This is a genomic window from Robertkochia sediminum (genome assembly GCF_016786255.1).
Taxonomy (GTDB): Bacteria; Bacteroidota; Bacteroidia; order Flavobacteriales; family Flavobacteriaceae; genus Robertkochia; species Robertkochia sediminum.
The window spans coordinates 137860-194509 of record NZ_JADMKT010000074.1 but is presented as its reverse complement, the minus strand read 5'-3'; the positions used below and the strand labels follow the sequence as shown (position 1 = coordinate 194509).

The following is a 56650-nucleotide window of genomic DNA, read 5'->3' as shown; positions in this document are numbered from 1 at the left end:
AGTGTGCTGAAATTCGGGTCTGCTGCTGCAAAGGTAACCACCGTAGGCAGGTCAATAACAGCATCTACCAGGTGTACGATCCCATTACTTACCTGGAAATCTGGAAAGACTACAGCGCTTATACCGTTAAGCGTCACTCCTTCCTCACTTACATTGACGTAAAGGCTAATATTATCGGGATCATCACCAGCGGTTATAGCGAGGGTAGAAGCATATCCCGACCCTGCGCTAACGATATCTGCTGCTGTGAATTGTCCGCTAAGCAGGTGGTTGTTGAGAAGGTTTGCCAGATCTGCCTCAGGTATATCTGCCAGGTTATTGATGTTGTCAAACCCGGACAGGAAGGTTATAAAGGCGTCGTCGTTAGGAGCGAATACGGTGAGGTTGGCATCAGGGTCGCTTAGTTTCTCCACCAGTCCTGCACGTTCAATAGCCTCAGCTAGTAAGGCGTATCCCGGAGTGAGCTTTGCCAGTTGGTAGATACTTGCCTCGAGTACGGTATTGTTCACGATAGATGGAGGTAGTAGTACCCGGTCTATTTCATGAATAACGCCATTGGATCCCTGGATGTCGGAGGTTAAGATGTTTACGCCTGCACCTCCTGTCCCATCGATCAATCTTGTTCCGTCTTCAGAATCCATAAAAAGGGACTCTCCGTTCGCTGTGATCATTTCCAGGCCAGGAGTAAGGTCACCCGATTGTAAATTTTGTCCGGGAACCACGTGATAGAGCAGTATGCTGAGTAATATTTCCTCGTTAACCCCTTCTTCTCCGAGTATGTCGGTTAGGTTAGCAAAGGCTTCTTCTGTGGGCGCAAAAATAGTAAAAGGGCCTTCTTCATCAAGAATGTCCGTGACGGCATCTCCGAAAGATAAGATGACCTCTCGTAGCGAATTAAATGCAGGATTAGCAACCACATGATCCACGACATTCGGGATGTTAAGCGGTTGATCAATTAGGTGAATTACACCGTTCGAAGCACCGATATCCAGGCCGTCGGCTACGGGCGATGAAGTGCCATTTAAGAGGACTTCTCCATCGGTATTGACAAAAAGACTAATAAGCTTCTCTTCCGGGCCTGTGGCAAGGGTGTTCAGGTATCCGGTAGTCAGATCTCCTGAGCCTACTTCTGCAGCGAGTACGTGATTGAGTAAAAGGTTGGTGAGTTCGTCGTCTGTAAAGTCATCCAGGGAAACACCTGCCGAGGTAAAGGCTTCGTCGGTTGGAGCAAAAACGGTATAGGTGCCCGGTTCATCCAGTGTTTCCGACAGTCCGGTGCGATCAAGGGCTTCAACCAGTATGGTCAGGTCCGGTGAGCTGATCGCTGTTTCATAGATGGATAGGACTGATGGTGGGGTTGAGCGATTGCCGTCGTCATCATCGTTACAGGAGGCAACGATCGTAAGAAGGGTTAAGAAAATCCCCCGTGTAAAGATCTTCATCATGTTCTGTTTTTAAGGGTTAGTGTTGTTTATTGTAGTATGCGTATTACTGTTTAGGGGGAGGGGTTTAAAAATAACAAAATCACGCAAACTACTGATAATAAACAGGTTAGTTGTTTGTTTTTGTTCCTTAAAATGTAAATGGTGGAGATTTACTTCGATACGGATCGTGGTGTTTGGGGTCTTAATTTCTACATGTGTTTATAAAAAAAGCCCGGGACATTTGCCCCGGGCCTTTCTCATTTGACGAATTTAAGTTGTTTGTTTAATTGGTGGTGTCGGGGATGAGGACTGCATCAATGGCGTGGATCACACCGTTAATGGCTTGCACATCTACCGCTATGATCGAACCGGTATTTCCGGTACCATCAGTAATATCTGCGATACCTCCCATGCTTGCGGGTACAGTAACCACAATATTGTCGCCTTCCAGCGATGGAACCGTATTGTCTCCGGCGACAAGGTCCCCGGCTCTAACGTTTAACCCTCCAACCACGTGGTGCAGCAGCACCTGGGTCAAGGCGTCGCCTGAAGGTACCGATGGTAAGGCCGCAAAGGCGTCATTGATCGGAGCGAATACTGTGAACGGATCACTCGCCGGATCACCAAGGATCCCAACAAAATCGGGTTGGTCATCGGCGGTCAGTGCGCCGGCAAGACTACTAAAATCAGGGTCTGCTGTGGCAAAGGTCACGATCGTAGGCAAACCTATTACCTGGTCTACTACGTGAACCACTCCGTTTCGGGTTTCAAAATCGGCATAGATCACCTGGCTACCGCCATTGATGGTTACGCCTCCGTCGTCTCCTTTGCTCAGGTACATGCTAAGGTTATCACCATCCATATTGACGGCACTGCTGTTGGTGTATCCGGTTTCAATATCACCTGCAAATACTTTTCCTCCCAGTACATGGTTGAGTAGAATATTTTTCAGAAGATCCATAGGTACATCCTCATAATCTACCCCATACATTTCTAATGCGGCGGCAAAGGCTGCGTTGTTAGGCGCGAAGAGGGTGAGTTCGGCAGATGGGTCTGCCAGAACAGCGATAAGTCCTGTTTTTACGAGCGCATCATTAAGTGTTGAAAAGTCACCGTTAATGGCCAGTAATTCTGCCATGGTGCTGGCAGCACCGATCTCTTTGGCTACATGTTCAGGGATCATCACCTTATCGATGCTATGCAATACGCCATTATCTGCCTGGATGTCGGGCATAACTACGTTAGCAGGTTGTGGTGTGCCATCAACGATCTTAACCCCATCGCTGAGGTCAACCTTGACGGAGCCTCCCATCACCATTTCTACCATTTGTCCGTCTTCAAGCGAACCGGAATCGAGGTTTCCTTCTACACTAATGTGGTAGAGGAGTATTTGCATGAGCGTGTTTAGCGGAATCTGACCAAGCGCATCGAATCCCATAAGGTCGATAGTGGCCATAAATGCACCGTTGGTAGGCGCAAAAACAGTAAATGGCTGATCTTCGTCAATACCTAAAAGGTAAGGCAGATAATCTTCGAGAAGTAATATCGCCTCAGCAAACAGAGAGTAGTCCGGATTGATCTTTCCGTGATCGGTCACAGAAGGAACTTTAAGCGCTTTGCTGGTGTAGTGCAGCACCCCGTTTGCAGCCATTAGGTCTTTTTGGTCCGATAGCAATTCAGCATCTCCGTTCAATACGATGTCTGATTCGTTATGAATGAACATGCTGAGATTGTTGTTTTCAGGACCTTTGGCCATGGTTTTTACATAGGAGGTCGTCATGTCGTATGACGGCAGGCTTTTTTCGATAATGTGATTACTGATGAACGTGTTAAGTTCCTGAGTACTCATTTTTTCAAGGTCGATACCCTGATCTGATAACGCCTTGTCTGTAGGTGCAAAAACCGTGTAGTTTCCCGGATTTGTAAGTGTTGTGTTTAGTCCGGTTTGCACGAGGGAAGCAGAGAATTTGCTCAGTGCAGGGTCAGCGGCGACCATTTCATAGAGGGAAGGTTGTTCAGACGAGGGGTCTGTGGTAATGCTTTCGTCGTCTTTTCCACAGGAAGCGATGACGAGCAAAAGGGAAAAAAAGATTCCCAGTTTTAAAGCCTTCATAGTTTAAAGTGTTTAGTGAGTTATTAAATACGATTGATCTTGGCTTTAAAAATCAATATAACCCTAACTAATTGAAAATAAAGAAGTTAAGATGAGCGAAATAGTCGGTGAACCCAATAAGGATTGGTGTCGGATTTGTGTCAGATTTTCTGAATCGCGGGATAACCGGTGGTGTGAGAAAAATTGGTATAGGTGCAAAAAAAAGACCCGGGAGTCTCCCGGGCCATTTCATAACTATGTAAAATCTAAAAATTAGTTGTTCGTATCAGGGATCAATACCTTGTCGATAGCGTGGATCACCCCGTTAGACGCCTGAACGTCCACAGCGATGATCGATCCCATGTTTCCAGAACCATCGGTAATATCGGCGATTTCACCCATGGTAGATGGGAGGGATACTGTGATCATATCACCTTCAAGTGAAGGTACTTCGTTGGGACCTTCAACAAGGTCTCCTGATCTTACATTGGCTCCACCAACTACGTGGTGTTGCAATACTGCTGTAAGTGCATCTCCTGATGGTACAGACTCTAAAGCTTCAAAGGCTGAATTGATCGGAGCGAATACGGTGAATGGAGCTCCGTCAGTGCCGCTAAGGATTCCAACAAAATCAGGCTGGCCTTCTGCAGTTAATGCACCTACCAGGCTGCTGAAGTTAGGGTCTGCTGCTGCAAAGGTCACGATAGTTGGAAGACCGATAACGGCATCTACCGCGTGAACAATTCCATTAACAACCGGAATATCAGTTGCAACTACTGTAGCACCTCCATTGTCGGCTCCACCGTTGATCACAACACCATTACTTGTGTTGAAATACATGCTAATATTTTCATCCACATCATAAGTGGCTAAACTTGTGGTATATCTTGTGCCGGCGTCAAGTACTGCAGCAGCATCAAAGGTACCCGCCAGGGCGTGGTTTAAAATGATGTTAGCAAGCGCATCAGCATCTACATCATCGATGGTAAGTCCGCCAAGAAACGTATCAAAGGCAGTATCGTCCGGTGCGAAAACGGTTAGGTCTGCTTCCGGATCGCTTAAAGCGTCTACAAGACCGGCACGCTCAATAGCTTTGGCTAAAGTTCCATAACCCGGAGCTAGTTTCGCCAGTTGGTATACAGAAGCATTAGCAAGAAGTGCTTCCACGATCGTAGGTGGTAGCAATACCTGGTCAACAGCATGGATCACTCCGTTGGAACCTTGTACATCTGTTGCGATAATATTGATATCTCTACCTGTTCCGTCCATTAACATGGCTCCATCACTAAGGTCTACCGTTAAGATCTCCCCATCGATTCCCATAGGAATTTCCTGACCGTCAGACAGGTCTCCTGATTGTACATTAGCACCTGCAACAACGTGGTATAATACCACTGCTTCCAGTACCTCAGGAGCGATATCAGTAGTTCCTAAAAGTTCGAATAACGCGTCGAAGGCTTCGTTTGTAGGTGCGAAGATGGTGTATGGTCCTTCAGCGGTAAGGTCCGGAAGACTTTCTCCAAGAGCGGTAACTACTGAAACAAGGGTGCTAAAGTTAGGGTTGGCCACTGCGTGTTCTACAACGTTAGGGATACCCAGTGGTGCATCGATCAAATGGATGATACCATTGCTGGCTCCGATATCAAGTCCGTCGGCAACCGGAGAGGCTACTCCGTTAAAAGTTACTCCGCCATCAGTATTAACAAATAAGCTGATCGCATTTTCACCCGGCCCGGTAGCCAGTGTATTTACGTACGTGGTCGTAAGGTCGGTTGACATTACTTCCGTTCCCAGGACGTGATTCAATAAAAGATTGGTTAATTCTGCATCGGTAAAATCGTCCAGCGAAATTCCTGCAGCGGTAAAAGCATCGTCGGTTGGTGCAAAAACGGTGTATGTTCCGTCAGCATTGAGGACGTCATCCAGTCCTGTTCTTTCTAAAGCCTCTACCAAAATGGTAAGGTCTGGTGACGAAACTGCGGTTTCATAAATGGAAAGATCGGCAATTGGTGGTTCCGGAGTTACTCCTCCGTTGTTGTCGTCATCGTTATTACAACTAACGATAAAGAGCGCTAAGATGGCAAATAAGCCTAAAGGAAGCGTTTTAAGTAGTGTTTTCATTGCTTAATGATTTAATGTTATACTGTGGTGTAATCGTTTTGTTCAGCTAAAATACAATATAAGTTAAACAGAACAGAGGCTTTATTATTTTTTTAACATCTTGAAGTTAAACAAGTTAATTACTGTGTCAGAGGTTAATAATATTTTAGTTAACTGATAAAGAGTATTTTATATACCGTGTAGGATAAGGATGTTTAAGTTTATAGTTTAGGTTCTTATTGGTAAACAAATCAGAGAGTGTTGTTTAATTATTAAGGTCTCTTGATCCTTACTGTAAGTTCATCAGATATGGGGCGACTAAAGGCTTCGCCTTAATTTTGTAATTTTGCCGCGTGAAGTTCCTTTTCGGGGATGATCTTTAAATAATGAAATGCATGAAACGTGTAGTTGTTGGGTTATCAGGAGGTGTAGACTCCAGTGTTGCTGCCTATCTTTTAAAAGAACAGGGGTATGAGGTTATTGGTCTGTTCATGAAGAACTGGCATGACGATTCGGTGACCATTTCCAATGAATGCCCATGGCTGGAAGATAGCAACGATGCCATGATCGTTGCAGAAAAATTGGGTATTCCCTTTCAGACGGTTGACCTTAGTGAACAATACAAGGAACGTATCGTAGACTATATGTTTAATGAATATGAGCGGGGGAGAACTCCCAATCCTGATGTGCTTTGTAATCGGGAGATCAAGTTCGATGTATTCATGAAGATCGCTCTGGACCTGGGTGCCGATTATGTAGCTACGGGACATTACTGTAGAAAAGATACTTTCGGGAAGGACGGAAAGGAGGTACATCGCCTTCTTGCCGGTGTCGATGGAAATAAAGATCAATCTTATTTTTTGTGTCAGCTATCTCAGGAGCAACTGTCAAAGGCGCTTTTTCCCGTCGGGGAATTAACCAAACCTGAAGTTAGGGCTATAGCTGCTGCCAACGAGTTGATCACTGCAGATAAAAAGGATTCCCAGGGATTGTGTTTTATCGGAAAGGTCAGGCTGCCTGAATTCTTACAGCAGAAGCTAAGTCCGAAGGAAGGGGTTATCGTCGAGGTTAGTCCTGAAGCGATCGCTTTAAAGAAACAGGTTCGTGCCTTTGAAGGTAAGGAGGATGAGTTGTCCTGGCATGCCGAAAAGATACAATACAGTCCGAAAGACGGGAAGGTTGTAGGCAAGCATCAGGGGGCGCATTATTTCACCATTGGTCAGCGTAAAGGTCTTGGAGTAGGGGGTACGGTAGAGCCGCTCTTTGTGATCGGGACCGATGTGCAGGAGAATGTGATCTATACCGGACAAGGTAAGGCGCATCCCGGACTTTTCAGGAAGGCGCTGTTTATTGCTGAAGATGAGGTGCATTGGGTTCGTGAAGATCTGAAACTCGCGCCGGGTGAATCTGCCGGATTGAAGGTGCGTATTCGCTATCGTCAGCCATTACAGAAAGCCTGGTTGCACAAGGTTGATTCCGGGCTATATGTCGAGTTCGAAGATCCGCAAAGTGCGATCACCGAAGGGCAGTTCGCTGCTTTTTATCAGGACGACGAATTGATAGGCTCCGGAGTTATCGCATAAATTATTCAAACCACTAACCCACCAACCATGAACAACCGAATTACCACCCTCTTTAATGTCAAATATCCTCTTGTTCAGGCCGGAATGATCTGGGCCTCGGGATGGCGCCTTGCTGCTGCTGCATCCAATGCGGGGGCTTTGGGTATTATTGGTGCCGGATCCATGTATCCGGAAGTGCTTAGAGAGCATATTCGCAAATGCCAGGCGGCAACCGATAATCCGTTCGGTGTGAACGTGCCCATGCTGTATCCGGATATCGACAAGATCATGGATATCATTGTGACCGAAGGTGTGAAGATCGTCTTTACCTCTGCGGGAAATCCCAAAACCTGGACTCCTTTCCTGAAGTCTCATGGAATTACCGTGGTGCATGTAGTAAGTAGCGTGAAGTTTGCTCTAAAGGCGCAGGAAGCCGGTGTTGATGCCGTGGTTGCAGAAGGTTTTGAGGCCGGCGGACATAACGGCAGGGAAGAGACTACCACCTTTGCACTTATTCCCATGGTCAGAGAGCGGTTGGAGATCCCTTTGATCGCTGCAGGAGGTATTGCTACCGGACGAGGGATGCTTGCTGCTATGGTGCTTGGTGCCGATGGTGTGCAGGTGGGAAGTCGCTTTGTTGCGAGCGAAGAGGCTTCATCTCATGAAGCCTTTAAACAAATGGTGGTCGATGCCGGTGAAGGGGAGACCCAATTAACGCTAAAGGAACTGGCTCCGGTACGTTTGCTTAAAAACAAATTCTTTGATGATGTTCAGGCCCTTTATCAAAAAGGAGCAACTAAAGATGATCTTAAAGCTTTACTGGGAAGGGCGCGAGCCAAAAAAGGGATGTTCGAAGGGGATCTTGAGGAGGGAGAACTGGAGATCGGCCAGGTCTCAGGACTTATTCATGAGATCAAACCGGCAGCTGCTATCGTCGAGGAGTTCATTGCCGATTTTGTACATGCGCAAAAAGAAGTAGCGGCCTTTCAGATCCATCCCTGAAGCATGTCGTATTGCAAAAGTAACAGGGTCTTGACGTCTTTGACGCTTGTCTTACCATCATGATCTTTCCAAACTCTCTGTTGTGCATGAATACGGCCACCTCGTTTCCGCGGTTATAAACTTCTCTTTGTTCATCCTGTCATGGGCATCTGAAGGTCTTTCGCTTGCAGGTGTCTCGCCTCAGAGTGTATCAGGCTTTGGAGGGGATCTCTATGTTAAGGTCTTTAATGGTTGCAGTCATTGTCCGTTGATCTCTATCCAATAGCCATCGGGGTCTTGCAGGTAGATCTGTCTTACGCCGTCAGGACGGGGATTTGTTGTGTCAGGAGTTCCCTGCCAGTTTTCAAAATAGATCTTTTGTGAACGAAGGTGTTCGATGGTGGTGTCAAGGTCTTTTGAGGTAAAAGCCATATGGGTACCCTTGGGCGGAATGTTAACGGGCACTTTTTCTTCTATGATGTGAAGTTGTTTATCCCCTCCCATGGAAAACCATCGGATGTGTGGTTGTTCTGTTTTGTCTTCTATCTCTTTAAGTCCCAGGATCTCCTGGTAAAAAAGCACAGATCGCTTCATATCGCTAACTAAAATAGCTTGATGGTTGTAGGTTATTGTAGCGTTTTGTGCAAAGCTTAAAGCGGTCCAAAGGGTGAAAAGAATGGTCGTTAGAAAGGGTCGCATACATTAATTTTCCTTTAAAATTAAATGATATCCTTCATAAATAATAGTTTTTATGGCCTCTATCTTGCCGTATCTTTACAATGTGCAGCACTCATGAGCTCCCGATCTTGCCTGTAGTGAACATTGTGAAATCTTTTTTTGCTACGAATAATAAAACAATGTACAATCATGAAGTATGTATTGATCCTGGTACTTAGTCTTTTTTCTACAGGAGCCTTTGCCCAACACGAAAATGAACATCACGCAACAGATCACGGGGAAGCCCATAGCGAGCATAAGGAATTTAAGCATTCGATAGCGGTCATGCTGGGGCATAGCCATATTGATGAGGGGCGGAATACAGAAGGGGATCCGGAATGGATTACTGTGGCTTCTTTTGCCGTAGACTATAATTATCATTTTAACCACAAATGGTCGGTGGGACTTCACAACGATATTCTCCTTGAAACCTTTGTGATCGAACGCTATTTTAATGTGGGATTAGAAGAGGAGTTTCTTGAGCGAGAGTATCCTATTGCTTCGGTAGCCGTTGTTGGTTATAGGGTGTTCCCGTTCCTTATTGCCAGTGCCGGTTTTGGCGGGGAATTTGCCCCGGGAGAAAATTTTGCCATGATCCGGATCGGTGTTGAAGCCGGCTTCCATCTAAAAGACCCCAGTTGGGAATTGGTGACCGGTATCAATTACGATGCCCGGATCGATGCCTATGATATCTGGAACCTCACGGCCGGGGTGGCCAAAAGATTTTAAAATGAAAAGGACGTCACGGGGACGTCCTTTTTTGTTTTACACTTTGACCTGAAGTTACAGTTTCCTTCCCATATTGGAAGAAGAAGAACGTATGCATTTGCGGTAGTTTTCCATGATCTCCTTAGCCTGATCTTCGCCTCCGGCTAACTCATTCATGGCTGCTCTCCATTTCACCTGACTCGGACTGGTCTTCCAGTTCATGCCTTCCACACCGTCTTCCATTTTCCATACAATAAGCATATCGTATTCTCCGGCAGCAAGGGAAATTTCCATCACCGGGATCGGTGTACCAGCCTGGGCAGACGCCTTTTTGAAGTAATTGTCAATAATGTTTCGGGCTTCTCCCATCATTCCCGGGTGATAGTCTACATAAACAAAACTGTACCATTCGGGATTCTCATACTTCTCAGCCTCCTGGGCTGTTGCATTTGTAAAGAACAGTACGGTGAACAGGGCAGCGAGTAAACAACTTAGTGATCTCATTGGTTGTAATTTTAGATTGGTTATAAAATTGCAATAGGAGATCAGTCGAGGGATATTAAAAGTACAAATAAAATGTTAAAAATCAGCAAGTTGCATGATTGTTGCGTTTTTAGTTTAATCAGGCTAAAAAAAAGGGAAGGCTAATGGCCTCCCCTTTTTGGTATATGATATAAGGTGAATAGATCATTCTTTAATAACCCTGAATCCGCTGGTTTTGCTCTTCCACTTTTGCTGTGCCATTTGATCTGCGTTTTCGTAAGCGCTAAATCCTATGGACTTTCCATCTGCAGCATATTCTGAAACATTACCTCCAAGGTCATAGATCAGTGCATTGCCTACGCTCGTTGCCTTGTATTGTCCTACGGGTTTGGTGAGTTCGAGTTCTGCCTTGTTCACCTTACTTATGAGCTTCGCTGCATCTTCAGGGGTTAGGGCGTATCCGGCCCACTGACTCAGTGTATTTTCACTTCCAGCGGATTTCATGGCCTTTTTTCTGAGGGCCTTGGCTTCTTCCGTATTAGGAAGGCGGTAGGTTTCTCCGGTTAGTTCAGACAGCCAGGAGAGGTAATTCTTTGCTTCTTCGAGAGAGCAGGTAACCGGATAATTTCCTTTATCCTCATCGTATCGGTGGTCCTTTTTCCAGGCGGCGAACTGGGCGTTGGTCACTTCGAATACCCCGATAGCGATGCTGTCGTTCTTAACGTTGGTCACCTCAGGGATCAGGGTATCGTTCTTCAGGTCGCCCCAGAGTCCGTTGTGTTTTTTGAGCGATCCTTTGGCCATGAGTAATGCCAACGGACTGTCTTCTTTTACCGGGTCCATGGTTTCCGGGGCCTTTTCGAACAGGTAGGTGTCTATCCAGGCCAGCTCTTCTTTCATTTTGCGCAATTGGTGGGTGATCTTAGCCAGGCCGTGGCGTTGTCCGGGGAACCATAAAAAGCGAACCGGAGCTTCCCCTATCTGCTGAAGGGCTCTGTAGTACTCCCATCCCTGGTCTCTGGGGACGGCCCGGTCTTCGCTCCCGTGAAAAATAATGGTAGGCGTTCTTACTTTTTCCAGTTCGAAGAGGGGTGATTTAAGGATGTAATTCTCATTATAGGTCTTGCCTTCACTATTGTCCCATGGGGCGCCTCCAAAATAGCTTTGATCAAAGCTTACCCCAAAGCGACAGGTGCCGTAATCTGAGGTCCAGTTCACATCACCGGCCCCGGCAGCGGCAAATTTGAACATCTCCGGATACCGTACCGTAAGCATGGTGGTGAGAATGGCTCCGTTAGACCAGCCCATGGTTCCCAGCTTGTCCATATTGATCATGCCTTTTTCATTGAGGAAGCCGATCCCTTTGATGATGTCTTCCATTTCCGGTTCGTAGTAATTTCCCTTAATGGCTTCTACGTATTCCAGTCCGTGATTTGAAGATCCCTGGTAGTTCGGTTTGAGGACAAAGGCTCCTCGCTGTGCCAGGATATTGGGGTAGGTGCTCCAGCGTTCACTCCATCTGTCGGTGTCCTGGGATGAAGGTCCTCCGTGGATCGATAGCACTAGCGGATATTTTTTTCCGGATTCGTAATTCGCCGGGTAGTAAAGGATTCCGGTAACTTCAACATCGTTATATCCTTTCCATGTGATCACCTCGCTTTTGGTGAGTGGTTTGGAGCTTAAATTCTTGTTCAGGGCGATGACCTCTTTGTCATTTTTGAACTTTCCGGACTTGACGTCTGCTGCAAAAAAACGAGGAAGTTGGGAGGCTGTAGAGTGGCTGTAGATCACCCGGTTTCCTGCCTTGTTCACAGCAAGGAGATCTGCATGGTCATTCTTTTCTTCCAGATCGATCTTTTTTTGTTTCCAGTTGTCCCCTTGTTTTTCGTAATAGGTGAGTCTAAACGTCGCTCTGTTGGCCAGGGCAGCGATGACACCGCCGTCTACGACCTCAAATCCTCTCCCTAATCCGTTTTCCCAGTTGAGGTCAACTTTGGTGTAAGAAGTAGTGGCAAGGTCGAAATAATAGAGTTCTTCGATCCCGGCTCCGTTCCATTCAGGATCACTGGCCATAGAAGAGGTGAAATAGAATCCCTTGTCGTCGGGGGTGAAGGAGAATGATCCCGAGGGGAATTCTAAAGGTTCCAGTATCTGTTGTTGTTTGCCATTGCTAAGGTCAAGGAGGAAGTAGGACGGATCCTGACGCGCATCAGAGGCAAAGCTTATACCTTCCGCCATGGTGTAAACTACCCATTGGCCATTATGCGAAACCGTATAAGAGGTCAACGGCTTAGTATTGTTGGTCAGGCGGTTAGTGTTCTTTTCTTCCAGGTCAAAGCTGTATAGGCGTTGAGGTTTCCAGCGAAGGGTGTCTTCAACAACGATCACATTGTCTTTTTTCTTTTCTTCTTCCAGTTCGGTTAGCGTTTTACCGTCGTTGGAAACAAAAAGCAGGGTTTTTGAGTCTTTCCATTGGATATCAGAGATCCCATTGTCAAAGGTGTGCACCTTCTTTGGTTCTCCACCAAGGAGGTCGAGCTTCCAAAGTACCTTTCCCTCGTCTCTTGATGAGAGAAAGTACAGCGACCTGTCATCATCAGAAAACACCGCACCATAGTCGTTCTCATCGGTGTTGGTGAGTTGGACGGTTACCGGTTTGCCATCCTGCTCCTTATCCAGGTAGGTCAGGTAAAGGTCACTTACAAATTTATCCTTTTCGGGATCCTTGAGTGGTCTTCTTTTGCTCCATACGATCTTGGTGCCGTCATTAGAGAATTTTACATTGGTCATGTATTCGGTAAAGATCACGTCTTCCGGGGTCCATTTTTTCGGGTCTTCGATCTTCTCCTGTGCCCGTGCGGGCAAAACAAGTAATAAGAGTATGGCAATAAGGAAAGCTCTCATATCTGATGTTTAAGGGTTGATAATTGCGGTACCTAAGATAATTAAATTCTTTGTGAGAAAAGACCGTTTAATTTCAGGGGAGTGAGTAGGGTAAAGGGTAAGGAGGAGGTGTTGGCCTATTGGAAATGCTAAAAAAAAACAGGGCCGGAGCCCTGTTTTTCTATTATTGATGTTGTAATTCGTGATCGTAGATGCTGCGCCCTAATGCGGCGAGAAAGGGAATGCCTGTTTCGTCGTATTCGTAGACGTTGTCATTGTAAATGCCGTCTTCATTGACGTGTATGGTTGCAGTAAGCAGGAACTCCACATTGTTCTTCGTGTCTTTGATGTAGGCACAATCGGTAAGGTAGCCATAGGCGTATCCCACCTTGTTGTAGATCCTGATATGTTCCGGCATAGGCTCTTTGCGGTCACCGTACATGAAGAATTTTACGTAACTGTCGTAGTATTCGCTTCGGTCGTATCCGCTGGTGTAAGGGAGTGCTGCCATGCGCTCCAGGGCGAATTTTCGGTCGTCTGCATCCAGGTTGAAAGTTTCTCTTTCCGGGAAGTTCCCGGGAAAGATCACCCGCTTCATGAGGTTGTGAAGACTTTCAACCGGCAGGTAGTTCTTTTTGGAGAAATCCATGGGTTGCTCCATCAGGCTGTCCCCGTCATAATATCCTTTTCCCTTCAGTAATTTCTCTAATGCTATTGAGGAAACAGGTCGGTTGATGCTGCCCGGCAATTCCGTCAGGGTGGTATCGTTGAGGTAGAAAATAAGCGGGCGTGTTTTTGGATCGTCGGCATCTTCTACCGAAAGGCGGTGTGCAATGCGTAACGGGCCTGCGTTCATTTCTCCTAATCGTGCATTGATATGGTCTGTCCCCAAAAACTCGAACAAGCGGTTATAGGCGTCGTTGTCACTAACGGCGAAGATCTTATTCACCTCATCGCGAATCGTGGTCTCCAAAGAATCGCCTTCAACAAAAAATCGGGAGGTGCTTGTGAGGTTGTCCATATTACCGATCTTTTCCAGTGCGAGAAATGCGATCGGGAATTTCACAGTACTCGCCGGATAAAAATAAGTGTCCGGGTCCAGTTGGAAAGATTCGTCGGAAAACACTACCGAATCGCCCTTTCGTTCTATAGCAGAATACATGATCTGCACCTCGTATTGCTCCGGGGATCCCATGACCTTGGTTATGGCCGGGTCTTTTGATGCAAGGGCAGTTTTCAGGGCTGGTTCGTCCTGTGGTTGCGCACAGGAGGTTAGCCCAAAAGCAATGAGCAAGGCAATTGCTCTTACCGGTGGTTTGATCATTTTTTGGTGGGTTGGTTAATGTGGTATTGGTTATTTGTTACTGTTCTTAGTCTGGTAATCGGCCCATTTGGTGTGGGTGAAGATATCGTCTCCAAAAAACCTTGCGATCTCGAGAAATTCTTTCGGTTCTCTGTATCCGGGTACGGGAGCGATGAGTTCTTGTTTTTCATTGAGAAAAACGACCGACGGATAGCTTAGCTTACCTTGTAAAAGTGCGTAGGCCAGTTCGTGAACCCCGTTGCGTCCCTGCTTGCGGAACTGAAAGGTCTTTCCTTTGTATTCAACCGGAGCAGTACCCTCGGCATCGAACTTCACCATGTAGAAGTTCTCGTTCATATAGGCGGCTACCTTCGGGTTTGCAAAGGTATTGGCATCCATTTTCTTGCACCATCCACACCAGTCGGTGTAAACGTCAACAAATATCTTTTTCGGATTGGCGTCGGCTTGTGAACTGGCGATGGCTTCTTCCCAGCTCATCCAGTTGATCTCCTGGGCCTGGGTCTGAAGGGTTAAGAAAAGGGTTAAGGCGGTAATGATGTAGGTTAATCTCATGATCTGAATTTTGTTCAAATATACTAAAAAGAAAATGGCCCGTATCGGGCCATCATACTTCGGTTTGGACGGTTGCGCTGCAGGGTGTCAGGTGGCAGGAGTTTCCTGTTCGGGCACCTCCAGCGATACTTCCACCTGGTTGTGAAGCAGGTCGTCAAAGGTTTCTCTCTTTCTGATCAGGTGTGCCTGTCCGTTAAGCCATAATACTTCGGCCGGCCTGTAGCGTGAGTTGTAATTACTGGCCATGGAGAAGCAATAGGCTCCGGCATTTTTAAAGCATAAAAGATCGCCTTCGCTGATGGCGGCTATACGGCGGTTATTGGCAAAGGTGTCGGTTTCACAAATATACCCCACTACAGAATAGAATCGTTCTTTACCGCCGGGGTTGGTCAGGTTGTAAATGTGATGATAGGAATTGTAGAACATGGGACGGATCAAATGATTGAACCCGGAGTCTACCTGAGCAAAAACCGTTGAGGTGGTCTGCTTGACGACATTGACCTTGGTGATAAAATATCCGGCCTCACTTACGAGGAATTTTCCGGGCTCGAAGGCCAGGGTAAGGTCTTTTCCTGTTTCTGCACAAAATTCATTGAAACGGGCGGTGAGTTTGGCGCCCAGTTCGGCTACGTCGGTGGCGATATCATCAGGCTTGTACGGTACTTTGAATCCGCTACCGAAATCAATGAATTCGAGATCCTTGAAATTTCTGGCATTCTCGAAGAGGATCTCCGAGGCGTAAAGAAATACTTCGATGTCGAGAATGTCACTTCCGGTATGCATGTGGATACCGTTAATGTGCATTCCGGTATTCTCTACAATACGCAGCAAATGCGGGATCTGATGAATACTGATGCCAAATTTAGAGTCGATGTGGCCAACCGATATGTTCGTATTTCCCCCAGCCATAACGTGCGGATTTATTCGAATACAAACGGGGATGTCCGGGTGTTTGCTTCCAAACTGCTCCAGGATAGAAAGGTTGTCAATATTGATCTGAACGCCCATGGCTGCTACCTGTTCCAGCTCCTCAAGGGATACTCCGTTAGGGGTGAAAATAATATCTTCAGGCTTGAAGCCTGCTCTTAGTCCCAACTGAACCTCCTGAACCGAAACGGTGTCCAGGCCGCTGCCCAGGCTGTTCATTAGCTTGAGAATGGAAATGTTCGAGAGGGCTTTAGCAGCGTAATTCAAACGTAATTTTGGTACTCCGCTAAAAGCGTCGGTGAGTCGTTTGTATTGCGAAGTTATCTTTTCAGCATCATAAACGTAAACGGGACTTCCGTACTCTTGAGCTATCCGGATCAGATCACTATTGTTCATGGTAAACTATTTTGTTTAAGGCTAAAGTAATATGCTTCTTCGAGGATTTGAAAAAAAAATAATGAAATTATAAAAATAAAACACAATGTTATAAATATAACAAGGTGAGGAAAAGGTGGGATGGCATTTAATTTTAGTAGATTTGTATACAGTTGGTTACACGGTTCATGGTTATGCTGTTATGTAGTCCTGCCTGCCGGAAGATAGGTATACAGTGAAGGTGCGAAGGAAGTAATACTGATGATTTTCATATTTGGTACCTGTGGCTATTCGTTTAGCGCCTCCTCTGCCGTCCGGATCATGCGTATGTCTGTATGGTTCGATCCAGATGAATTTTAATTTTTGTTTATGAGTGCTCTGATTCCTCTATTTCCTTTACAGATCGTTGTTTTTCCCGGTGAAAAGCTCCCACTGCATGTTTTTGAAGAGCGCTATCGGGAGTTGGTAAAAGATTGCAGGGATGGTAAGCAGTCTTTTGGTATTCCCACGGTAATAGACGGGAGTTTGGGATACGGCAGTGAGTTGTATATTGAGGAAGTAAGCCGGGAATATCCTTCCGGCCGCTACGATATCGTTTGTCGTGCCGGCAGGGCTTTCAAGCTTCTCGAATTCGTTAATCCTGTTCCCGGTAAGCGATACGCCGGAGGGGTGCTGGAGTATCTGGAGAATGTTCCGGATGGTCTCGATACGCAAAGAGAGCGGGTTATCGTATTGTTGCAAACCCTGTATGAAGAGATCGGGGTAGATAATACGATCCCGGGAATAGCCGATTTCGATACGTTCACCTACGCTCATAAGGTGGGCTTCAACCTTAAGGAGGAGTATCTTTTGCTGCAGATGACTTCCGAAGCAGACCGCCTCGATCATATGGAGCGTCATCTTCAGCGTATTATTCCTGTTATCAGGCAGGTGAACGCCACAAAGAAGATGATCCAGATGAACGGACATTTCCGGAATTATGATCCTTTAGATTTTAAGGATTTCAAGTTGTCCTGATGTCTTTTTCGTGCGATTTGTCGCGCTTGTCTCCATTTCAAACTTCAAAAGTAGGGGTAATCTTATCCTTCCTTTCTCAAAGACTTTTGTTAATTTTTTGTTCAAACGTTTTCACCCTGCTATTCACGGGAGTTTTCGCAATTTCAAAAAGGGAAATTAATTTGGGTTTATAACGTTGCGTTTTTTACATTTGTTTCGCTTAAAAACCACAAGAAATCGTTATGAATCTACACGAATATCAAGGAAAAGAAATATTAGCGAGTTTCGGTGTCCGCGTTCAGCGAGGTATTGTTGCTCACAATGCAGGAGAAGCCGTAGACGCTGCCAAACAACTCACCGCAGAAACCGGAACCGGTTGGCACGTGATCAAGGCTCAGGTGCATGCCGGAGGTAGAGGAAAAGGCGGAGGTGTAAAGCTCGCCAAGAATCTACAGGAGGTTGAGACCATTGCAGATAGCATCATTGGGATGAACCTCGTTACTCCGCAGACTTCTGCAGAGGGAAAAAAGGTACATCAGGTACTTGTTGCTGAAGATGTTTACTATCCCGGAGACAGCGAGCCTGCTGAATTCTATATGTCCGTACTTCTCGACAGAAGCAAAGGGCGCAACATGATCATGTACTCCACAGAAGGAGGGATGGACATTGAAGAGGTGGCCGAAAAGACCCCTCACCTTATCTACCACGAAGAGGTTGACCCAGCTATCGGACTAATGCCGTTCCAGGCGCGAAGAGTCGCTTTTAATCTTGGATTGAGCGGAATGGCTTTTAAAGAAATGGTGAAATTTGTTACCGCTCTTTATAAGGCTTACGAAGTATCAGATTCGTCTCTTTTTGAGATCAACCCTGTGTTAAAGACTTCAGACGATAAGATCATGGCTGTTGATGCTAAGGTAACCCTTGACGATAACGCCCTGTTCCGTCACAAGGATTACGCCGAGATGAGAGACCTCAGAGAAGAGGATCCTATCGAGGTAGAGGCTAAAGAGGCCGGATTGAACTTTGTGAACCTCGACGGTAATGTTGGGTGTATGGTGAACGGAGCCGGATTGGCGATGGCTACCATGGACCTTATTAAAATGGCCGGGGGTGAGCCTGCTAACTTCCTCGATGTGGGAGGTACTGCCGATGCCAAGCGTGTCGAAAAGGCGTTCAGAATTATCCTTAAAGACGACAATGTACAGGCTATCCTTGTAAATATCTTTGGAGGTATTGTTCGATGTGACCGTGTTGCTCAGGGTATCGTTGATGCCTACAAGAACATGGGAGATGCTATTAAGGTGCCGATCATCGTAAGACTTCAGGGTACGAATGCAGAGATCGCTAAAGAACTTATCGATAATTCCGGACTTGCAGTACACTCTGCTATCGAGTTCCAGGAGGCTGCCGATAAGGTACAGGAAGTGCTTAAATAGATCACTAAGATCACAGAAATATAAAACCCGGCGATAGCCGGGTTTTTTGTTTTTGTCCCCGATTGTAATTGCTATGATCAGTAGTATGTTAATTTAAGGTGACCAGCCCCTGGGGATGATGGCTCCCATTCTAAGATGCTTAGAACAATACCTTCAGGCTTGTGCAGACCTCAAAAATTAAAAGCAGTTATTGTCTTTTTAATAGGTTTTACAGGTTTTTGGTAGGAATGTCCTATTTGTTGTTCGGTCTGAGGGTTTTGGAGGTAAACACAGCAAATACAGGTTTGTGCGCTTTTTTGAAGTATCGCGTTTTTGATGGCTCAGAGGTCTTCTTTATTATCGCGAAGTTAAGGGTGTTATTTGATGGTTAAGGCTTTGTTTTACAGTTGCTTGTGTGCTTGTGTAGGCTTTAGATTTGTGTCGTAATCAAAAAACGAATCATTATGAAAATCATCAAATTCATCAGTGTTTTCACCCTGTTCCTTTCATTTCAGGGGGTGCATGCATCAACTACAGAACTTGATCCCGGTAAGGACAAAGTGGTCTCTCAGTTAACTGAGCTGTTAAGAAGACCGGGAATTAAGGCCGCCCATCATGATCTGGTTGCAACGGTACATTTTATGGTCAATCGCTCTAACGAGATCGTAGTGATCGAGGTGGAAGCAGAGAACGACATGCTGGAGGCTTACATCAAGAGCCGGTTAAATTACAAGGAAATAAATTGCGACGGACTTGCAAGCGGAGAGGAGTATATCGTACCTGTAAGGATCAAAGCAGCAATTTAAGTTAGATAGTTTGTTAGGTGAGCCCAGTAATTATTACCGGGTTTTTTTATTTGTTAGTTTTAAGTTTATTGTGGACGCCTTGGGCGTGAGGGGCGTGGTTTGCTTTCCGTTTTTGGTTTTTTCTCCATAGGCCCGCGCAGGTGAATGATCAGGCCGTTCAGGAAGTTTCTCAATACCTGGTCGCCACATTTCACATATTTTGGATGGTCTTCCTTTCGGAAAAAATTATTGATCTCGCCCTTTGAGATGTTGAAGTCTACCAGTTTGAGGATCTCGATAATATCAGTGTCCCTTAGTTTGTGAGCTACTCTGAGCTTTTTTAAAATATCATTGTTGCTGATCATGGAATTCCTGCTTTTTTACCAATGCCTGATCGTTTTGATCATTTCTTATTTCTCCAAAGCGGCGCATTGCTAATTTGTTGTGCAAGTTAACGAATTCTTCAGGGAACCTTAAGGGTCATGTTCATATATCTCTTTTCGGCGGTGTTTGAGTCTGTGTCTTGAGCGTGCTGGGGTTCTATTCGTGGTCATTGAGCCATTCCATGGCTTTCGGGAATTCTGATCTCCAGAATGCTTCGTTGTGTTCCGCTCCCTCGCGGATCACGGCCTTCAGGTTTTCTGTGGAGTATCCCAGCTCTCGAAGTAAGGAAACCATCCTTTGATGGTTGGGTACCGTAGAGCCCGGTTCCAGCGACCCTGTAGCCAGGTAGATCTTCGGTTGGTCCGTGGTGTTTGCGTTTTTGGTGAGGTCGAAGATCTTTTCAGAAAACCAGTAGCTTGGGGAAAACAGGATCGCCCCGCCAAAGGTCTTCGGGTAGGTGAGGAGCATGTAGTGGGAGATCAAACCGCCAAGAGAACTCCCGGCTATCAAGGTGTTTTTACGGTTGCCGTAGGTGTTGAATCGCTCGTCGATCACCGGTTTAAGGGTGTTCACAATGAAATTGGCATATGCACCTCCCCGGCCTCCCCCGTATGCTTCGTTGGTGTAGGGGGTTAATTCGTCAATGCGCTTCTCGTTCCCGTGGTCGATGCCTACGACGATATGGTCTGAAGAAAGTCGCTTAAGGGTTTCGTCTACTTCCCATTCTCCCGCATAGGCTGTGGAGGCATCAAAAAGATTTTGAGCATCGTGCATATAGATCACCGCATGCGGTTTGCCTGACTCACGATAGTTTTCGGGTAGGAGAACGCGTATATTCTTTTCGGTGGCAAGTTGGGGAGCGTAAATGCTTAGCTGTAATACCTCAGGAGGAGGGTTTTGTGCGTGTAATCCACTGAATATGAATGCAAAAAGAATGATTCTGTAAGAAAAATTATCCATTGGTCGATATTTTTTTATTGCCATGTAGTAAATATCTAATTTTTTCAAACAATCAGGGGATATGAAAAGAAGTAAAGAAGAGAAATTGAGTCTGCTTAGCGATCTGATCGATCTTGTGCGATCAGATCATGCGGTCAATGAAAAAGAGTATCGGTTCATAAGAACGGTAGCCCGTCATTTGCAGGTACGCGAACAGGATCTCAATGAGTTATTCACCCGTAAAAGGCCTCGCTTTGTAGCGCCACGAACAGAGTCTGAAAGGATCCTCCAATTTCAGCGGTTACTTCTTTTAATGAATATTGGGCATTCTCATAGCCTGAAGGAAGAAATTGCCCTTAAAGATGCAACCCTTCGCATGGGACTCAATCCTATAGCGGTGGAGCGGGTGTTGTCTGTGATGGACGATTATCCGGACAGGATCGTGCCTCCCAAGGTCATGATCAATATCTTCAAGACCTTCTACAATTAATTTACTGCCCCCATACCGGAGGCCATCATTACGGCCAGCAAGGGGATGATAAGCAACAGGAATAATTCTAATCGCACCACCAGGATCACCATACGTGGTACCTGTGCTTTTTCATTTTCTTTCAGCGACTTTCTTGTATTTCGAAAATAGAGCGTGGGATATACCGACAACAGGCCAACCATGATGAATAGTCCGGTCTTTAAAAGGAAGAGGTGGTTGTAAGTGTAATAATCAGCAGGCTTCCCCACCCCGAACCACAAGGTAAGTCCCATACCCACCACGATGATCGCCGTGACCCCATACCAGAGGTCGGCTTTAGCGATCCTGTTCAGCTCCCTTCGCGACATTTCCTTTGCGATCATGAATTGTTGGGCAACAACACTTCCTACCATCAGGAATAAAAAAAGAATATGTAGATAACGAAATACCAGATAAAGGTTCATGGGTGTTGGTTTATCCTGTTTACTCCTTAAAATTAACGAAAAATTCTACGTGTTTTGCCTGTAGGTATCGGTTCGATCGTTCTTGTTCAGACAAAATGTCGGTAACGAAAGGTTGTTTTGTGTCGAAATGACAGCTTTTTCGGGTTGGAATCAAATTTGCCATTAGGTAGGTGTAATTGGAAATGAAACAGAAGTTCAACCTAAAAAAGTACATATTATGAACCTTATAAGAAGAAACCCGAATGCATTGCCTTCTTTGTTAGATGAATTTTTCAAGCCTGATTGGTTTGGCGGATTGGAAGGTATGAATGCGAATGTTCCGGCTGTGAACATTGTAGAGAATGAGACCGGATTCGAACTGGAGTTGGCTGCTCCTGGAATGAAGAAAGAAGACTTCAATATTGAAGTGGATAACCACGTATTGACGATCTCTAATGAGCAGAAGACCGAGACTTCAGAAGTAGATAAAGCGAAGAACTACAGCAGAAGGGAGTTCTATTACAGTGCCTTCAGGCGTGCCTTTAATCTTCCTAAGACGGTTAATAGTGAAGCGATCAGTGCAACCTATACCGATGGGATCCTGAAGATCGGAATTCCTAAAAAGGAGGAGGCGCTGCCAAAGCCTAAGCGAATGATCGAGATCGGATAAAGACATAAAAGATCGAAGTCTTTGATGAGTTAGCGTACATGTTATTGATTAGTTAGTTAGTAGAGAAACGCCTCCTTGTGGAGGCGTTTTTTATTGGGCTATCTTTTCCTGGAGGATCTTGATCTCGTCTCTTAGTCTTGCTGCTTCCATAAAGTCGAGCTCTTTTGCTGCTTTTTCCATGGCTTTTCGTTTATCTCTTACCACCTTTTCCAGCTGTTCTTTGGTCATGTATTCCTGCTCAGGTTCTGCGGCTTTTCGGGCAGCCTCCTTTTCTTGTTGGTAGGTGGCGATAGAGTTTTTCGCCAGGGCACTGTCGAGGTTCTTTTTCAGCGCCTGGGGTTTAATACCGTGCTCTTCATTGTATTTCATTTGCTTTTCCCTGCGGTATTCTGTTTCGTCTATGGTGCGCTGCATGCTCTCTGTGATCTTATCGGCATACATGATGGCCTTCCCGTTCACATTTCGAGCTGCCCTTCCCACCGTCTGCGTGAGGGAGCGGGTACTTCTAAGGAATCCTTCTTTGTCGGCATCCAGGATGGCTACCAGGGAAACCTCCGGCAGGTCCAGTCCTTCCCGTAACAGGTTCACCCCGATGAGTACATCGAAAAGTCCCTTTCTCAGGTCCTGCATGATCTCCACGCGCTCCAGGGTGTCTACGTCCGAATGTATGTAGCGGCATCGCACCTGGATCCGGGTGAGGTATTTGGTGAGTTCTTCGGCCATTCTTTTGGTGAGGGTGGTTACCAGGGTTCGTTCATCCAGTTCCACGCGCTGTTGGATCTCTTCGATCAGGTCGTCTATCTGGTGCTTGCTGGGGCGTACTTCGATCACCGGGTCCAAAAGGCCGGTAGGTCTGATCACCTGTTCTACGTAAACACCACCACTGTGTTCCATTTCATAATCTGCCGGAGTAGCACTTACATAGATCACCTGGTTCTGGAGGGCTTCGAACTCCTCGAACTTCAGCGGACGGTTATCCATGGCTGCGGGGAGTCTGAATCCGTAGTCCACCAGATTCTCCTTTCGGCTTCGGTCACCCCCGTACATGGCGTGTACCTGGGGAATGGTTACGTGACTCTCGTCCACGACCATCAAATAGTCGTCCGGGAAATAATCCAGGAGGCAGAACGGACGGGTACCGGGGGATCTGCCGTCCAGGTAGCGGGAATAGTTTTCGATCCCGGAACAGTACCCCAGTTCACGGATCATTTCCAGGTCGAAATTCGTGCGCTCTTCCAGGCGTTTTGCTTCAAGGGGTTTGCCAACCTCTTTGAAGTAATCGATCTGTTTTACCAGGTCGTCCTGGATCTCTTTGATCGCGTTTTGGAGTACATCGGGAGAGGTTACGAACATATTCGCCGGATAGATGTTCAGGCGGTCGTACTTTTCAACCACCTTGTTGGTATTTGGGTCAAAGGCCTCGATCTCCTCGATCTCATCCCCAAAAAAGTGAATGCGAAAGGCGTCATCTGCATACCCGGGGTAAATATCTACCACGTCCCCTTTTACCCTGAAATTCCCGTGATTGAATTCTGCTGTGGTTCGGGAATAAAGGCTTTGCACCAGGCGATGAAGAAGTTTGGTTCTGGAGATCACCTGGTCACGCTCTAAGGAGATCACGTTCTTTTGAAATTCTATGGGGTTACCAATACCGTAGAGGCAGGACACCGATGCCACCACGAGTACATCCCTTCGGCCGGAAAGCAGGGAAGAGGTAGTGCTCAATCGTAACTTTTCGATCTCTTCGTTTATAGAGAGGTCCTTTTCGATATAAGTTCCCGTAACCGGAATATAGGCTTCGGGCTGGTAGTAGTCGTAATACGAGACAAAGTATTCCACCGCATTTTCCGGGAAAAACTGTTTGAACTCTGAATAGAGCTGTGCGGCCAGGGTCTTGTTGTGGGCCAGTACCAGGGTGGGGCGCTGTACCTGTTCGACCACATTGGCCACGGTAAAGGTCTTTCCTGACCCGGTGACTCCTAATAGGGTCTGGTGTCGTTCCTTATCTTCTATGCCTTTTGAAAGTTCGGCAATAGCCTGTGGCTGGTCCCCTGTGGGTTTGTATTCTGACTGGATCTTAAAGCGCATAGTACAAAACTAACAAAACATCCAGCTTCATTTGTGGCTGCTGCTCAAAATCTAGCTGTTCCTGCTGAGAAAGGTGCCTTCCCGGGGATACACAAGGTGTGGGTGATCGCATGAGCATTGCTCTCAATTTAAATGTCCGAAGGGTTATAAAAAACAAAATGCCCTTTGTTAAGGGCATTTTTAGGTTTTATGTGTCGGACGAATTACAGATCTCTGCGCTTCAGCAGCCAGTAGGAAGCATATACAAAAAGGGCTGTCCATGCGAGCACGATCAGGATCTCCAGGATGTGCACGCCGTAATCTTTAGAAAATTCTTCTCCGAGTTGGTTGGCGACCGATTTTACGGCTCCAAGGCGGGTTGCGGGTTCCTTGATAAGGTTGCTCATCGCATTGAGTGGCAAAAACTGGTAGACCGCATCGGCCAGGGCTTCACTTCCTTTCCATCGCATAACACCGTAGGCAATGCCTTCAAAGGCCTGCCAGAGTATCAGGAATCCCAAGGCAAATGCAGAGCGTTTTACCAGGATGCCCAGGAACAGACAAAAGGCAAAGAAGCCCATGAGCTTTACAAAAAAAGCGATCAGGTATTCGAGGTCAGAAAAGATGATGCCGGGCTCGTTGTAATCTGAAAAGATAAGTCCGAGGATCATAGACACCACAAAAACAAAGACCGTAGAGATCAGGGCGAAGGCGATCACGGTGAGGAATTTGCTCATAATGAACTCCTTTTTGCTGAGGCCGTCGATCAGGTTTTGTTTGATGGTCTTGTTGCTGTATTCATTAGACATCATCGATACGATGATAATGGCCAGGAATAGTTTGAACCAGGCCGCTACATAGGTGTTGAAATGCCAGATGTAGGGGAAGTTAAAGATCCCCTGGTCTGCCAAATGGAATTCTACGGGGCCGATATCGAATTTGATGGCTGCGATCATGGCAATGGAGAGCAGCAGGATAAAATAAGCCAGGATAAGGATCCGGCTGGAACGGTTGTACCAGAGTTTTATGGCTTCTATTTGTAATAGTCGTAACATGTTCAGGAATTGAATGGTTAGTTGGAAAGGTTGTTGGTCAGGGTAAGGAATTGTTCTTCCAGGCTTTCTTTACGTTTCACCAGGTGTGAGAGAACGATGCCTTTTTCGAAAACCAGGGCATTGAGCTCATCGGCCTCCATAGGCGTATTCAAAAATGCCGTGATGAGTCCGTTGTCCCGGTTAATACGTCCAAAACTCTCATGCTCTTCCAGGAGGTCGATCAGTTTTTCCTGCTCCTTGCTTTTTAACTGGAAATACCCATGACTGGCGATCATTTCATCGACGCGACCGGAGTAGAGCTTTTCTCCTTTTCTGAGTATGACCACATGGGTGCATACTTTTTCGACCTCGTCCAGCAGGTGGGAGGCCAGGAGTATGGTCGTTCCATTGGAGGCGATCTCCTTGATGATCTCCCTGATCTGGTGGATCCCCTGCGGATCCAGACCGTTCGTGGGTTCGTCGAGTATGAGGATCTCCGGGTCGTTGAGCAGGGCAGAGGCAATAGCCAATCGCTGCTTCATCCCCAGGGAATAGGTGCGAAACTTATCGTCTTTTCGATCCAGTAAGCCTACCAGTTCGAGTTTTTCCAGAACCTTGGTGTCGGGTACTTCTTTGATCTTACAAACCAGCTTGAGGTTTTGCTCTGCGGTCATATAAGGATAAAAGTTTGGGCGCTCAATAATGGCGCCGACACGCTTTAAGGCTTCATGGGTAGATACCGATCCGTCGAACCACTGAAAGTTCCCGGAAGTTTTATTGACCACATTGAGAACGATGCCCAGGGTGGTCGATTTTCCACTTCCGTTAGGTCCAAGGATCCCGTAAACATTCCCTTTTTCTATGGAGAACGAAAGGTCTTTGACTGCAGTAAGATGACCGAATTTTTTCGTGAGATGATCAATAGTTAGTATGGTGCTCAAAATAATAGAGGAATATGGTTAGTTCTGTTAATTCGACGAATGCCCGATGCTTTTGTTACAATATAAGTTAAATTTGAGAAAATATTTATCAGGTATATGAGCCAGAAACTGATCTCAAAAAAGAAGCCAACCTACCCTATATGTGATAAGCTACAGGATTACCTGGAGCACTATAACCGGAATACCATGATCCCGATCTCCTATGACGATCTGCTCAGATTTTCCGGATCGATCGTGGTGTACGATGAGGATGATAACGATACGATGTGGATCAGGGTGTATTATTCGGAGTTCGAGCGTCCTGAGATCGATCACCAGCTAAAGAAGGTGTATGCCCTGATGGTGTCTGATGGAGATGAAGATATCTTCGAATACCTCAATATCGACGCCATTGACTATTGTACGTTCGGGAATTCAAAGCCCTTTCGTATTAAGGTGAGAAACATTCTCAATGACAACTACACCTACCTCTATGTGAAAAAAGCCGATGCTTCCAGGGTATATGGACTCGAGTTGGAGCATTTGTTGTCTCCCAACTGGATCAACTTCACGGTGTATAAGGATACCCTTATCGAGGAGCATATTTCCGGGATTCCCGGAGATGTTTTTATTAAGGATTACCTGCCTAAGTGTACTGAAATACAAAAGAGCCAGATCGCCAAGGAGTTTGTTAAGTTCAATGAACGTTGTACGATCAGGTTGCTGGGGGATATGCGTTCATATAACTACGTGGTGATCCCAACCCACGATTTCGATAATGTGATCTTTAAGATCCGTGCCATCGATTTTGATCAGCAGTCTTATGAGGGGAATCTTAAGATCTACAAACCGCAGTTCTTCAAAGAGAATTACAAGATGGTGCAGAACGTATCTGAGAAGCTGAAGGAAACCTCTATCAACCAATACAAGAAGGAAGAGCGTTCGGTCACTGCAAGAAGGATCATCGCTTCAAAAAAGCGACTGAAGACCCTGGTGAAATGTATGGCTGACGATTGCATTAGTAAGGAGGCTAATCTCGAACAGCTTAAGATGGGGCTTTACGACTATACGCACGACGTGAACTTTAAACGCTGCGGAACGATGGGCGAGGTGGTAAGTACTGCCCTGGATTTTGTTAAGCGTAACTACGAAGATGTGAGTATGAAACGTTTGCTTTCGTAAGGAGTGTTTTGAAATGTTTACATTTATAAAAAATAAATTATGAGAACCGTATTCTTGTTCGTCCTGGCATTATGTACTGCAGTGATGTCGGCACAATCCCCGGAGAAGGTGGTCGATGATTACCTGAAAGCCATAGGTGGGAAGGAACTTCTCGAAAAAGTAAAGACCATGAAGGCTGATGTCGAATTGGTTTCCAACGGACTTAAAATGAGTGGGATGATGGCTTATGCTTATCCCGACAAGCAGTATTCAGAGATGATGTTCCGCGATCAAAAGATGGTCACCGTGATCAATGGAGATCAAGGCTGGATGATCAATCCGATGACAGGTTCCAATGCCGTTATTCCTATGCCTAAGGAGCAACTTCGGGCTTCACAGAAGGGCTTGTCTACCGAAAGGTTGCTGGATGTGGCTTCCTACGACCTGGAAGATCTGGGTCAGCGCTCGCTTAACGGACAAACCTACAGGGTGCTTAAGGTCACCTTTAAAGCAGCCCATGAGCCGGAGCAGGTGAGGTACTTTCACCCGGAAACCAAGCTTATTGATTTTGTAGAAATGCCGTCTCCCATGGGGGGTAATATCATTATGGCCTATAAGGACTATGTAGAAGTAGAGGGCTGTAAATTCCCTACGACCATCGAGAGTTATACCGGGAAGGAGCTGAAGTCGCCTTCTGTGGTGATGAAGCTCAGCAATATGGTCTTTAATGCCAATGTTGATGCCGCATTATTTGAGAAACCCTAGGGAATAAAAAACCAGGTGATATAAAAAAGGCTGTCCGATCGGACAGCCTTTTTTATTTATGTTTGCTCTTATGCATTTGTTCTAGCTCTTTTGTTCTTTGTTGAAGTAGACCAGGTAGTAGTACATCTGTTTCTCTTCGTCCCATCCTTTCTCCACGAATTTCTCTGCCGATTCCGGGTTGATGAAATCCATTTTGATCTGGATGTTGGTGTCCAGGCTAATAACGTTCTTGATCTTTTTCCTCGCGTCAGATACAGCCTTGTTTGCGATGGGGAAGTTGCTCACGTCCTCAATACTGTATTTTGCTCCGCGATCTTCTTTATAGTGCTTGAATTCGGGGATAAGATCGGGATTGTCGATCACTTCGTTCAGGAAGTTGGTCTCCTCAAAATCGTCATTTTTTGCAAAGTGGTTCACGGCACGGTTCATGAACATTACCTCTTCTTTCTTGTCTTCTGCAGGAAGTACGACATCCTTGGCAAAATCCTGGCAAAATTTCAGGTACTTCTTGGTGTAGAAGTTTTCGTCGGTGGTAGTTTCTACCTGCAGGAACTTCTCCAGCCAGTATTTGGTATCGTAACGGTTGCTGTCTATCGATAGGATCTTGAAACCTTCCTCTTTTTCGCGGTTCAGGATAAGGGCTCCCTTGTCGAGTTTGTTGACGTTGATCCCTTGCCTGATAATGATCTCCAGGTTGTTTTGATCCTCTTCAAATTCCAGGAAATCGTGTTTTAACTCCGATTTGAAAATACCGACCGCATCGACCTTTTCGTTGTCCAGAACCACATCGGTCAGGTAGCATACATAAAGCTCTCCGCTTTTGATATGAGGGTGGTTGGATTGCTCAAAAAGGTGGCTGGCAATTCTCTTGGAGTTGGTATGAGCCGATGCCGGATCTTCGAAGATCTCTGAGCAGATCTTGTAGAGCTCATTGAATTCCACATCGACCTCGTTGGTAAAGTGAAGATAGTTTTCTTCTTTCTCCCTGAAAGGCTTAAAGAAGTATTCCTTAAGGATCGAGGTGATCTCATCATTAAGGCGGTAAGGTTCCTCCGAATAGAAAATAGCTTCACTTTTACTTTTGTTTCCAACCTTGTGAATAGAAAGGCTGTCTATATGTGTAGGATACAGGTTGATCATCGTAATATTCTTTTAAATGTGGGTGATCGCTTTGCGGCAGATCAGTTTAAATTCTGGTCAAAGTCAAAGCTGTCCAGATCTTCCAGGTCGAAACCGTATTCGTCTTCCATGTCCGGATCGCCAAAGTCTTCTGCTTCGAAGGATTTTTCCGGCGGACTATCGGGGAGTTGACCGTGAACGAACATGAGGTTAGGGTAGGTAGTGCCTTCTTCTTTTTCAGAGATGTCTGCAAGTTCAACGAAGAAGGTCCACATGCTGAAAAAGTCGTAAACATAGATCAGGTTGCGGTTGTCTTTGTTCAGTACATCTTCCAGGTGTTCTTCGCTCATTAAGCGCACCTTTTCCATTCCTTCGCTCATATCGAACAGGGCGATCTCCTCTCCTTGCTCCCATTCTTCATTACTCACATAAAAGGAAGCCATTTCGGTACCGTCAAAGCCAAAAGACTGGGCGATGGCATTATGAAAGTCTTCCATTGTGGTATGTGCTTCGATCTCCAGGTCTCTGAAGACATCGTCTTCGGCATCCAGGATTATTCTGAACTTATAGATCATGTTTGACAATTTTTTGGGCACGCAAGTTACAAAGAATTCACCTGTTTTTTAGCCGTTACAGATTCTAAAACCAAATAGAATTGTAAGCCGAATAGTATGGAGGCGATCACGAGGTGTACAGACTGTGATCCGAAGGGGAAATCGACGTAATACATAGCCATCCCGCTGAGAATCTCGATTCCAAGCAATACCAGTACCCAGGACATTTTTCCGAATTTCAGTCCCAGCTTTCGGTTAAGATATGCCAGGTAAACATTGATGGCAAGTACAATGATCGAAAAACTACGATGAATATAGAAGCTCACTTCGGGTTCGCTAAGCCACTGGTCTTTGGCAAGCCCTCCCAGCAATTTAACTTGTTCATCTATGAATTGCCTTACCTGGGTGCCGAGAACCACCTGAAGAAGGGTGAGTGCCAGGGCGGTCCAGAGTAATTGGTGAAACAAAGGGTTAAACACCTTGTGGTTATCAGCAGGTTTTAAAAGTTGAATGATACGCAGGATCATGGCTACGATCACGAGGGCCATGACCATGTGCAGGGTAATACGTACCGGTGCCAATACCGAATAGACTACGGTTGCACCCAGCCATGCCTGGAAGCCCATTCCGAAAACAGTGAGCCAGCTTAAGACCGTTACCTGCCTTTTACGTTTCCACCAGCCAACAGACCAGATCGCCATGATCAGAGTCGCCAGTCCGGCAAGTGCCCCCACCAGGCGATTGATGTATTCCACCCAGGTGTGTGTGGCATTGAAGATCGCATAGTCGTGTTTGGTGTAGGCTTCCCAGTTTTCGGGGTTGAAATTGGCTCCTGTGGTGAGGTCTTTTGAGGCTACCAGTAAGCGTTCCTCCCTGATGATCACCTGCCCTTCCTTAAAGGTCCTTTCCGGTTCCCAAAGCAATTGGGATTCCTGTGTAGGAGGAATGTAGTAGCCAAAACACTTTGGCCAGTCGGGGCATCCCATGCCGCTTCCGGTCATACGTACAACGGCTCCTGCAACAATAACAAGATATACGAGAACAAGGGTAGTCTTAGCGATATGGCGTAGCGTGATCTTCATAGGTATTGGTTTATCATAAGCCCTTGGGGGCGGGTTAACGATCCTGGGTGGGCATTATGCGTTTATTGCTTTTTTTCTTTTTTGATCAGGCCGAGCTTAGTGCCTTTTTTTATCATAAAAGCCTTGGCAGCCTCGTATTCGTTAGGGATCTCTCCCTCGAGAATAGCTTCCTTTATGGCGTCTTTGATGATCCCGATCTCTTTTGAGGGTTTCAGGTCAAAGAATTCCATGATCTCTTGTCCGTCGATAGGCGGCTGGAAGTTACGCACGTGATCGCGTTCTTCCACTTCCTTGATCTTTTCCCTTACGATCTTAAAATTATTGTGGTACTTCTTGTAGCGACGCGGATTCTTGGTGGTGATATCGGCCTCGCAAAGGGTCATAAGGTCTTCGATATTGTCTCCGGCATCGAAGATAAGTCTCCTCACGGCAGAATCGGTTACGATGTCCTGGGCCAGCACAATGGGGCGGGAGCTCAATAACACCATTTCCTGAACGAACTTCATCTTTTCATTCAATGGCAGGCGTAATCTTCTGAAGAGTTTCGGTACCATTTTCGAACCTACGAACTCATGGCCGTGAAAGGTCCATCCTATCTTTTTATCAAAGCGCTTGGTCGGGGCCTTGCCGATGTCATGGAGCAGTGCTGCCCAGCGGAGCCATAAATTATCGGTATTCACAGAGATATTATCGACCACTTCTAGGGTATGCCAGAAATTGTCCTTGTGGCGTTGCCCTTCTTTTTCTTCTATACCCGACAAATTCGTGAGTTCCGGCATGATCATTTTCAGAAGGCCGGTCTTGTATAGCAAAGCAAATCCAACAGATGGCCGCGGACTTAGTAAGATCTTGTTGAGTTCATCTACGATGCGCTCCTTGCTAATGATCTTCAGGCGCTTTCGATTGCGCTTTATGGCTTCAAAGGATTCTTTTTCAATGCGGAAATTGAGCTGAGAGGCAAAGCGAATAGCTCTGAGCATGCGTAAAGGGTCGTCAGAATACGTGAGGTCCGGGTCCATCGGGGTGCGGATGATCTTTTTCTCCAGATCTTCCTGTCCGTTAAAAGGGTCTATCAACTCCCCGTAGCTGTCCTCGTTCAGGGATATGGCCAGGGCGTTGATGGTAAAATCTCTTCGATTTTGATCGTCTTCAAGACTACCGTCTTCCACAACGGGTTTTCTGCTGTCAAAGTGGTAGCTTTCCTTTCTGGCGCCTACGAATTCAAGTTCTACCTCTTCGGTTCTGATCATGGCAGTACCAAAGTTCTTGAATACCGAAACCTTAGGGTTGCCTTCCAGGGCAGCAGCCACTCCCTTGGCCAGTGCGATCCCACTGCCTACAGCTACGATGTCAATATCTTTAGGTGTACCCCGCTTCAACAGGAAGTCTCTTACGAAGCCCCCGATAACATAGCATTCTGTTCCCATATCCTTTGCCACCCATGCGATGGTTTTGAATGCGGGATGTTCTATGGCATTACTGTAATTCATTAACCCTTGAAATTAACGGTTCGTCTGCCGAAATAGCATCCGTTGTTCTGATCATATGGGATTCTCCCTATTTGCGAATGATCCTGACCAGGCCACTGTTTCCCAGCTTGATGATGGTCGATGGTGGCCCGCTCTTCTTTTCGCGGTGCAAATTTACTATATAGTCAACACCTTTTAAAATTTCACTGTTTATTTCTGCGAAGGATCTCGGGATAGGAGAGCCACTGAGGTTAGCTGTAGCCGATACCAGGGGTCGCTTAAGTCTTGCCGTCAGACGCTGGCAGAATTCATCAGAGGCCACCCGTATGGCCAGAGTATTGTCTTTACCCGGCAGATTGGGTGCCACATTCATGGGTTGGTCGTAAATGATGGTCGTAGGGCGCGAACTTACTTCGATAATATCATAGGCGGGATCAGGCACCTCGTAAACGTATCGTTCCAGCATGCGGGTGTTGGGTACGAGGCATACCAGCCCGCTCTTTTCAGAGCTTTTTTTAAGGTCGTAAACCTTTTGAACAGCTTCAGGATTCCGCGCATCGCAACCTATGGCCCATACGGTGTCGGTAGGGTAGAGAATGAGTCCGCCCTGGTTTAACACTTCGAGGCATTTGGCGATTTCTTCGTGCATGCTCATAATTCCAGGTAATTAAAGACCTTCTCGGCAAATTTGTCGTTGATCTCCCTGCATTCTTCCAGTACTCCGCTATAGGCGGTAGCTTCTTTTAGTTTAGACCGGAAGTTGTCCATGGTGGCGATCGGAGTCTTGTATTTAAAGTCGTAGAATTTCGAGGTTGTGGGAATGGAGACCACCTTCTTCCCCAGAAGGGTAGACCAGTACATACCGTGATAGCTGTCGGTAACTACCGTATCACATGTTCTGATAAACTTGATGATATCTTCAAAATCATCCTGGTTGGTCATATGTGGTAAGGTGCTTACCTTTTCCATGATGCCGGGGCGGCTGAGATTCTTTTTATGCAGCAGGATGCCAAATTCGTTCTCGGCAGTAGCGGGTTCGTCAAAGATCTCGTGCTTGCAGCTTACGCAAGGTACCCATTCGTTATGCATACTGATATCCCGGGTACCGAACAATCCGAAATTTTCAGGATCTACGTTGTATTGTTTTACGGTTTTGGTGTTCAGCGCATTGTGACCGGCACCCCATACTACGGTTTTTTTGCCGCGATCTTTGAGTGATTCGAATAGGCGCATTTGTTTGTGAAATGCAGCCAGATTCAGGAGTCCGCCTCCGCCAATGATCAGGGATCGATCAATGATCGTATCTACCCATTCCTGTCTGAGGTCGTCGTCTTTGGACTGGTATTGGAATATGTCCAGGACCTTCCCTTTCAGGGGGGCGTAATAATGGTGGGGGGCGCAGTAAAAGTCACCGGCATTGCCGGGGTCGTAACGGTGTACGTTGATCACATCATTGTTGCCCAGCTCCGAAGCTTTTCGCACTTTCCTAAGCGTGGTATATCTTACGACCTTCCTTTTAAAAAATCCCGGTTTATCCTTCATGCTTCTGAATTTAATTGGATTGTAGCAGACTTCAAAGCTAATACAAATAAAAATACTATATTTGCCGCCCTCAATCTATTGGTTTGAAGCGATTTAATGTTTTTGAGTCATGAATAAAATATCTACGACGCTCCTCATATCTACCTATAATTGGCCTGAAGCCTTGGCTTTGGTGCTACGCAGTGTATTAAAGCAAACGGTAATGCCCGATGAGGTGATCATTGCCGATGATGGTTCTGATGAGCGCACACGCCAGGTGATCGACGGATTCAGAAAGGAATTCAAAACAGAACTTAAGCATATCTGGCACGAAGATAAGGGTTTTAGAAAGTCCAAGATCCTCAACAGGGCCGTAGCTTCTGCTGCCAGTGAATATATCATCCAGGTAGATGGCGATTGCTTCTTACATCCTAACTTTATCGAAGACCACATCGAAAATGCCGACCGCGACCGTTACCTCTACGGTACCCGTGTACGTATTAAGGAGACCGCAGTGCCCGGAATATTGAGCAGACAGGATATGAATATTCATTTCTTTAAGCCCGGTCTGAAAAAGCGTCCGCGAAACATTCGTATTCCCGTGATCTCAGGTCTTTTCAAGACCCAGCCGGAAATATCTCCGAAGTTCAGAGGGTGTAATACCTCTTACTGGCGTGAGGATTTTATTGCGATCAATGGGTATAATGAAGATCTTGAAGGTTGGGGAAGAGAAGATTCTGAGCTTATGATCCGTATGCACAATCTCGGACAAAAAGCGAAGCGATTAAAGTTCAACGCCATTGTTTACCATCTCGATCACCACGAAAATGAAAGAGATCGTTTTGAGATCAATGATCGCATCCAGGAAACGACCATTAAAGAAGCTCTTGTGTCTTGTGATAACGGGGTAGGGAAATACCTGTAGGTCAGGAGATCTCTTCGAGGAATTCGTTAAGTACATCCCTGAAAAGTTCAGGCTTTAGTTCCTGGTAGAGCTTCAGGCTTTCATTCTTGAACTGTTTGGCAGGCTTGTCCTTGTAGATCTCCGGGAGGTAGTCTTCAAGGTGTACACTTTTGTTCTTCTCATCTTCAAAAATAGCCCAGTCGCCCCTGGGTATCCACGGTGAAAAAATTGAAAATGTGGGTAGGTCCAGCGCTTTAGCCATGTTTACAGCACCCCCTTCGTTTCCGATCAGTGCCCGGCAATGCGACAGGAAAGCTATAAATCCGCGCAGCGAATCTGCGAAGAGATCCAGGTGGATGCGTTGCTGTGTTTCCGGCTGGCACAGGTCATAGATCTTTTTAACCTCTTCGTATTGTTTTGGAATGTAATTAAACAGCATGGGGTGCTGGCTGGTTGCAGCTATTTGGTCCAGGAAGGTCGCCATATAGGGCGCCGGATAACTTTTGTTGGCACCGCTTCCCAATATCGATATCATAAGCGGTCTCGACTCCGGGGTTAATCCGTGCTGTCGGATCAGGTCAGCAGCTTTCTCCCGCTCTTCAGGGGTCAGGTAGATCGCCGGTTTGTGAGTGAGGTCGTTCATGGTCTTGCCATTCAGTATCGGCAGCAGGAGCTGTAGCCTGTGCTCTATGGCCAAACCAAATCCGTATTTACTTTCAGTCCATCGCTTAACGGGATGGGTATAGGCAAAGGCACTGTAGTTCTTGTGGAATCCTATGGTTTTCGGAATTCCCGACAAAAGTGAGATCATCGAGGTTTCGATCTTCGTGTAGGCGTCGATCAGTACGTCGTAGTTTTCCTTTTTCAGGGTGTTGATGAAATCCAGTAATTTGAGCTTCTTCTTTCTGAGAATGGGGTCAAATCGGATGATGCGGTCTATAGCCGGGTGGTTTTCGATCACTGCGGTCGTATGGGCATGAACCATATAATGGATCGTTGCCTGGGGGAATTCCCTTTTGAGGTTCTCGCAGAGGATACTGCTGGTGAGTACATCACCTATCATTTTTTGTTGGATAACGAGGAACTTCAAGGGTAAAAAATATTTTTTCGCAAATTAGTTAATATTTTGAAAGAAGGCCGCTATGAATTAATAGTAATTTTGTGGTCAATTATAGATCAAGAACTCAGCGCATAATGAAAATATTGGTTACCGGTGCCGCCGGATTTATTGGATCGCATACTGCAGCCTTTTTTGCCGAAGAAGGACATCAGGTATACGGATTAGACAATTTCTCTACGTATTACGATCCGGAGCTCAAGCGATTAAATCGCAAAGCCATCGAGGCTTCCGGGGTAGAGTTTATCGAGATCGACCTCATGGGTGACCTCGATGCGCACATGCCTGCCGATTTTGACCTGATCTTTCATTTTGCCGCCCAACCCGGTATTTCGGCATCGACCAGCCTGGATGAATATGTGCGGAATAATATCTTTGCGACCCAGCGCTTATTGGACTGGACGCGCACCTACTGCCCGAACCTGAAGTTGTTCGTGAATATTGCCACCTCTTCCATATACGGAAAGGAAGCTACCCTTGCTGAAACGGAGGTGCCGCTGCCTATTTCCTTTTACGGTACCACCAAACTCGCAGCCGAGCAGCTGGTCATGGGGGAGCAACGCACCGGCAAGATCAAGGCATGCTCGCTAAGGCTTTACTCGGTTTACGGGCCGCGTGAGCGCCCTGAAAAGCTCTATACCAAATTGATCAAGTGTATTTTTGATGATACCGAGTTCCCCCTCTACGTGGGCAGTGAGAAACATTCCAGGAGCTTTACCTATGTAGGTGATATCGTAAAGGCCATGGCAGCCGTTCCCGGGAGGGAAGATGTGCTTAACGGGGAGATCATTAATATTGGATCGGACAAAGAGTATACGACCGGTGAAGGGATCGCTCTTATTGAAAAGATCATCGGCAAAAAGGCGAAGCTCAAAAGAACACCTCCACGTCCGGGAGACCAGTTGCGAACCACGGCCCTGATCGATAAGGCCCGGAAACTATTGGATTACGATCCGGATACTTCGTTTGAAGACGGACTCAGAAAGCAGGTGGAATGGTATAAAGAAAACTTCGTTTAAGAACGGAGTTTTTTCAGCGTTTTGTAACGCTCGTGTACTCCGAGGGCATTGAGATAGCATATGATGATCCCTTTCTTCCCGTCTAAAATTCCTAATCTCACCAGGTAGCTGTAAAGAAATCTCCATGCAGGACGGAAGTACTGACTGAATAGTGTCCATCGCTTGCCGTTCTCATAGGCTTCACGGGCTCGTAAGCGTCCGTAGCTTAACATTTTTCCCTTGTAGTCTTCGTAATCCTTGTAGGAGTAGTGAATGAGTTTTTCTTTTAAAAATCCGGCCTCACCTTCGTATTCCAGGATCTCGTGAACAATGCGGTCTGGCGTAAAAATGCAAAGACTTTTACGGAATAAACGATGCACCTTGTCGGTTTGCCACCCGCTAAAATAAAGGCGTTCTTCCTGGAACATGAACGAACGATAGTTCCAATACGCCGGATAGGTATTGTCTTTAGCGATGGTTGCAAGAATTTCTTCCTGCAATGAAGGAGGTACTTCTTCATCGGCATCGAGAAAGTAGATCCAGTCGTTAGTGGCTAAAGAGAGGGCGTAGTTTTTCTGTTCCGTGTAATTTTTAAAGGGGTGTTGCACGGCATTGATCGCAGGGTGAGCTTTGAGCCACTCCCAGGTGCCGTCGGTGCTGAAGGAATCAACAACAACGATCTCATCAACAAAGCCTATGCTGTTAATGCATCGTTCTATACAATCCATTTCGTTCAGGGTGATGATCACCGCTGAAATCTTCTGCTGCTGTTCTCTTTCTGTCGCCATAAACAATAGGGGGGCAAATATATGAGGAATGAAAAAAAAAGCCCCTACGAAGAGGGGCTTTTTTATTATACAGCAACGTTATATTCTCTCAACGCATCATTTAGCGATGTCTTCTTATTGGTGCTCTCTTTTCGATTCCCGATGATCAGGGCGCAAGGCACCTGGTATTCTCCTGCAGGGAACTTTTTGGTGTAGCTTCCCGGGATCACTACCGAGCGGGCAGGAACCTTTCCTTTCATTTCTACAGGTTCTTCTCCGGTTACGTCGATGATCTTGGTAGAGGCGGTTAGTACCACATTGGCCCCGAGAACGGCTTCTTTTTCTACGCGAACGCCTTCGACTACGATACAACGGGAACCTACAAACACATTGTCTTCTATGATCACAGGTGCGGCTTGAAGCGGTTCCAGTACCCCTCCGATACCTACACCACCACTAAGGTGAACGTTCTTGCCGATCTGGGCACAACTACCTACCGTAGCCCAGGTATCTACCATGGTCCCTTCTTCCACATAGGCTCCTATGTTCACATAACTCGGCATCATGATCACTCCGGATGAAATGTAAGCCCCGTGTCTGGCAACCGCATGAGGAACTACGCGAATGCCCTTTTCCTTATACCCGGTCTTTAAAGGGATCTTATCGTGAAACTCCAAAGGTCCGGCTTCAATGGTCTTCATTTCCTGGATCGGGAAGTAGAGTACCACAGCCTTCTTTACCCATTCGTTTACCTGCCATCCGTCCGCAACAGGTTCGGCAACGCGAAGTTCGCCCTCATCCAACATGGTGATCACACGACGAATGGTGTCCTTGGTATTTTGTTCCTTAAGCAGGTCGCGGTTTTCCCATGCCTGCTCGATAAGTGTTCTTATTGCGTCCATCATCTTTTGAATTTTAAAGCAAAGATAACGGCTTTCAGGGTTATTGTGTCGAGTCATTTACAGATGTAACAATTTAAACTGTATTTTTGGCAAAAACGATATGGGAAGGATCATGGCCATCGATTATGGCGGAAAACGAACCGGGATAGCGATAACAGACCCTATGCGAATTATCGCTTCCGGCCTTACAACGGTCCCTACCGGTGAACTCTTAGGGTTTATCCGGAAATACTGTGCGAAAGAAGAGGTCGATATTCTCGTGGTTGGTGAGCCCAAGCGATTGCACAACGAACCTTCAGATATTGAGAAGGATATCGCCAAATTCCTGAAAAAATTGAATAAGGAGATTCCCGCCCTGGAGGTTGCCCGGGTTGATGAACGATACACCTCCAAAATGGCCTCCCAGGCACTGGTTGACAGTGGGTTAGGTAAGAAAAAACGTCGAAATAAAGAACTTTTAGACGAAGTTAGTGCTACTATTATCTTACAAAGTTATATGGATATTGCAAGGTAAATGTCGAATTGTTTCGCAATTTTTTATGGCAAAACCCACTTCGTGTCGAAAAAGTTATTAACTTTGACTGTTGATAACTAGTTATTTATCATTTTGTAACCTACTTATTGTTCAATTGTTAAACGTATAGTGAATGAAAAAAACGACTACCCTGATCATTTACTTATTACTCTTACAAACCGCCTTTGCTGCCCCGGAGGTGATTTGGGAAGAGCCTGCGCCCCGGACAACGATCATGTCTCCTTCACCGGAACTGGATACCCCTCCGCTTTGGTCTATGGAATACCGTCTTATGCTTCTCACCGATCTTCAAACGCAAAGTCAACCGGTTAAGGTGTACCCCAACCCTGTTAACCGAAAGGATGAATTGAACATTAGTCTGAAGGGTAGCGGACAAAAATTTCTGAGTTTCTACGATATTACCGGTAAGATGGTGAAACAGGTGGTTACTGAAAAGAATGTGATCTCTTTAAGTGTTGCTGACCTGGGAGAAGGTGTGTATATTCTCAACGTCAAATCGCCATCTCTCCAAACCACAAAAAAGGTGATCATTCGTTAGACCTTCCAATTTTTAAGATAAGCTTTGTAAAACCCTGGTAAGTATTAGGGAATATCTTTGTATTTTTGCTGCCCTATAAAAGTACAGCAATTATGATATTACCTATTGTTGCCTATGGAGACCCGGTGCTTCGTAAGAAAGGAACGGATATCGATGCCGAATACCGCGACCTGAAAGGCCTTCTCTCCAATATGTTCGAGACCATGTACAACGCCCAGGGGGTTGGTTTAGCCGCACCTCAGATCGGGCTGCCTATTCGTTTGTTCATTATCGATGCCACTCCTTTTGCAGACGACGAAGAGCTGGACGCCGAAGAGCAGGCTGTGCTCAAGGATTTTAAAAAGGTATTCATCAACGCCCGTATCCTTGAAGAAACCGGTGAACCGTGGAGCTTTAATGAGGGATGCCTCAGTATTCCGGATGTAAGAGAGGATGTAAGCCGTAAAGAAACGGTTACCATTGAATATTACGACGAGAACTTCAAGCGTCACGAAGAAACCTTCAGCGGACTCGCTGCCAGGGTGATCCAGCACGAGTACGATCATATCGAGGGCGTACTTTTTACCGATAAACTTTCCAGTTTGCGTAAGCGTTTGTTAAAAGGAAAACTTGCCAATATTTCTAAAGGTAAGGTCAGAGCCGATTATAAGATGCGTTTCCCACTGGCGAAAAAAGCGAGGTAAACTTTTTGATAAAACTAGGAAAGCAGTGATATTTGCTTCCGCAAAAAAATAAAAACTTATGGGGTTAGATAAGATCTTAGCGATTTCGGGAAAGCCCGGATTATACGAATTGAAAGCTCAGACCAGATCTGGTTTTGTGGCAGAGTCATTGATCGATGGAAAAAAGATCTCTGTAGGGTTGAGAAATAACGTTAGCCTGCTTTCGGAGATAGCCATTTATACCCTTACCGAAGAGGTGCCTTTACGCGAGGTGTTCAGTAAGATCGCCGAAAAAGAGAACGGTGGTAAAACTGCGGTAAGTCACAAAGAAAGTAAAGATAAACTGGAAGAGTACTTTTTTGAAGTGCTTCCGGATTACGATGAGGATCGTGTATACGCCAGCGATATCAAAAAGGTATTGCAGTGGTATAATCTCCTCAACGAAAAAGGAGTTACCGACTTTAGTGCTGACGAAGAGGAGGCCGAAGTATCTGAAAATGCTGCTGCTTCTGAATAGTTATTAAGAGCATTTGTTAATTTTTTAAAGCCTTCCCTTTCGGAAGGCTTTTCTTTTTCCTTTAATTTTCAGACTTCAGTACAGACCAACCAAAACCATTAGTATACGTTTATGACACCTCCTTTGATCCGGCAGATCCGCTTTCAGCTCCAAATGCTGGATGCTCTTTTGCAACAACTCGATACCCCGGGATACGGAACGCCGGTGCCGGTACTCGGAAATTCATCCATAGGCATGCATGTGCGTCATATTCTCGAATTCTATCAGTGTCTCCGCGATGGCTGCGCCGATGGCATGGTGAACTATGACCGCCGAAAAAGAGATGTGGCTACAGAGACTGATCTTTTGGCTGCCGGGATCGCGCTTAAAGAGGTGGTTCATTTTGTGAATAGTTGCACTGTAAATGCTTCGGTCCGACTTCTTTCCGGTGAGGAAGAAGGCGATAAAAAGGGGCTGATCGCTATAGATAGTAGTTTATTCAGGGAGTTGCTATACAATCTGGAGCATACCATTCATCACCTCGCCATGATCCGTATCGCCCTGAGAGCAACGGGTATGGAGCATTTAGTAGCCGAGCGCTTTGGCGTCGCTCCTTCCACCTTAAGATCCGGACGAGTATGTGTACGGTAAGTTTTATAGCCAATAAACAGGGGTATGTGCTTACCTCTAACAGGGACGAGGCTCCGGGAAGGGCAACCGGTACCCCGGAATGGTGGACGCCTTCGGGTGGGGTGCCTTTTAAGGCGCCTGTAGATCTCGAAAAAAAAGGGACCTGGATCGCTGCGGGGGAAGACGGTCGGTCGGCCTGCCTGCTCAACGGCGCATTTGAAAAGCACCGCAGGGTACTTCCTTATACCCACAGCCGGGGTGCACTTATACCGCTGGCTTTTGAAGCGACAAATTTCAGGACTTTCTACGATACCATAGACCTTAAAGGTTTCGAGCCCTTTACCCTGATCCTTGTCGACGAGCTGTTGCAAGTGATCCGCTGGGATGGAAAACGCAGGGTGTTGGAGTTTTTGAGTAAGGAGCGATCCCATCTTTGGTCGTCAGCCACCTTGTATTCTGCTGAGGTCCATTCCGGGAAACTGCGCAAATTTGAGGCTTTTTTGCAGGAGCATCCCCAACCGGGTCCAGACGAGCTGCTGAAGCTACATGGGGTAAAGCACCCCAATGATTTTATCTTAAGGCGGAATGAAGTGCGAACGGTAAGCATTACCCAGGTCGTGTCTCATGGGGATGGTAGTACCATGCAGTATCTTCAGCCTTCGTATTTGTTCAATACCCTTTAATTCTCGCGTAGTGAAGGCTCCTGATTGGCTCATCCGACTGCGTTCCTGGGAGTATTGGCCCATGTGGGTGCTCTATGTTCCTGTGGTGTTCAAACACCTGGAGTATTCCTTGCGTGCAGGTTCTCCCTTTTTCTTCCTCCAGGTAAATCCGGGGATGGGGAAGGGATTTATTCTCAGCGACCCAAAATCGGAGCAATTAAAACAACTGCCGGAAGCCCTCAGGCCAAAGACGATCTTATGGCTCCCCGATACCTCTCCTGAAGCTTTAGCGTCCAGACTTGCAGAAAAAGGAATGACCTATCCCCTCATTCTTAAACCCGATGTCGGGTTTCGTGGATTAAAGGTGAATTTGATCAAGGATCACAGTGACTTTGTTGCACATAGTACTGAGATCACTGTACCCTATCTGATACAGGAATATATAGACCTTCCGGAGGAGCTCGGCGTTTTTTGGTACCGGTATCCGAATGCCGGCCGTGGTGTGGTTCCTTCCCTTACCCTGAAAGCTTTTATGGAGGTCATGGGTGATGGTCGTCAAACCCTCCATGAGCTGATTGATGCCGATCCGCGCTGGCGCCTGCAAAGACAACGGCTTAAGGAGCAGTTCGGGCACCGGTGGGAAGAGGTGCTTCAGGATGGCGAACGCCTGCTGCTGGAACCAGTGGGGAATCACAACCGGGGCACCATGTTCGTCAATGGTACCCATCTGGTAGGACCTAAGCTCGAAGCCCGGATGCAGGAGATCACCGAAATGCTTCCCGGATTCTTTTTTGGTCGTCTCGATATGAAGGTCAGGAGTCTTGATGATTTTATCCATGGTGGGGAGGTAAAGGTGCTGGAGGTGAATGGCGTTGGAGCAGAGCCTACCCACGTTTATCATCCCGGGTATTCTCTTTTTAAGGCCTGGAAGGAGATGGCGCATCTTTGGGGAGTTATGGCCGGGATCGCACTGGTGCACCGGAAGAATGGCCTTGATTTTCCCGATTTTTCTGAAGCAAAAGCCCGTTATTTGCAATACAGACGTTATAAAAAGGAAGCCCTTTAAATTCAATTTCAGTTATGAAAAACAGCAGAGAACAACAGCTAAAGGCATTCGACCGTTTACTTACCATTATGGATGAGCTCCGCGAACAATGTCCGTGGGATCGCAAGCAAACCTTGCAATCGCTGCGACACCTTACCATTGAGGAAACCTATGAGTTGGGGGATGCTATCCTCGATAATGACCTTGATGAGGTGAGAAAAGAGCTGGGAGACCTGTTGCTGCATATTGTTTTTTACTCCAGGATCGGAAGTGAGACCAATGACTTTGATATTGCCGATGTGGCCAATGGGATCTGCGATAAGCTTATCGATCGTCATCCGCATATTTATGGCGATGTGGATGTTGCCGATGAGGAAGAAGTAAAACGCAATTGGGAAAACCTGAAATTGAAGGAGGGTAAAAAGAGCGTTCTGGAAGGGGTGCCAAAGAGCTTGCCCGCACTGGTAAAGGCGAGTCGCATACAGGATAAGGTTGCCGGAGTTGGCTTTGACTGGGAAAAACCTGAGCAGGTATGGGAAAAACTTCAGGAGGAGCTCGACGAGTTCAGGCATGAGGTCGATACCGGCGATCAGGACCGTATCGAGGCCGAATTTGGTGATGTGATGTTCTCTATGATCAACTACGCCCGTTTCCTCAAGGTGAATCCTGAAGACGCCCTGGAACGCACCAACAAGAAATTCATCAAGCGGTTTACTTACCTCGAAGAACAAGCTGCAGGTATGGGGAAAGCGCTTAAAGACATGACGCTTGCCGAGATGGATGTGTTTTGGGAGGAGGCGAAGAAACTATAAGGCGTAATTTGATGTATCTTTGCCCGGCAAACATCAAATTATGTTAAAGAACTACACCCGGGAATTTGCGTATAATCTAAGACTGGCTGCTCCTGTGATATTGGGGATGCTCGGTCATACCTTCGTGGGTTTTGCCGATAATGTCATGGTAGGTCAATTGGGTACGGCCCAGCTGGCTGCAGTTTCCCTGGGAAATAGTTTTGTCTTTATCGCGATGTCCCTGGGAATTGGTTTTACCACTGCCATCACCCCCCTGGTTGCCGAAGCCGATGGTTCCGGTGATGTGGAGAAGGGGCGTCTGGCATTTTCTCACGGACTTGTGCTTTCTACGATAATCGGGATCGCTCTTTTCCTGGTAGTGCTTTTAGGGAAGCCTTTGATGGACCTCATGAAACAGCCCGATGAGGTGGTTGCCCTGGCCTTGCCCTACCTCGATATTGTGGCACTTTCTCTCGTTCCCCTGGTGATGTTTCAGGCGCTTAAGCAGTTCTCTGATGGTTTGTCCATGACCAAATATCCCATGTACGTAACGGTGGTTGCCAACGTGGTAAATATCGTTTTGAACTACCTCCTGATCTTTGGGAAATTTGGCTTTCCCCAGCTCGGGATCATAGGGGCAGGGATCGGTACTTTGGTTTCACGTGTACTCCTGGTTCTCTTGCTATGGAGGTTGCTCAAAAGCCGGAAGCGTATCGCTAAATACCTGGAAGATATTCAGTTCTTTAAGCTAAAAAGAACCATGGTGAAAAAGGTTTTCGATCTCGGTTTTCCTTCAGCCTTGCAAATGTTCTTCGAGGTGGGGATCTTCACCGCAGCTGTATGGCTCAGTGGGGTATTGGGTAAGAATCCGCAGGCCGCGAATCAGATCGCGCTTAACCTTTCCAGTATGACCTATATGGTCGGCGTCGGGCTTAGTGTTGCTGCCATGGTTAGGGTGGGAAACCAGAAGGGGCTTAAAGATTTTTCAGAATTGCGACGTATCGCCTTTTCGGTCTTTTTCCTCACGTTTTTGATCATGACCATTTTCGCGACCTCATTTGTGGTGTTCAGGGATTGGCTGCCCACCCTGTATCTGGACCAGAATGATATGATCAACCTTGTCGATAATTCCGAGGTGATCAGTATTGCGTCTCAATTACTTCTTATCGCAGCCATATTTCAGATATCAGACGGATTCCAGGTGGTTTTTCTCGGTGCCCTGCGCGGACTCCAGGACGTTAAACTCCCAACGGTGATCACGTTTATTGCTTATTGGGTGGTGGGCTTCCCGATATCTTATTTTCTGGGCCTTCACTTCGGATTGGGGAATATCGGTATCTGGATAGGATTGTTATCCGGGTTAACCGTTGCCGCGGTATTTTTGTATTTTAGATTTAATTATTTAACCAAAAAACTCATCGCCGGGGAACAGGTGGCGATAGGTGAAACCAATTAAGATATGGAGCTTCCAAAATTTTTACTCGGGGATAATACAGACCATCCCAATGCGATCTTTATCGTTCATACCGATTACCCGAGATTTATCATCAACCTTGAAAACGATGAGGTGGAATGGCTTGAAGACTTTTCCCCTGAAGATGAAAAGGAGCTGGCGGGAGAGATCAATGGCCTCATTGAAGCGGCTACTAATTTCTACGACCGTGAGGTTAGCCGCTACGAGGAAGATTAATCACAGACCTACCGCAAACTACAGATCAACTGCATTATGCTCGAGCAACTTGTATCCTGGGATAAAGAATTGTTTTTAACCTTGAACAATCTGGGGAACCCTTCCTGGGATGCCTTTTGGATGTTCATCACCGATAAGTGGTCATCCATTCCGCTATATGCTGCCCTTTTGGTCATGGCCTTTTATTTTCTCGGATGGCGAAAGGCTCTTTTGTTATTGGTATCGGTAGCCTTGATGATCACTGCGACCGATCAATTGGCCAATGCCTTTAAATATGGATTCGAACGGTTAAGGCCCTGCTACGACCCTGAGCTCGAAGGACTGTTCAGGTTGGTAAAAGCCAGCTGCGGAGGAAAATTTGGTTACTTCTCGGCCCATGCCGCCAACAGCTTTGCCCTGGCCTTGTTTTTTGTGATGGGATTCAGCAAATACTTCAGGCCACTACCGGTGTTCTTATTTCTTTGGGCTTCTATGGTCGCCTACAGCAGGGTGTATATCGGGGTGCATTTCCCTTTGGATGTATTCACGGGAATGCTTGTCGGCTTGCTTAATGCCGGAATCTTCTACGCAATATTCACCAGGGCGAACCGCGCGTTTAAGATCGCTTAAAGATCGCTTTGTTCAGTGGATTTAAAAAGATGAGCAGGAAGATCACTCCAAATGCAAGTTCGTAGATCTCCCATTTTCTTTCTGCAGGAATAATGCTTACCAGAGCCGTGCAAACCAGGAAGGCTATCGTATGATGCCATTGAACAACGGGTACTGCAAAACGATCCATTAGGTCTCTGACCCACTGCTTTTTGCGGTACAGGATCGGAGTCACGATCAGGTAGATCACCATGATCACCATTAAAAGCTGGCTGAAGATCACCTTATTTACTTTCTTGCCTCCAACAACCAGGTTGTGGAGGTTGGTTTCTTTCTGGGCGTTATTTTCAAGGAAATACTCGCTTGATTCAATGCCGAAAATGCGCTGGCCCCAGGAGATCTCTTCTCCCGCACCAAAAATGAACAGCAGGACAAAGGCAAGTACCCCCAGTTTCCAGGTAAACGATTTGTGCTTACCCAATGTATAAAGACGATAAGCACTGAGTGCAGCGATCAAAAATAAGAATACTGCAGTACCGTATTCCACTACGCCGTCTTCTGTGGTGATCACATCGTTGAAGAATTTTTCATCGGTGATCCCGAAGTAAACGCTAACAGCAAAGAATGCCGCGAGGATCACGTAAGTAGCCTTTTCAATTTTTGTAAGCATGGTTTATTTCTTTTTTAGCAGGTAATAGTGACTTACCAGACGGTCTTTATAATTTTTTGTTTCCGGAGCCGCCGTATAATTTATATCAAAGGTCTCCAGTAACTCGATGGTATGATCAGGAGCAAAGATACGTTTAAATTCAGCTTCGAGAGATGGGGTTACCAGAATGGTGAATTGATCGGCTTCAGGGGGTTGGTCATCGGCCAAATGGGTGATGTCCGGCGCAGCATGCCCGAGGTGCCAAACCATTTCGGGAGCAGGCTCCCCGTAAGAGTAGCGAATTTCTTCCTTATCGGCGTAGTTAGCAATGTTGTTGAATTGCGGATTCTTATAGAGCGCTTTGCTAAGTGGCAGGACAAAACTAACAATGGCTACGATCAAAAAGATGCTCAGGTAAAAGAGTTTAGCGTAATCGCGGTTGACCATGGCTGAAACAAAGGCTACGCCCAGCCCAAAAAGTACTATGGCTGCAACTGCGAACCACAAGAGGTGATCCTGGAGGTTGTCGCCTAAAAAGAGGTAGCCTCCAACGGGAAAAGCAAGGCCTAAGAGGGCCAGTAGTCCGAAATGGAGGTATACCGGTAGTTTTTCTTTCCAATTGGTCATGCTCTTAAAAGAGGCAACGAGGTATTCGGCATAAAAGGCGGTATTCATCGCCAAGGGAATAAGCACAGGGAGGAGGTAGCGTGATTTCTTTTCCGGAATGATCGAAAGCAAGACTACTGCGGCAAGGGTCCAGATCAGGGTGAACCGGTACATCTTAAGATCGGAAACCCTGCTTTTTAAATAGGGGTATAGCAAAGCGGTAAACGCCGGAAGGGTCCAGAGTCCGCTTTGGGTAAAAAAGCTCCAGTAATACCAGAACGGACGAACGTTATAACTTGACCAGTTGCCGGTTTCTTCCCTGGTGATCTCCAGGAAGGCTTCGGGATCGGCAAACCTTACATAAACGAACCAGCTTACTCCTGCGATCAGGCCAAGCACCAGGAACGCCGCAAAGGGAAGTCCCTTTTGTTTGAAAAAGTCTTTTCGGTAAACAGTAATAAAAGCGATCATAAAGGGGAGCCACAGGGCATAGAGGGATACAGGCCCCTTGCTCAGAAAGGAAGCAGCAAAGAAAACAGCCGCCAGCAGGGCATGCTTCCAGGTACCATCCTTATCCATGAAAAGCCTGATAAGCCAGTAAATAGCTCCCGTCATAAAGGCGTGGGTGTAAATATCCCACTGTCCGTTCCTTCCCGCAAAAACAATATAAAATGAGGTCACCAGGATGAGTCCGCTGTAGAGCGCATAGGTGGTGTTCTTTTTGAGGTAATCGCTTATGTTGTATACCACTCCGGCCAGGAATATGGCGCTCAGGGCGGCAGTAAGACGCAGGCCAAAAAGGTTGTGAACGCCGAAGAGTTTTGCTGAAATAGCGGTTAGCCAGGTTGGAAGTGGTGGTTTTTCATACCTCGGAAAGTCATTCATGGTGGTGAGAACCCAGTTTTGCTCTGTGAGCATTTCCCGGGCGGTAACAAAATTACGCGCCTCCATGATGTTTACATAGAGAACGTCGAGGTTGATCAGAAAGATGATCGAAGCAATGAGGATGAGAAATCGAAAGGGGTGTTTTTCAATCAGTGCTATCATGTTGTCTTTTTAGGAGAATGATATTGCGAATATAAACCACCGAGCCCATGGAATGTCCGGCCAATAATACCGGGTCTTTACGGAAGATCGCATAGATAAAGATCAGGAGGGCGCCGGTAAGACTGAGTATCCAGAATCCCATAGGGAGCGACGATTCCTTGTTCTTTTCAGAATAGATCCACTGGTAAACGAACCTAAGGGTAAAGATCACCTGGGCGATACTTCCCAGGATGAGCAACCATAGCGGAATAGCGTCATTGGAAAAAAGTTCGTTCAGGTCGTAGGTGTTGTTGTTGTATCCGTAGGCAACGATCAGGAAAGGGAATATCAGGAGAAAGTACCGAAGTGCTTTCGGACTTTTACTCCATTCGCCCTGTAGTTGAAGGTTCCTGATATAGATAAAATACGTAAGCGTCTGACCGAGCATGATGGCAAAATCGTCTCTGAGCCAACCGTAAACGAAAAGGAGAAAAGAAGCCAGAAGGCTTAATTTCCAGAAAAGCGTGGGTGTTAATACCTTTTTATTCTTCTCAGATATGAACCACTGGAGGAACAGCCTCCCGGAGAAGAGGATCTGGGCAATAAAACCCACGGCATAGATCAACCAGGTGTTCATTCTTAACTTTTCTTGGCGATTTCGTAATTGATGTATTTTTTCTTCATCCAGAGATAGGCAAAACAATCGGCCAGCGGTCCCAGCAGGCGATTCCATAATCCGAACTTAGCCGTACCGGCGATACGGGGAAAGTGTTGCACCGTGATCTGTTTGATCCTACCGTTCTGGAGCAGGATCATGGCAGGTAAAAAGCGGTGCAGGCCTTTAAACATCGGAATTCGTTTCGCGTAATCGGTCTTGATCACCTTAAGCGGACATCCGGTATCGTCCATACCGTCATGGGTAAAGGCACGTCGAATGCCATTGGCAATGGTCGAAGACATATTTTTAACGAACGAATCCTTGCGGTTTGAGCGTACTCCGGTTACCAGTTCGTGGTCTTCGATCTCTGCAAGTAACAGGTTGAAATCTTCAGGAGCCGTTTGCAGGTCGGCATCGATATACCCTGTCAACGGAGTTTCCACGTGATCGAATCCGGCCTTTATTGCAGCACTTAGCCCTCTGTTCTCCTTGAACAGCAGGTATTCAAAATCTTCATTTCGTGCGCAGATCGCTTCGATCAATTGCTGACTTTGGTCTTTAGAGCCATCGTTCACAAAAAGGATTCGTGTTTTGCGACTGGCGATCTTCAGGTATTCCGATAACTTTTCCTCAACCCTTTGCAGGTTCTCTTCTTCATTGTATACCGGTACAATAATGGTAAACTCGTAATTCATTTGGGGTCTTTAAAATCGTTGCAAAGGTAGTTCATTTCAGTGTATTAATGCCGGAGGTCGAGCAAATAATGTGCGGCGGTTACGGGTGAGGTTTTATTTTCTTCCACAAGTTGAAGTTGCTGCTCCAGGGCTGCTTTGATCCCGGGATTCTGGTAAAATCGCAGTTTTAGTTGCTCGTCTATGGTTTGCAGCACCCATTGTTTATTCTGCTGAATGCGATGCTTTGAGATCCAGCCATTCTCCCTGTTCCGGCTAACATATTGCTCGATGAGTTCCCATACCTGGGGCAGTCCCTCATTGTTCAGGGCCGAGGCAGTAAGTACCTCCGGGGTCCATCCGTTTTCTTTGGGAGGGAATAGGTGTAGGGCACGTTTAAATTCGATCCTTGCACTTTGCGCTTTCTTTATATTGTTGCCGTCGGCTTTGTTGATCACAATGCCGTCGGCCATTTCCATGATCCCGCGTTTTATGCCTTGCAGTTCGTCGCCTGCTCCGGCAAGTTTAAGTAAGAGAAAGAAATCGACCATGGAGTGTACGGCGGTTTCGCTTTGGCCCACCCCTACGGTCTCAATAATGATCACGTCGTAGCCTGCAGCTTCACACAGAATGATCGATTCTCTTGTTTTTCGTGCTACCCCACCAAGGGAGTCACCTGCAGGGGAAGGGCGAATAAAGGCATCGTTTTCCTGAACCAGCTGTTGCATCCGGGTCTTATCGCCTAATATGCTACCTCCTGAAATACCACTACTGGGATCTACCGCGAGTACGGCTACCTTATGTGCTTTGGCAATGAGGAGTTTACCGAGTTGTTCGATAAAGGTGCTTTTCCCCACTCCGGGAACACCTGTGATGCCCAGACGAACGGAGCGTTGTTCCTTACCGATGCATTTTTCGATCACCGTTCGCGCCATTTCCTGGTGCGCCTGGTTTCTGCTTTCGATCAAGGTGATGCCACGACTTAATGCCACCCGGTCGCCTTTCAGGATCTTGTCAGCAATGATCTCAGGAGTGTCTCCTTTTTTTCTAAGGGCTCTGATCCTTGATATGGCAGCTTTGTTGGTGTTAAAGTCCTCACTTGGCACTTTAGGGTTTTCGTTCATGACAGATGCGAAGGAATTACCTGGGTTTTTTCAAAATTTACAACAAATTTAATAATTCATTCATAGTGTATTGATGGCTTTCCCGTATCTTAATGTAAAATACTTTATATGAAGACTTTATATGAGGCCAGTGCCACCGCTACAGGAGGCAGGGCCGGACACGTGAGCAGTAGCGACGGCATTCTTGATTTTAAACTGGAACTTCCCGAAGAACTCGGAGGTAAGGGCGGGGCGCATACCAATCCGGAGCAGCTGTTCGCTGCGGGATATGCGGCTTGCTTTGGAAGTGCGCTTGATGCCGTGGCCAAAATGCATAAGGCTGAACCCGATGATATCGAGGTTACCGCTATCGTGGGTATTGGAAGACATCCTGAGGAAGATGGTTTTCTTCTGGAAGTGACCCTTGATGTGTACCTGCCCGGAATTTCGTTGGATCTCGCAGAAACCATGGTCGAAGAAGCCCATGATCTTTGTCCGTACTCCAGAGCTACACAAGACAATATAGATGTAACCCTCAATATCCTTGAAGATTAAAGGTCAGGGTACGTGCCTACTGAATAGAGAATTCCAGGTTGATCTCATTGCGGTAGGTATCTCCCTTTTTTAAGAGAGCCGAAGGAAACCCGGGTTCATTTGGGGCGTTTGGGAATTGCTGTGCCTCCAGGCACACAGCAGCGTATTTCCCGGGCGGCCTGTTCTTGTATTGGGTTTCCGGTAAGAATTCCGGGGTATAGACCACCAATCCCGGTTGATCGGTAAATACCTTCATTAAAATACCACTGCCGGGACTATAAAGGCTGGCAGCCGCCTGGCGGTCTCTGTTTAACGCAAAGGTGTTGTCGGGGATGACCTCTGAGAAGGTGTTGTCGAGGTCTTTTTCCTTCCGGTGATCAAGAGCTGTTCCCTTTACAGGGATCTGTTTTCCTGTGGGTATGAGCAAGTGGTCTGTTTCCAGGTACGTATCGGCGTTTACCATAAGCCGGTGAGAGCGCACATTTCCGCCGCCATCCAGATTGTAGTAATTGTGGTTGGTCAGGTTGAGGTAGGTATCCTTGTCACTGCGCGCACTGTAGCTTATCTTCACCCGGTTCTCCTCAAGGGTAAACCGCGCTTCTGCTTCGAGGTTTCCCGGATAGCCTCCCTCGAGGTGTGCACTTTTAATAGCGTATACAATGTAAGGTACTTTCCCCTCGTGAATTTCTTTTAGCGTCCACTTTTGCCTGCCAAGGGTGTGGGATCCTCCGTGGAGGTGAACCTCCCCGTCTGATTCCAGGGTATATCTGATGTCATTGATCGTAAAAGCGTGACCTGCGATACGTCCGGCATATCTCCCGCAGGTGGCCCCTAAAAACGGGATGTTCACACGGTACATGTCTTCTTCCTCATACCCGTAGATCACATTAATACGCTGGCCATTGGCATTGTTTAGCCAAAGTCCTGTCATGCTGGCGCCCCAGGGCGTGGTGTCAAGTTCTAAAAGCGTATTTTTAATAGTGAATCCCATATGGATCTGGTATTTTCAAAAAAATGTGATGTTTTTGCAACGCAACCTGAATCGTGTCGTCTTTAGAGTGTACAACAAATGTAATCAACCCGAGAGAAACCAACCGGAATGTTTCAAGAAGAACTGATCGAGAAATGTCGTAACAATGATCGCAGGGCCCAAATGCGACTTTATGACTCGTATTGTGACGCCATGTATACCATAGCGACACGGTATGTTAAAGATGCGGATGATGCCCGTGATGTTACGCAGGAAGCATTTATTAAAGCGTTTCGTAATCTGGATCAGTTTCGGGGAGATGTTACTTTTGGCGCCTGGTTGAAGCGCATAGTGATCAATAAAAGTATTGACTTTTTGAAAGCGCGTAAAGAGCACCTCCGATCGCTCGATGAAGGTTATCTGCAGATCGCCGATGCCGAAGATGAGGATTGGAGTGTAGCTGACGGGATCACTGCAGACCAGGTAAGGGAGGCTGTAGAAGGCCTTCCGGAAAAGTACCGGTACGTGGTTATGTTGTACCTGCTCGAGGGGTACGATCATGCTGAAATATCGGGGATACTGGGAATCACAGAGAATACCTCGCGTACCCAGCTGTTAAGAGGAAAACGAAAACTAAAAGACGAATTAAAACACTTGCGATATGGCACAGGATATTAGAAAATTGCTCAAAGAGGATGGTGCAAAGCCAGCCGGGGCGATGCCCAAGGGTCATCGTGAACGCTTTGAAGCCCTGTTGGAAGAAGAGTTACCTCAAAATGAAAAAGGACATTCTTTCTTCTGGATGCGTATTGCAGCAGGTTTTCTGCTGGTACTGGCCGCGGGGGTGTTCGTTTACTTTCAACAGGCTGGTCCCGTGATCGACGCCGGGAATGGTGTTGCCGGAACCGAAGGGTCAACCGGGGAGAAAGTTACCGAGATCACACTTGGTGATCTTTCACCCGACCTGGGGAAGATCGAGAATTACTACCTGGCGAGCATCAATATGGAATTGGCTTCTATCGAAATGAGTGAAGAGACCAAGCAGTTGGTATCGGGATATATGTCCCGGTTGTCTGAACTCGATGATGAATACCAGGCCCTTACCCGGGAGCTCAACGAGATCGGTCCGAACCAGCAAACAGTAGATGCCCTGATCGATAACCTCCAGTTGCGATTGGATTTGTTGTACCGACTAAAAAATCAGTTACAAGAACTTAAACAAGAAGAAAATGAAACGATTAATATGCAAACCATTTAATCAGGTATTTACCGCGATAACGCTATTGTTGGCTACCGGAGTTGCTGCTCAAATCCAAACGAAAAGCTACAGCGAAAAGTTTGATGTCGATAAAGCAGTGCAGTTGGAAGTGAACACAGCTTATACCGACCTGATCTTTGATACCTGGAACCGAAACCAGGTGGCTATCGAAGCTACGATAGAGATCGAAGGAGTCTCTGAAGAAGAAGCTCAGGAGATCTTTAAGCAATGGGGCTTTAAAGCTGTAGGAAACAGCAGCAAAGTCACGGTGTCTACAGGAACCATTATCCACGGCAATCGTCATGCGCCATCGGTGGTGTTCTTAGAGGAGGGTGAGAATAATTTTACCTATGAATTCCAGATCCCGGACGTGGATGCCATTGTTGCAGCAGTACCGGAGAATTTTGTAATGCCTGAAATGCCTCCCATGCCGCCGATGAATTTCAGAGATATGGATTTCGATTTTGAGGCTTACGAGAAGGAAGGAGAAGCATACCTCGAAAAATGGAAGGCTGAATTCAAAGAAAAGTTTGACGATGAGAGTCAGGCCGAATTTGAGGCATGGGGTAAGGAAGTAGCAGAGATTTACAAAGACCGTAAAGGTGAGATGGCGAAGGTAGAAGAAGAGATGCAGAAAGTGCGTGAGGAAATGGCTAAGACCAAGGAGGAGCGCGAGCGCATGAGAGAAGAAGTTCGCAAGCAAATTAAAGAAAACCAGGCAGAGATACGCATCCTCGTTGAGGAGGCCAGAAGGGAAGCTCATAAAGCGCGTGCCAATGCTGCCGTTGTCATCAATGGGTTTCGCGCAAATGGTGTTGCTCCCGGTTCTGATGGAGCTACCGTTAGTGGGTATCGCAGAATTGATGTGAAACCGGGGTCCGATTCCAAGGTGTTCTTTTACACCAATGAGGGGGAGGCTAAGAACCTAAAGATCAAAAGAACCATTAAGATCAAAGCCCCTAAGGGTGCAAAACTCGACCTTAATGTACGTCACGGGGAGATCAAACTTGCAGAAAATTATAAGAACATCAATGCAACCTTGTCTTACACAAGGTTGCATGCCCCCATGGTGGATGGGAAACAGACCAAGATCACCGCTGCTTACTCACCCATGCTCGTGGATCACTGGAAAGAAGGTGCGCTCAATGTGAGCTACGCCAAAGCCCTGGAGCTAAAAAAGGTGCACAATATTAACATGGATGCCAAGTCGTCTAATGTGCTAATAGAAGAGCTCAGTGGCAATGCCATTATCAATGGGAGTTTTGGTGATCTGGTCATCAATAAGTTCAACGATGATTTCGTTTCCCTCGATGTGGTTATCGAAAACTCCGATGCAACCCTGGTCTTACCTGAAGTGGCCTTTGATATCTATGCGCGATCAACCTTTTCAAGGATGAAAGTTCCTGCAAGCCTCGATCTTAACGTGAATCAGCTGCAAAATAGCAAGCAGATAAAAGGTTACAGTAAGTCGGCTGGAAGTGGTCGAAGCATTCATATCATCGCTAACTACAGCAATGTGAACTTTCAGGGGATCTAATGAATACCTTCCTTGAGTAATTCCGGGTATTTTTTCTGAAATTTCCTGAGTCGGGGAATGGATACATTCCTCACGTAGGGATTGTCCGGATTGCGTCTTTCATAGTCCTGGTGGTAATCTTCTGCTTCCCAGAACTTTTTTATTTCTTTCACTTCGGTAACGATCGGTCTGCTGAAATAGTTGCCTTCTTCCAATTTGATCATATAATCCTGAATGATGCGACGCTCTTCAGGCGTCTTATAAAAAGCTATCGAACGGTATTGTGCGCCCTTATCAGGGCCCTGCCTGTTCAGGGTGGTAGGGTCGTGAGATCCGAAAAATACCTGTACCAGGGTGCCAAAACTCACCTCTTCTGGGTCGTAGTACACCATGACAGCTTCTGCATGGGAGGTTCTGCCGTAGCTCACCTGCTCGTAAGTGGGATTCTTTTCGGTTCCTCCGGCATAACCCGATACAGCTTCTTTAACCCCTTTTACACTTTCGAAAACAGCTTCCACACACCAAAAGCAACCACTGGCAAAGTAGGCGGTTTTATATTGTGAAAGGTCCTGAGGAGAGCGCTTCTCCGGCTCTATTGATTCGCTGTTCGCAGTATTTTTGGAGGTGTCGTTCTTGTCTTTGGTGGCCGATTGGCAGGAAGTGATCACAAAAAAGCTGAGGATGCTCAGCAATGCGGGTAACGTTTTCATAGGATGGTTTCTTTGATAGGTCTGAAGATAGTGATATTCCTTACAAATCATAGGTAAGTAGGTAAGTAGGTAAGTAGGTAAGTAGGTAAGTAGGTAAGTAGGGATGTGGGTAAGTGGGGAAAGCCCTCTTGCGCTAAAGCTTCGGAGGGTAAAAGGGTGACAGGGGGAATAACCCTTCCGTCAACGCTTACAGCGTCGCCACCTTCCCCTTCATAAGGGGAAGGAGAACGTTCTACTTTTAAAGTTCCGGAATGTTATTATTGGCCTCCTGGTAGTTGTGATTTATCCCCTCCTTTCCAAGGAGGAGTGGCTACGTTCATGAGTTAGTCGGGGTGGTTTTATCAACTGCATCACCGCGTCACTGCGTCACTGTATAACCGCATAACTTCAGAGGTAAAGAGATGAAGGTGATTATATATCCCGTATCTCCCATCTCCCATCTCTCATCTCTCATCCCTCATCTCCCATCTCACATTACTTCATAACTGCATAACCGTATAACCGTATAATGGTATAACCTCGTAACCCCGAATCCATCAAAAAAAAAGGGCCATCGGGCCCTTTTTTGAAAACTTTGTTTACGGATTCCGGATGAGGGAATTCAGGAACAGTGCATTCAGGAACATTTTGTTGGTGCCGTACCAAGACCCTCTGAAGTTGGGATTATCTGCAAATAAGATGATCTGCCCTCTACCTAGTTTAC

General features: G+C 46.5%; 59 protein-coding genes (2 of these 59 running past the window's edge). 27 read left to right on the top strand and 32 right to left on the bottom strand.

The genetic code is table 11. The annotated features are described in order from the left end of the window. From IS446_RS07770 to IS446_RS07760, 3 genes are all read right to left on the bottom strand, one after another. Positions 1–1445, bottom strand: the 5' portion of a protein-coding gene (locus IS446_RS07770; protein WP_203059495.1) for a fasciclin domain-containing protein. The gene continues 382 nt to the left of window position 1, outside the view; 1445 of the gene's 1827 nt are visible here — the first part of the coding sequence; it begins with the start codon at positions 1443–1445; the stop codon falls past the left edge of the window. Between the two features lie 262 nt (positions 1446–1707). Further along, positions 1708–3537 carry a fasciclin domain-containing protein gene (locus IS446_RS07765; protein ID WP_203059493.1) on the bottom strand — a complete coding sequence of 610 codons (1830 nt, stop codon included), beginning with the start codon at positions 3535–3537 and terminating at the stop codon, positions 1708–1710. Positions 3538–3789: 252 nt separating this feature from the next. After that, positions 3790–5637, bottom strand: a complete 1848-nt coding sequence (locus tag IS446_RS07760; RefSeq protein WP_203059492.1) for a fasciclin domain-containing protein — start codon at positions 5635–5637, stop codon at positions 3790–3792. 374 nt (positions 5638–6011) lie between these two features. Here IS446_RS07760 and mnmA point away from each other — a divergent pair, with 374 nt between their 5' ends. Then, entirely contained in the window at positions 6012–7199 is a 1188-nt protein-coding gene (mnmA, locus tag IS446_RS07755; RefSeq protein ID WP_203059491.1) for a tRNA 2-thiouridine(34) synthase MnmA, read from the top strand. Positions 7200–7226: 27 nt separating this feature from the next. Continuing rightward, positions 7227–8180, top strand: a complete 954-nt coding sequence (locus IS446_RS07750; protein ID WP_203059490.1) for an NAD(P)H-dependent flavin oxidoreductase — start codon at positions 7227–7229, stop codon at positions 8178–8180. A gap of 237 nt (positions 8181–8417) precedes the next feature. On the opposite strand, the gene IS446_RS07745 is transcribed toward IS446_RS07750, so the two are convergent. After that, positions 8418–8858 (bottom strand): VOC family protein, encoded by a 441-nt coding sequence (locus IS446_RS07745; RefSeq protein WP_203059489.1) that lies wholly within the window; start codon positions 8856–8858, stop codon positions 8418–8420. Between the two features lie 168 nt (positions 8859–9026). On the opposite strand from IS446_RS07745, the gene IS446_RS07740 reads away from it, so the two are divergent. Continuing rightward, on the top strand, positions 9027–9605 hold the full coding sequence (locus tag IS446_RS07740; protein ID WP_203059488.1) for a hypothetical protein: 579 nt from the start codon (positions 9027–9029) through the stop codon (positions 9603–9605). Between the two features lie 54 nt (positions 9606–9659). Here IS446_RS07740 and IS446_RS07735 read toward each other — a convergent pair whose 3' ends face one another. From IS446_RS07735 to lysA, 5 genes are all read right to left on the bottom strand, one after another. Beyond that, positions 9660–10088 carry a hypothetical protein gene (locus IS446_RS07735; RefSeq protein ID WP_203059487.1) on the bottom strand — a complete coding sequence of 143 codons (429 nt, stop codon included), beginning with the start codon at positions 10086–10088 and terminating at the stop codon, positions 9660–9662. Between the two features lie 183 nt (positions 10089–10271). After that, a complete protein-coding gene (locus IS446_RS07730) occupies positions 10272–12971 on the bottom strand; it encodes a S9 family peptidase (RefSeq protein WP_203059485.1) in 2700 nt (899 codons plus the stop codon). Positions 12972–13134: 163 nt separating this feature from the next. Further along, positions 13135–14274 carry a serine hydrolase gene (locus tag IS446_RS07725; protein WP_203059484.1) on the bottom strand — a complete coding sequence of 380 codons (1140 nt, stop codon included), beginning with the start codon at positions 14272–14274 and terminating at the stop codon, positions 13135–13137. A 30-nt stretch (positions 14275–14304) separates the two neighbouring features. Continuing rightward, positions 14305–14826, bottom strand: a complete 522-nt coding sequence (locus tag IS446_RS07720) for a thioredoxin family protein (protein WP_203059483.1) — start codon at positions 14824–14826, stop codon at positions 14305–14307. Positions 14827–14913: 87 nt separating this feature from the next. Next, positions 14914–16149: a diaminopimelate decarboxylase gene (gene lysA / locus IS446_RS07715; protein WP_203059482.1), complete on the bottom strand. Its 1236-nt coding sequence runs from the start codon at positions 16147–16149 to the stop codon at positions 14914–14916. A gap of 348 nt (positions 16150–16497) precedes the next feature. Between lysA and IS446_RS07710 the strand changes: the two genes are divergently transcribed. The 3 genes from IS446_RS07710 (at position 16498) to IS446_RS07700 (ending at position 19345) form a co-directional block, all read left to right on the top strand. Continuing rightward, on the top strand, positions 16498–17145 hold the full coding sequence (locus IS446_RS07710; RefSeq protein ID WP_203059481.1) for an LON peptidase substrate-binding domain-containing protein: 648 nt from the start codon (positions 16498–16500) through the stop codon (positions 17143–17145). 221 nt (positions 17146–17366) lie between these two features. Next, on the top strand, positions 17367–18560 hold the full coding sequence (gene sucC, locus IS446_RS07705; protein WP_203059480.1) for an ADP-forming succinate--CoA ligase subunit beta: 1194 nt from the start codon (positions 17367–17369) through the stop codon (positions 18558–18560). 443 nt (positions 18561–19003) lie between these two features. Beyond that, positions 19004–19345 carry a hypothetical protein gene (locus IS446_RS07700; protein WP_203059479.1) on the top strand — a complete coding sequence of 114 codons (342 nt, stop codon included), beginning with the start codon at positions 19004–19006 and terminating at the stop codon, positions 19343–19345. A 65-nt stretch (positions 19346–19410) separates the two neighbouring features. Here the strand turns inward: IS446_RS07700 and IS446_RS07695 are convergent, their stop codons facing one another. Further along, on the bottom strand, positions 19411–19689 hold the full coding sequence (locus IS446_RS07695) for a DUF1456 family protein (RefSeq protein WP_203059477.1): 279 nt from the start codon (positions 19687–19689) through the stop codon (positions 19411–19413). 175 nt (positions 19690–19864) lie between these two features. Continuing rightward, positions 19865–20668, bottom strand: a complete 804-nt coding sequence (locus tag IS446_RS07690; protein ID WP_203059475.1) for an alpha/beta hydrolase — start codon at positions 20666–20668, stop codon at positions 19865–19867. Positions 20669–20699: 31 nt separating this feature from the next. Between IS446_RS07690 and IS446_RS07685 the strand changes: the two genes are divergently transcribed. After that, positions 20700–21137 carry a TerB family tellurite resistance protein gene (locus IS446_RS07685; RefSeq protein ID WP_317192189.1) on the top strand — a complete coding sequence of 146 codons (438 nt, stop codon included), beginning with the start codon at positions 20700–20702 and terminating at the stop codon, positions 21135–21137. Here IS446_RS07685 and IS446_RS07680 read toward each other — a convergent pair. Then, the gene (locus tag IS446_RS07680) at positions 21134–21580 is read right to left on the bottom strand and encodes a DUF2214 family protein (RefSeq protein WP_203059472.1); all 447 of its coding nucleotides are present in this window, start codon (positions 21578–21580) and stop codon (positions 21134–21136) included. The genes IS446_RS07685 and IS446_RS07680 overlap by 4 nt on opposite strands. Positions 21581–21797: 217 nt before the next feature. Here IS446_RS07680 and IS446_RS07675 point away from each other — a divergent pair, with 217 nt between their 5' ends. Further along, positions 21798–22229 (top strand): Hsp20/alpha crystallin family protein, encoded by a 432-nt coding sequence (locus IS446_RS07675; protein ID WP_203059471.1) that lies wholly within the window; start codon positions 21798–21800, stop codon positions 22227–22229. A 90-nt stretch (positions 22230–22319) separates the two neighbouring features. Here the strand turns inward: IS446_RS07675 and uvrB are convergent, their stop codons facing one another. From uvrB to IS446_RS07660, 3 genes are all read right to left on the bottom strand, one after another. Then, positions 22320–24317 carry an excinuclease ABC subunit UvrB gene (gene uvrB / locus IS446_RS07670; RefSeq protein ID WP_203059470.1) on the bottom strand — a complete coding sequence of 666 codons (1998 nt, stop codon included), beginning with the start codon at positions 24315–24317 and terminating at the stop codon, positions 22320–22322. 203 nt (positions 24318–24520) lie between these two features. Continuing rightward, positions 24521–25351, bottom strand: coding sequence for an ABC transporter permease (locus IS446_RS07665; RefSeq protein WP_203059469.1), 831 nt, complete (start codon positions 25349–25351; stop codon positions 24521–24523). Positions 25352–25368: 17 nt separating this feature from the next. Then, on the bottom strand, positions 25369–26271 hold the full coding sequence (locus IS446_RS07660) for an ABC transporter ATP-binding protein (RefSeq protein WP_203059468.1): 903 nt from the start codon (positions 26269–26271) through the stop codon (positions 25369–25371). A gap of 96 nt (positions 26272–26367) precedes the next feature. On the opposite strand from IS446_RS07660, the gene IS446_RS07655 reads away from it, so the two are divergent. Beyond that, positions 26368–27432, top strand: coding sequence for a hypothetical protein (locus IS446_RS07655; RefSeq protein ID WP_203059467.1), 1065 nt, complete (start codon positions 26368–26370; stop codon positions 27430–27432). A 39-nt stretch (positions 27433–27471) separates the two neighbouring features. Then, positions 27472–28176 carry a LolA family protein gene (locus tag IS446_RS07650; protein ID WP_203059466.1) on the top strand — a complete coding sequence of 235 codons (705 nt, stop codon included), beginning with the start codon at positions 27472–27474 and terminating at the stop codon, positions 28174–28176. An 81-nt stretch (positions 28177–28257) separates the two neighbouring features. On the opposite strand, the gene IS446_RS07645 is transcribed toward IS446_RS07650, so the two are convergent. The 6 genes from IS446_RS07645 to IS446_RS07620 all read right to left on the bottom strand — a co-directional run bounded on the left by IS446_RS07645 (position 28258) and on the right by IS446_RS07620 (position 33942). Further along, on the bottom strand, positions 28258–29316 hold the full coding sequence (locus IS446_RS07645; RefSeq protein WP_203059465.1) for a nucleoid-associated protein: 1059 nt from the start codon (positions 29314–29316) through the stop codon (positions 28258–28260). Between the two features lie 41 nt (positions 29317–29357). Continuing rightward, on the bottom strand, positions 29358–29870 hold the full coding sequence (locus tag IS446_RS07640) for an IS1096 element passenger TnpR family protein (RefSeq protein ID WP_203059463.1): 513 nt from the start codon (positions 29868–29870) through the stop codon (positions 29358–29360). Between the two features lie 26 nt (positions 29871–29896). Then, positions 29897–30931, bottom strand: a complete 1035-nt coding sequence (locus tag IS446_RS07635) for a COX15/CtaA family protein (protein ID WP_203059461.1) — start codon at positions 30929–30931, stop codon at positions 29897–29899. Positions 30932–30993: 62 nt separating this feature from the next. Then, the gene (locus tag IS446_RS07630) at positions 30994–32421 is read right to left on the bottom strand and encodes a CCA tRNA nucleotidyltransferase (RefSeq protein ID WP_203059460.1); all 1428 of its coding nucleotides are present in this window, start codon (positions 32419–32421) and stop codon (positions 30994–30996) included. A 67-nt stretch (positions 32422–32488) separates the two neighbouring features. After that, entirely contained in the window at positions 32489–33049 is a 561-nt protein-coding gene (locus tag IS446_RS07625) for an L-threonylcarbamoyladenylate synthase (RefSeq protein ID WP_203059459.1), read from the bottom strand. A gap of 2 nt (positions 33050–33051) precedes the next feature. Then, positions 33052–33942 carry a polysaccharide pyruvyl transferase family protein gene (locus tag IS446_RS07620; protein WP_203059458.1) on the bottom strand — a complete coding sequence of 297 codons (891 nt, stop codon included), beginning with the start codon at positions 33940–33942 and terminating at the stop codon, positions 33052–33054. Positions 33943–34051: 109 nt separating this feature from the next. On the opposite strand from IS446_RS07620, the gene IS446_RS07615 reads away from it, so the two are divergent. After that, on the top strand, positions 34052–34846 hold the full coding sequence (locus IS446_RS07615; protein WP_235996444.1) for a glycosyltransferase family 2 protein: 795 nt from the start codon (positions 34052–34054) through the stop codon (positions 34844–34846). A gap of 1 nt (position 34847) precedes the next feature. Here the strand turns inward: IS446_RS07615 and IS446_RS07610 are convergent, their stop codons facing one another. Then, the gene (locus tag IS446_RS07610) at positions 34848–35888 is read right to left on the bottom strand and encodes a glycosyltransferase family 9 protein (protein WP_203059457.1); all 1041 of its coding nucleotides are present in this window, start codon (positions 35886–35888) and stop codon (positions 34848–34850) included. A 131-nt stretch (positions 35889–36019) separates the two neighbouring features. On the opposite strand from IS446_RS07610, the gene IS446_RS07605 reads away from it, so the two are divergent. Beyond that, a complete protein-coding gene (locus tag IS446_RS07605; RefSeq protein ID WP_203059456.1) occupies positions 36020–36961 on the top strand; it encodes an NAD-dependent epimerase/dehydratase family protein in 942 nt (313 codons plus the stop codon). On the opposite strand, the gene IS446_RS07600 is transcribed toward IS446_RS07605, so the two are convergent. Further along, positions 36958–37728, bottom strand: coding sequence for a glycosyltransferase family 2 protein (locus tag IS446_RS07600; RefSeq protein ID WP_203059455.1), 771 nt, complete (start codon positions 37726–37728; stop codon positions 36958–36960). The genes IS446_RS07605 and IS446_RS07600 overlap by 4 nt on opposite strands. Positions 37729–37793: 65 nt before the next feature. Continuing rightward, on the bottom strand, positions 37794–38609 hold the full coding sequence (locus tag IS446_RS07595; RefSeq protein ID WP_203059874.1) for a 2,3,4,5-tetrahydropyridine-2,6-dicarboxylate N-succinyltransferase: 816 nt from the start codon (positions 38607–38609) through the stop codon (positions 37794–37796). 100 nt (positions 38610–38709) lie between these two features. Between IS446_RS07595 and ruvX the strand changes: the two genes are divergently transcribed. The 11 genes from ruvX to IS446_RS07540 all read left to right on the top strand — a co-directional run bounded on the left by ruvX (position 38710) and on the right by IS446_RS07540 (position 46267). Beyond that, complete coding sequence (ruvX, locus tag IS446_RS07590; RefSeq protein ID WP_203059454.1) at positions 38710–39123, top strand: Holliday junction resolvase RuvX; 414 nt, start codon at positions 38710–38712, stop codon at positions 39121–39123. A gap of 133 nt (positions 39124–39256) precedes the next feature. After that, positions 39257–39682, top strand: a complete 426-nt coding sequence (locus IS446_RS07585; RefSeq protein WP_203059452.1) for a T9SS type A sorting domain-containing protein — start codon at positions 39257–39259, stop codon at positions 39680–39682. 92 nt (positions 39683–39774) lie between these two features. After that, positions 39775–40365 carry a peptide deformylase gene (def, locus tag IS446_RS07580; protein WP_203059451.1) on the top strand — a complete coding sequence of 197 codons (591 nt, stop codon included), beginning with the start codon at positions 39775–39777 and terminating at the stop codon, positions 40363–40365. A gap of 58 nt (positions 40366–40423) precedes the next feature. Continuing rightward, positions 40424–40861 (top strand): DUF5606 family protein, encoded by a 438-nt coding sequence (locus IS446_RS07575; protein WP_203059450.1) that lies wholly within the window; start codon positions 40424–40426, stop codon positions 40859–40861. A 111-nt stretch (positions 40862–40972) separates the two neighbouring features. After that, complete coding sequence (locus IS446_RS07570; RefSeq protein ID WP_203059449.1) at positions 40973–41491, top strand: hypothetical protein; 519 nt, start codon at positions 40973–40975, stop codon at positions 41489–41491. Beyond that, entirely contained in the window at positions 41479–42153 is a 675-nt protein-coding gene (locus IS446_RS07565) for an NRDE family protein (protein WP_203059448.1), read from the top strand. Before IS446_RS07570 ends, IS446_RS07565 begins: the two co-directional genes overlap by 13 nt. A gap of 10 nt (positions 42154–42163) precedes the next feature. Beyond that, on the top strand, positions 42164–43198 hold the full coding sequence (locus IS446_RS07560; protein ID WP_203059447.1) for an ATP-grasp domain-containing protein: 1035 nt from the start codon (positions 42164–42166) through the stop codon (positions 43196–43198). A gap of 14 nt (positions 43199–43212) precedes the next feature. After that, the gene (mazG, locus tag IS446_RS07555) at positions 43213–43989 is read left to right on the top strand and encodes a nucleoside triphosphate pyrophosphohydrolase (protein WP_203059446.1); all 777 of its coding nucleotides are present in this window, start codon (positions 43213–43215) and stop codon (positions 43987–43989) included. 40 nt (positions 43990–44029) lie between these two features. Then, a complete protein-coding gene (locus IS446_RS07550) occupies positions 44030–45424 on the top strand; it encodes an MATE family efflux transporter (RefSeq protein WP_203059444.1) in 1395 nt (464 codons plus the stop codon). 3 nt (positions 45425–45427) lie between these two features. Beyond that, positions 45428–45658, top strand: a complete 231-nt coding sequence (locus tag IS446_RS07545) for a hypothetical protein (protein WP_203059442.1) — start codon at positions 45428–45430, stop codon at positions 45656–45658. 36 nt (positions 45659–45694) lie between these two features. Beyond that, complete coding sequence (locus IS446_RS07540; protein ID WP_203059440.1) at positions 45695–46267, top strand: phosphatase PAP2 family protein; 573 nt, start codon at positions 45695–45697, stop codon at positions 46265–46267. Here the strand turns inward: IS446_RS07540 and IS446_RS07535 are convergent. The 5 genes from IS446_RS07535 to meaB are packed head-to-tail and all read right to left on the bottom strand — an operon-like array spanning position 46254 to position 50980. Beyond that, positions 46254–46916, bottom strand: coding sequence for a hypothetical protein (locus IS446_RS07535; protein ID WP_203059438.1), 663 nt, complete (start codon positions 46914–46916; stop codon positions 46254–46256). The genes IS446_RS07540 and IS446_RS07535 overlap by 14 nt on opposite strands. Before the next feature lie 3 nt (positions 46917–46919). Continuing rightward, positions 46920–48548 (bottom strand): ArnT family glycosyltransferase, encoded by a 1629-nt coding sequence (locus IS446_RS07530; protein ID WP_203059436.1) that lies wholly within the window; start codon positions 48546–48548, stop codon positions 46920–46922. Next, complete coding sequence (locus tag IS446_RS07525; protein ID WP_203059434.1) at positions 48532–49164, bottom strand: lipid-A-disaccharide synthase N-terminal domain-containing protein; 633 nt, start codon at positions 49162–49164, stop codon at positions 48532–48534. Before IS446_RS07525 ends, IS446_RS07530 begins: the two co-directional genes overlap by 17 nt. A gap of 2 nt (positions 49165–49166) precedes the next feature. Beyond that, the gene (locus tag IS446_RS07520; protein WP_203059432.1) at positions 49167–49880 is read right to left on the bottom strand and encodes a glycosyltransferase family 2 protein; all 714 of its coding nucleotides are present in this window, start codon (positions 49878–49880) and stop codon (positions 49167–49169) included. Between the two features lie 44 nt (positions 49881–49924). Continuing rightward, positions 49925–50980 (bottom strand): methylmalonyl Co-A mutase-associated GTPase MeaB, encoded by a 1056-nt coding sequence (gene meaB, locus IS446_RS07515; protein ID WP_203059430.1) that lies wholly within the window; start codon positions 50978–50980, stop codon positions 49925–49927. A 108-nt stretch (positions 50981–51088) separates the two neighbouring features. Between meaB and IS446_RS07510 the strand changes: the two genes are divergently transcribed. Further along, the gene (locus tag IS446_RS07510; protein ID WP_235996443.1) at positions 51089–51514 is read left to right on the top strand and encodes an organic hydroperoxide resistance protein; all 426 of its coding nucleotides are present in this window, start codon (positions 51089–51091) and stop codon (positions 51512–51514) included. A 16-nt stretch (positions 51515–51530) separates the two neighbouring features. On the opposite strand, the gene IS446_RS07505 is transcribed toward IS446_RS07510, so the two are convergent. Further along, positions 51531–52484, bottom strand: coding sequence for an aldose epimerase family protein (locus IS446_RS07505; RefSeq protein WP_203059428.1), 954 nt, complete (start codon positions 52482–52484; stop codon positions 51531–51533). Between the two features lie 108 nt (positions 52485–52592). Between IS446_RS07505 and IS446_RS07500 the strand changes: the two genes are divergently transcribed. From IS446_RS07500 to IS446_RS07490, 3 genes are read left to right on the top strand one after another with little or no spacing between them, the layout of a single operon-like run. After that, positions 52593–53141 (top strand): RNA polymerase sigma factor, encoded by a 549-nt coding sequence (locus tag IS446_RS07500; protein WP_203059426.1) that lies wholly within the window; start codon positions 52593–52595, stop codon positions 53139–53141. Continuing rightward, positions 53125–53721 (top strand): hypothetical protein, encoded by a 597-nt coding sequence (locus IS446_RS07495; RefSeq protein WP_203059424.1) that lies wholly within the window; start codon positions 53125–53127, stop codon positions 53719–53721. Before IS446_RS07500 ends, IS446_RS07495 begins: the two co-directional genes overlap by 17 nt. Further along, positions 53693–55258 (top strand): hypothetical protein, encoded by a 1566-nt coding sequence (locus IS446_RS07490; protein WP_203059422.1) that lies wholly within the window; start codon positions 53693–53695, stop codon positions 55256–55258. Before IS446_RS07495 ends, IS446_RS07490 begins: the two co-directional genes overlap by 29 nt. Here the strand turns inward: IS446_RS07490 and msrA are convergent. Next, positions 55255–55947 carry a peptide-methionine (S)-S-oxide reductase MsrA gene (gene msrA / locus IS446_RS07485; RefSeq protein WP_203059421.1) on the bottom strand — a complete coding sequence of 231 codons (693 nt, stop codon included), beginning with the start codon at positions 55945–55947 and terminating at the stop codon, positions 55255–55257. The two genes, IS446_RS07490 and msrA, sit on opposite strands and share 4 nt — an antisense overlap. A gap of 578 nt (positions 55948–56525) precedes the next feature. After that, positions 56526–56650, bottom strand: the 3' portion of a protein-coding gene (locus IS446_RS07480; RefSeq protein ID WP_203059420.1) for a M14 family zinc carboxypeptidase. Its footprint extends 2401 nt past the window's final position; 125 of the gene's 2526 nt are visible here — the last part of the coding sequence; its start codon lies off the right edge, out of view; it ends in the stop codon at positions 56526–56528.

Coding starts and splice junctions, on each gene's coding strand:
- IS446_RS07765 (WP_203059493.1), bottom strand. CDS start 3,537: ATGAAGGCTTTAAAACTGGGAATCTTTTTTTCCCTTTTGCTCGTCATC.
- IS446_RS07760 (WP_203059492.1), bottom strand. CDS start 5,637: ATGAAAACACTACTTAAAACGCTTCCTTTAGGCTTATTTGCCATCTTA.
- mnmA (WP_203059491.1), top strand. CDS start 6,012: ATGAAACGTGTAGTTGTTGGGTTATCAGGAGGTGTAGACTCCAGTGTT.
- IS446_RS07750 (WP_203059490.1), top strand. CDS start 7,227: ATGAACAACCGAATTACCACCCTCTTTAATGTCAAATATCCTCTTGTT.
- IS446_RS07745 (WP_203059489.1), bottom strand. CDS start 8,858: ATGCGACCCTTTCTAACGACCATTCTTTTCACCCTTTGGACCGCTTTA.
- IS446_RS07740 (WP_203059488.1), top strand. CDS start 9,027: ATGAAGTATGTATTGATCCTGGTACTTAGTCTTTTTTCTACAGGAGCC.
- IS446_RS07735 (WP_203059487.1), bottom strand. CDS start 10,088: ATGAGATCACTAAGTTGTTTACTCGCTGCCCTGTTCACCGTACTGTTC.
- IS446_RS07730 (WP_203059485.1), bottom strand. CDS start 12,971: ATGAGAGCTTTCCTTATTGCCATACTCTTATTACTTGTTTTGCCCGCA.
- IS446_RS07725 (WP_203059484.1), bottom strand. CDS start 14,274: ATGATCAAACCACCGGTAAGAGCAATTGCCTTGCTCATTGCTTTTGGG.
- IS446_RS07720 (WP_203059483.1), bottom strand. CDS start 14,826: ATGAGATTAACCTACATCATTACCGCCTTAACCCTTTTCTTAACCCTT.
- lysA (WP_203059482.1), bottom strand. CDS start 16,149: ATGAACAATAGTGATCTGATCCGGATAGCTCAAGAGTACGGAAGTCCC.
- IS446_RS07710 (WP_203059481.1), top strand. CDS start 16,498: ATGAGTGCTCTGATTCCTCTATTTCCTTTACAGATCGTTGTTTTTCCC.
- sucC (WP_203059480.1), top strand. CDS start 17,367: ATGAATCTACACGAATATCAAGGAAAAGAAATATTAGCGAGTTTCGGT.
- IS446_RS07700 (WP_203059479.1), top strand. CDS start 19,004: ATGAAAATCATCAAATTCATCAGTGTTTTCACCCTGTTCCTTTCATTT.
- IS446_RS07695 (WP_203059477.1), bottom strand. CDS start 19,689: ATGATCAGCAACAATGATATTTTAAAAAAGCTCAGAGTAGCTCACAAA.
- IS446_RS07690 (WP_203059475.1), bottom strand. CDS start 20,668: ATGGATAATTTTTCTTACAGAATCATTCTTTTTGCATTCATATTCAGT.
- IS446_RS07680 (WP_203059472.1), bottom strand. CDS start 21,580: ATGAACCTTTATCTGGTATTTCGTTATCTACATATTCTTTTTTTATTC.
- IS446_RS07675 (WP_203059471.1), top strand. CDS start 21,798: ATGAACCTTATAAGAAGAAACCCGAATGCATTGCCTTCTTTGTTAGAT.
- uvrB (WP_203059470.1), bottom strand. CDS start 24,317: ATGCGCTTTAAGATCCAGTCAGAATACAAACCCACAGGGGACCAGCCA.
- IS446_RS07665 (WP_203059469.1), bottom strand. CDS start 25,351: ATGTTACGACTATTACAAATAGAAGCCATAAAACTCTGGTACAACCGT.
- IS446_RS07655 (WP_203059467.1), top strand. CDS start 26,368: ATGAGCCAGAAACTGATCTCAAAAAAGAAGCCAACCTACCCTATATGT.
- IS446_RS07650 (WP_203059466.1), top strand. CDS start 27,472: ATGAGAACCGTATTCTTGTTCGTCCTGGCATTATGTACTGCAGTGATG.
- IS446_RS07645 (WP_203059465.1), bottom strand. CDS start 29,316: ATGATCAACCTGTATCCTACACATATAGACAGCCTTTCTATTCACAAG.
- IS446_RS07640 (WP_203059463.1), bottom strand. CDS start 29,870: ATGATCTATAAGTTCAGAATAATCCTGGATGCCGAAGACGATGTCTTC.
- IS446_RS07635 (WP_203059461.1), bottom strand. CDS start 30,931: ATGAAGATCACGCTACGCCATATCGCTAAGACTACCCTTGTTCTCGTA.
- IS446_RS07630 (WP_203059460.1), bottom strand. CDS start 32,421: ATGAATTACAGTAATGCCATAGAACATCCCGCATTCAAAACCATCGCA.
- IS446_RS07625 (WP_203059459.1), bottom strand. CDS start 33,049: ATGCACGAAGAAATCGCCAAATGCCTCGAAGTGTTAAACCAGGGCGGA.
- IS446_RS07620 (WP_203059458.1), bottom strand. CDS start 33,942: ATGAAGGATAAACCGGGATTTTTTAAAAGGAAGGTCGTAAGATATACC.
- IS446_RS07615 (WP_235996444.1), top strand. CDS start 34,052: ATGAATAAAATATCTACGACGCTCCTCATATCTACCTATAATTGGCCT.
- IS446_RS07610 (WP_203059457.1), bottom strand. CDS start 35,888: ATGATAGGTGATGTACTCACCAGCAGTATCCTCTGCGAGAACCTCAAA.
- IS446_RS07605 (WP_203059456.1), top strand. CDS start 36,020: ATGAAAATATTGGTTACCGGTGCCGCCGGATTTATTGGATCGCATACT.
- IS446_RS07600 (WP_203059455.1), bottom strand. CDS start 37,728: ATGGCGACAGAAAGAGAACAGCAGCAGAAGATTTCAGCGGTGATCATC.
- IS446_RS07595 (WP_203059874.1), bottom strand. CDS start 38,609: ATGGACGCAATAAGAACACTTATCGAGCAGGCATGGGAAAACCGCGAC.
- ruvX (WP_203059454.1), top strand. CDS start 38,710: ATGGGAAGGATCATGGCCATCGATTATGGCGGAAAACGAACCGGGATA.
- IS446_RS07585 (WP_203059452.1), top strand. CDS start 39,257: ATGAAAAAAACGACTACCCTGATCATTTACTTATTACTCTTACAAACC.
- def (WP_203059451.1), top strand. CDS start 39,775: ATGATATTACCTATTGTTGCCTATGGAGACCCGGTGCTTCGTAAGAAA.
- IS446_RS07575 (WP_203059450.1), top strand. CDS start 40,424: ATGGGGTTAGATAAGATCTTAGCGATTTCGGGAAAGCCCGGATTATAC.
- IS446_RS07570 (WP_203059449.1), top strand. CDS start 40,973: ATGACACCTCCTTTGATCCGGCAGATCCGCTTTCAGCTCCAAATGCTG.
- IS446_RS07565 (WP_203059448.1), top strand. CDS start 41,479: ATGTGTACGGTAAGTTTTATAGCCAATAAACAGGGGTATGTGCTTACC.
- mazG (WP_203059446.1), top strand. CDS start 43,213: ATGAAAAACAGCAGAGAACAACAGCTAAAGGCATTCGACCGTTTACTT.
- IS446_RS07550 (WP_203059444.1), top strand. CDS start 44,030: ATGTTAAAGAACTACACCCGGGAATTTGCGTATAATCTAAGACTGGCT.
- IS446_RS07545 (WP_203059442.1), top strand. CDS start 45,428: ATGGAGCTTCCAAAATTTTTACTCGGGGATAATACAGACCATCCCAAT.
- IS446_RS07540 (WP_203059440.1), top strand. CDS start 45,695: ATGCTCGAGCAACTTGTATCCTGGGATAAAGAATTGTTTTTAACCTTG.
- IS446_RS07535 (WP_203059438.1), bottom strand. CDS start 46,916: ATGCTTACAAAAATTGAAAAGGCTACTTACGTGATCCTCGCGGCATTC.
- IS446_RS07530 (WP_203059436.1), bottom strand. CDS start 48,548: ATGATAGCACTGATTGAAAAACACCCCTTTCGATTTCTCATCCTCATT.
- IS446_RS07525 (WP_203059434.1), bottom strand. CDS start 49,164: ATGAACACCTGGTTGATCTATGCCGTGGGTTTTATTGCCCAGATCCTC.
- IS446_RS07520 (WP_203059432.1), bottom strand. CDS start 49,880: ATGAATTACGAGTTTACCATTATTGTACCGGTATACAATGAAGAAGAG.
- meaB (WP_203059430.1), bottom strand. CDS start 50,980: ATGAACGAAAACCCTAAAGTGCCAAGTGAGGACTTTAACACCAACAAA.
- IS446_RS07510 (WP_235996443.1), top strand. CDS start 51,089: ATGAAGACTTTATATGAGGCCAGTGCCACCGCTACAGGAGGCAGGGCC.
- IS446_RS07505 (WP_203059428.1), bottom strand. CDS start 52,484: ATGGGATTCACTATTAAAAATACGCTTTTAGAACTTGACACCACGCCC.
- IS446_RS07500 (WP_203059426.1), top strand. CDS start 52,593: ATGTTTCAAGAAGAACTGATCGAGAAATGTCGTAACAATGATCGCAGG.
- IS446_RS07495 (WP_203059424.1), top strand. CDS start 53,125: ATGGCACAGGATATTAGAAAATTGCTCAAAGAGGATGGTGCAAAGCCA.
- IS446_RS07490 (WP_203059422.1), top strand. CDS start 53,693: ATGAAACGATTAATATGCAAACCATTTAATCAGGTATTTACCGCGATA.
- msrA (WP_203059421.1), bottom strand. CDS start 55,947: ATGAAAACGTTACCCGCATTGCTGAGCATCCTCAGCTTTTTTGTGATC.